Origin of the sequence: Pseudomonas sp. Ant30-3, assembly GCF_000690905.1 — a bacterium.
GTDB lineage: Bacteria > Pseudomonadota > Gammaproteobacteria > Pseudomonadales > Pseudomonadaceae > Aquipseudomonas.
This window is the reverse complement of record NZ_JMCL01000058.1, coordinates 1-44,999: the sequence shown is the minus strand read 5'-3', so window position 1 is coordinate 44,999 and position 44,999 is coordinate 1. Positions and strand designations below refer to the sequence as shown.

Below are 44,999 nucleotides of genomic sequence, written 5' to 3'. Positions count from 1 at the left end.
CCGGCGGTGGTTCGTCACCGGTGATGGCGCGGTATTCCGGGTGATAGATTTCCAGCCCCGACGCACCGGGCCGCGCTTCGCCGTAACAGCGAATCCGCGTGCCGCGCTTGAGGCCTTCCTTCTGCGCGTTGCTGAAATGGTAGAAGCGCAGGCTGAGCCCGCCGGTGCCGTCCTGCAATCGCACGACCAGGCTGCGGCGGCGGCCCATGACTACATCGGCGCCGCTGACGGTGCCTTCGATCACGGCATCCTGACCTGGGCGCAGATGACCGATCGGGACCACACGCGTGCGGTCCTGATAACGCAAGGGCAGATGGAACAGTACGTCCTGAAGATTCTCCAGGCCGACCTTGGCCAGTTTCTCGGCCATGGCTTCACCGACACCCTTGAGCGCCGTCACCGACACTTGCGACAACTCGGTCATGGCTGTTGCTTAACCGGCCACCGGCGCTGGCGGCTTGGCCACCGAGCACAGGCGTATCGAGTCAGCGAGGATTTCAATGGCTTTGGGGCGCGGGAAGCTCGCGCGCCAGGCGATGGCCACTGTGCGAAACGGCACCGGCGGCGTCAGCGGACGCACTTCGATCACGCCGGGGGCGTAATGGTGGCTGTCGACGGCCGAGAGCGGCAGGATCGAGATGCCCAGGCCGGAGGCGACCATGTGGCGAATGGTTTCCAGCGAGCTGGATTCCACCGTGGTGTGTTTGGCGCCGTCGTTGCCTTTGGTCAGCGTCGGGCAGGCTTCCAACACCTGATCGCGGAAGCAGTGGCCTTCGCCCAGCAGCAACAGGCTTTTGTCGTTGAGCAGGCTGGCGTCGATTGATTTTTTTTGCGTCCACGGGTGTTGAGCCGGCATCAGCACGTAGAACGGCTCGTCGTAGAGCTGCAGGGTCAACACGTCGGCTTCGTTGAACGGCAGGGCGATGATGATCGCGTCCAGCTCGCCGTTGCGCAGCTTGTCGCGCAGCACGTGGGTGAAGTTTTCTTCGATGTACAGCGGCATCTGCGGAGCCACGCGGTGCAGCTGCGGGATCAGATGCGGAAACAAATACGGGCCGACCGTGTAGATCGCGCCGACTTTCAGCGGGGCCGTCAGCTGGTTTTTGCCAGCCTGCGCCAGTTCGCGGATCCCTTGGGCTTGCTCCAGGACTTTTTGCGCCTGAGCCACGATGCCTTCGCCAACCGGCGTCAGGCGTACGGCGCTCTTGCTGCGCTCGAAAATCAGCACACCGAGTTCGTCTTCAAGCTTTTTCACGCCCACCGACAGGGTCGGCTGACTGACGTGGCAACGCTCGGCCGCATGGCCGAAATGCTGCTCTTGGGCGAGGGTAACGATGTAGCGTAATTCTGTAAGGGTCATGGCGAACGTCCGTGAAGATGCGAGCCAAGCATAACGGCTGCAATCGATAGACGCACGTTATCAGACTGAGAGAGGTGAGTGACACCGGGCAATGCGTGTTTGCCAGGGGTGGAAATGCAAAAGGCACCTTTCGGTGCCCTATGAATATCCTTCTCGTAGCAGCTGGCGCAGCCTGCGTCCGACTGCGCAGCAGTCGTATATCTGAACGCTGCGGTCCTGCAGAAAAACCGCATTGGCTGATTTATACGACTGCTGCGCAGCCGGACGCAGGCTGCGCCAGCTGCTACAGAGATCGCTTCAGCGTCGGCGTTTTTCCAGGGAATACACAAACGGTGCCACGATTTCGATCGAGCCATTGTTCAGCATGTCGGCCGGAGGCTTGGGCAGCGGTTGTGCACGCTTGATCATTTCCAGGGTCGCCCGGTCCAGATCGGCGTTGCCGGAGCGGCCCACCAGTTCGAACGACAACACGTTGCCCTCAGCGTCCACCACGAAGCGCAAACGGTTCAACCCTTCCTTGCCCCGCGACTGAGCACTCGCCGGGTACTTTTTGTACTTGGCCAGGTGAGCGAGCAGGGTGCCTTGCCAACTGGCCTTGGCTGCTTGCTGCGCTGGCGACGGGCCGGGTGCCGGTTGTGCGGATTTATCTGTCGGTGCCTGGGTCGGTTGCGCGTCGCTCGGTTTTTCCTCGGTGGGCTTTTCCTTCGGCGGCTCGGGTTTTTTCTCCACGGGCTTGGGCGGTTGCGGCTTTGGCTTCGGCTTGGGTTTAGGCTTGGGCACGGCAATCTCGGCCTTCGGCGCTTCAGCAAGCTTGGGCATCGGCAGCTCTTCCACCGGCGTCGGCGGCTGTGGCGGCGTGATCACCTTGGGCGGTGCAGGCGGTGGCGGGGCAGGAACCGGCGCCAGCTCAACCATCATCGCCTGCGGAGGCAGTTCGATGGGCGGCTGCGACGACCAGTTCAACGCCAACGCAATGGCCAGCGCATGGACGCCCAGCACCACGGCCAGGCTCCCGCTGTAACGCGTCAGCTTTTGGCGCGTCGTGATCATTTCTTGGCTGCCGTCTCGAGTCCGACCAGGCCGACTTTCAGGTAACCGGCGGCGCGCAAGGCATCCATCACGCTCATCAGGTCGCCGTAGTCCACGCCTTTATCGGCCTGGAAGAAGATCGTCGTGTCTTTCTTGCCTTTGGTGCGGGCGTCCAGCGTGGCGCCGAGTGTTTCGGCCTTCACTTCGTCTTCGCCGAGGAACAGGCGTTGATCGGCCTTGACGCTTAGGAACACCGGCTTCTCTGGCCGTGGCGCCGGTTTGGCGGTGGAGGCGGGCAGGTCGACCTTGATGTCCACAGTGGCCAATGGCGCGGCGACCATGAAGATGATCAACAGCACCAGCATCACGTCAATGAACGGCGTAACGTTGATTTCGTGATTCTCGGCCAGATCGTCGTCTGCGCCTTCTTTGAGATGCAAGCCCATGGCTGATTACCCTACTTTGGCCACATGCGGTTGCGAGGAACGCTCGGCAGTCGGCAGGTGATCGAGATCACGGCTGACCAGCAGCAGCACTTCCGCCGACGCATCCGACACCTGAGCCTTGTAACCGGCAATCGAGCGGGCAAACACGTTGTAGATCACCACCGCTGGAATCGCAGCAACCAGACCCAGCGCAGTGGCCAACAAGGCTTCAGCGATGCCCGGTGCTACGACGGCGAGGTTGGTGGTCTGGGTTTTGGCGATGCCGATGAAGCTGTTCATGATGCCCCACACGGTACCGAACAGGCCGACGAAGGGCGCAGTGGAACCGATGGTTGCCAGCACGCCGGTGCCGCTGCTCATGTTGCGGCCGCACGCAGCAACCAGTCGCTCCAGGCGGAAGCTGACGCGTTCCTTGATGCCTTCTTTTTCGCGGCTGTTGGCCGACAGGCGCATTTCTTCGAGCGCGTCGTGTACCAACAGGTTGGCCAGAGTCCCCGGCTTGGTTGCCGAAGCGCTGGCTTCCTTGAGCGTGGTGGCTTTTTTCAGGTGGACGATTTCATTGCGCAGACGACGCTTGGCGCCCATCAGCTCGAAGCCTTTGGCGATCCAGATCGTCCAGGTGATGATCGAGGCGATGGCCAGACCGATCATCACGATCTTCACGATGATGTCGGCGTTCTGGTACATGCCCCAAGGCGACAGGTCATGGGCCATGCCCAGGGTGTTGCCGGCTTCGAGCATTTCAGGTGTGTCTTCGGCGGGGGCGTCCACGGCTTGTGCCGGGTCGGCGGCGACCGGAGTCACGACAGGAGCGGTCTGATCAGCGGGTGCAGGCGATGGAGCGGCTTGGGTCGCGGGAGTGGCTGGCGCCTGGGCATCGGCGAATGCGGCGGTGGGCGCCAGCATCAAGCCGAGCAGCAGGGCGGCCATAGCGCGCCATGCGCGAGGTCGTTTGGTTGGCGAAGCGAGGAATTGATTGCGTGTCATGCTGGCCGGACCTGAGAGAAAAAGAGGGTAAATGTTCTTCCAGGCCTCGAAGGCCGAGAACAAAAGTGGCGGGCATTATTGCAAGTAATTCTTGTTAACAAAAGTAATACAGTAACTTTTTTTACTTCTTTGCTAGCCGCTCGTCCATTGCCGGCGCTAGTCTGTGGCTTTGCGATAGGAGTTTCTGGATGTCCGCGCCTTCTGTTTTGATCGCCGGCTGCGGTGATGTCGGCAGCCGTCTGGCCACACAATTGCTGGCTTTGGGATGGGAAGTTCATGGCTTGCGCCGGGACGTTTCACGTTTGCCGGCAGGCGTCATAGGTGTGGCCGGCGACTTGTTCAACGAAGACTGCCCCGCCACCTGGCCGGTGGGTGCAGTGGATTATCTGGTGTATTGCGCGGCCGCCACCGATCACGACGAAGCAGGCTATCGCGCTGCTTATGTGCAAGGTTTACAGCATGTGCTGAGCTGGCTGGACGACTACGGCCAAGTGCCCACTCGCCTGCTGTTCGTCTCCAGCAGCAGTGTGTACGGCCAGCAAGACGGCGAGTGGGTCGACGAAACCTCGCCGGCGCTGCCGGGCAGCGGTTATTCAGGCCGACTGATGCTTGAGGCGGAGCAAGTAGCGCTCGACAGCGGTATTCCCGCAAGTATCGTGCGTTTGACCGGTATCTATGGTCCGGGCCGCGAATGGCTACTGACGCAAGTTCGTCACGGTTATCGCGTGGCGACCGATCCGCCGCTGTATGGCAATCGCATTCACGCCGACGACGCGGCGGGTTTGATGGCGTATCTGCTTGAAGCGGATCGCCGTGGCGAGGTGCTCGACGACGTTTATATCGGTGTCGACGATGCGCCTGCACCGCTGGCGGAAGTGGTGGGCTGGTTGCGCGAATATCTGGGTGTGACTGACTGGGCTGACGATGCGAGCGTTCGTCGGGCCGGGAGCAAGCGCTGCAGTAACGCGCGGGCAAAGGCCTTGGGCTGGAAGCCGACGTATCCAAGTTATCGCGAAGGGTATGCCGCGATACTTGAAGGGCGCTGCTGACTCCCGAACACGCTATACAACTGTAGGAGCCGGCTTGCTGGCGATTACGGCGTGACATCCAACATGATTGTTGCCGGATGCGCCGCTATCGCCAGCAAGCCGGCTCCTACATTGGTCTTGCGTCAACCTTTAGCCCGGGTTACTGCTTCTCCAGCAACCACTTGCGCTCGCCCGGCGTGAACGATGGCATCTCGTCCGCCTGCGCAGTGTTCACCGCTTGCAGAATCTCCAGCTCTTTGCCCTTGCGATTGAAGATCCAGGCATTGCCCTGACCGTTCAATTGCAGCCACAGGTTGTCATTGCCGCTGCTCATCGATGCGCAATCGCCGGCCAGGCAAAGTGCGTAGCGATCTGCCCCTGGCAAACCGGCGACCTGGCCGTCGGGTTGAAACTGCACGGTATTGCCGATGCCCGGGCCGCTGATGACTTTCCAGCTGCCGCCCATGTACGCGGTATACAGCGCTCGTTCGAAGGTCGCCCCCAGAGGCGCACCGTCGGGTGCCGGAATTTGCGCGCGGTCGAAAACCTGCTCGGGTTCATTCTCGCTGGCGGCCTGGGTCAGTTGCTTGCCGTCACGCTTGAGCTCACTGCCAGAGCTGCCATAAAAATCGACTTTCCAGGCACCGGACTCTTCGCCCAGCAGCTTGCCGTCGACATTTTCAAAACCATTGGTGTAGCGGGCCTGGGCGGCCTTGGTGTTGACGTCCCATTCCAGGTTCGGGCCATAAGCCTGAAGCGCTTCGCGCAAGGGGGCGCCTTTGGATGCTGCATCGATCGCCACCTGATTGATCCAGGTGCCGCTGATATCACGATCGGCAGGATCGCTGGCACAACCGCCCAGGAACAGGGCGACCAGCGAGAGAACTAGCGCTTGGCGCATGGTGGAATCCTTTCAGAACGCTTCTTTGCCTACATCGACGGCGCAGCCCTGGGGCTGCGCCGGACGCATTACTCGATGACCAGAATGGCATCCATTTCAACCTGCGAACCCTTTGGCAGGGCAGCGACACCGATGGCGGCGCGGGCAGGGTATGGCTGCTCGAAATACTTGCCCATGATCTCGTTGACCTTGGCGAAGTGGCTCAGATCGATCAGGAAGATGTTCAGTTTGACGATGTCCTTGAACGAACCGCCAGCAGCTTCAGCCACGGACTTGAGGTTCTCGAACACCTGGACAACCTGGGCTTCGAAGCCCTCAACCAGTTCCATGGTTTTCGGGTCCAGCGGGATCTGGCCCGACATGTACACGGTGTTGCCAGCCTTGATCGCCTGGGAATAAGTGCCGATGGCGGCCGGGGCCTTGTCGCTGGTGATAACGGTCTTGGTCATGAATGACTCCTTAAAAATGGTGGCTTAGGCGCGCATGCGGGTGATGCGAATCACCCCGGTCAGTGCGCGCAGTTTCTTGATCACGCGGGCCAGGTGCACGCGATCATGCACGCTGACGACCAGTTGGACCACGCTGATGCGGCCATCGCGTTCGTCCATGCTGATCTTCTCGATGTTGCCGTCGGCGGCGTTGACACTGCTGGCCAGCAAGGCGATCAGGCCGCGCTGATGTTCCAGCTCGACACGCAGCTCGACATTGAATTCGCCAGTGACGTCCTTGGCCCACGAAAGCTGGATGCATTTCTCCGGGTTATGGCGGATTTCACTGATGTTGCGGCAATTGTCCAGGTGCACAACCATGCCTTTGCCCGCCGACAAGTGACCGACGATCGGATCGCCCGGGATCGGCGTACAACATTTGGCGTAGCTGAGCACCAGGCCCTCGGTGCCGCGAATGGCCAGCGGGCCTTCGGCGCCGGGCAACTGTTCGCCTTCACCGAGCAGGCGGCGGGCAACGACATAAGCCATGCGATTGCCCAGGCCGATGTCTTCGAGCAGGTCTTCAATGAGCTCCAGACGGTACTCGGCGAGCATCGCCTTGACGCGCTCGGCCGGGATTTTGTCCAGGGCGCTGTCGAAGCCGTTGAGCACCTTGTTCAGCAGGCGTTCGCCGAGGCTGATGGATTCAGAGCGGCGCTGCAGCTTCAAGGCATGGCGGATGTGCGTTCGCGCCTTGCCGGTGACCACAAAATTGAGCCACGCCGGATTAGGTCGCGCGCCGGGTGCGCTGACGATCTCGACCGTGGAGCCGCTTTGCAGCGGTTCGGACAGCGGCGCGAGACGTCGATTGATCCGGCAGGCAATGCAGCTATTGCCGACATCGGTGTGCACCGCGTAAGCGAAGTCGACTGCCGTGGAGCCTTTGGGCAGCTCCATGATCCGGCCTTTGGGCGTGAACACGTAGACCTCGTCCGGGAACAGGTCGATCTTCACGCTTTCGATGAATTCCAGCGAGTTGCCGGCGCGCTGCTGCATTTCCAGTACGCCTTTGACCCACTGACGGGCGCGGGCATGCGTGCCTTTTGGCTGCTCGTCCCCGCTGGATTTGTACAGCCAGTGGGCGGCGATGCCGTTATTGGCCATCTCTTCCATTTCACGGGTACGGATCTGAATTTCGATCGGAACACCGTGCATGCCGAACAACGTGGTGTGCAGCGACTGGTAGCCGTTGGCCTTGGGAATGGCGATGTAATCCTTGAAGCGCCCCGGCAACGGTTTGTACAAATTATGCACAGCACCCAGCACGCGGTAGCAGGTATCGACCTTGTCGACGATGATCCGGAACGCGTAGACGTCCATGATCTCGTTGAAGGCCCGACGCTTGCCGCGCATTTTCTTGTAGATGCCGTAGAGGTGTTTCTGACGACCGCTGACCTCGCCCTGGATGCCGTCGATGGCGAGGCAGTGGCTGAGGGATTCTTCGATCTTGTTGACGATTTCCTTGCGATTGCCCCGGGCGCGTTTGACCGCCTGGTTGATGCGCGCGGAACGCATCGGGTGCATGGCCTTGAAGCCGAGGTCTTCGAATTCTATGCGAATGGCGTGCATGCCCAGCCGATTGGCGATGGGCGCATAGATTTCCAGGGTTTCCTTGGCGATTCGCCGGCGCTTTTCGCCGGACAGGACTTCCAGCGTGCGCATGTTGTGCAGGCGGTCGGCGAGCTTGACCAGGATCACGCGAATGTCGCGCGCCATGGCCATGGCCATTTTCTGGAAGTTTTCCGCTTGGGCTTCGGCTTTGGTCTCGAAGTTCATCTGGGTCAGTTTGCTGACCCCGTCGACCAGTTCGGCCACGGTTTCGCCGAACTGCGCTTGCAGCGCTTCCTTGGCGATACCGGTGTCTTCGATCACGTCATGCAGCATCGCAGCCATCAGGCTCTGATGGTCCATGTGCATGTCGGCAAGAATATTCGCCACGGCAAGAGGATGCGTGACGTACGCCTCACCGCTACGGCGGCGTTGGCCGTCGTGGGCTTGTTCGGCGTAAAAGTACGCTCGGCGGACCAGGTTGACCTGGTCGTTGCCGAGGTAGGTCGATAAGCGATCGGCGAGGGCGTCTATGCTCGGCATGATGACTCCTGCCGTTCATTGTGACCCCGCGCCGTGCTACGTCGACCAGGCATAGGCTTAGACGGCCTCGTTGGACTCGTCCTCGAACGCTGCGAACAGCGGTTCGTCTTCGACGATTTCAGCATTGGCGATGAACTCGTAGCTCATCAGGCCTTCGGCGATTTCGCGCAGGGCGACAACGGTAGGCTTGTCGTTTTCTACTGGGACCAATGGCTCTTTGCCGCCGGTGGCCAGTTGACGGGCACGCTTGGTAGAGAGCATGACCAGCTCAAAGCGGTTTTCCACGTGTTCTAGGCAGTCTTCAACGGTTACGCGGGCCATGGTATTCCTCGGAGCGAATGCAATATGCGCGCTGCCCGGTTGGGCGAGCGGACTGAACAGTTTAAAAAATCACCAGCGATTAGGGAAGCGCTGATTTTTTGACCAGACCCTTCAACGCGCTGCAAGCGCCAATGTAAAGCCCTTGCAGCGGTTTTGGGAAGCCCCGGTCAGCCGAGCAATTCAGCCAAAAGTTTGCCGTTACGCTGTTGCTGGCGCTTCTGATGCAATTGATTGGCACGGAAAATCGCCTGCAAATCACGCAATGCGTGTGCGAAATCATCGTTGATGATCAGGTAGTCATAGTCGACGTAATGGCTCATTTCGCTGACGGCTTCACGCATCCGCCCGTCAATGATTTCGTCGCTGTCCTGACCGCGGTTGGTCAGGCGCTGGTGCAAGGCCTGCAGGGACGGCGGCAGAATGAAGATCGAACGGGCTTGCGGCATCAGCTTGCGCACTTGCTCGGCGCCTTGCCAGTCGATCTCCAGAATCAGGTCGTGACCTTCATCCAGCGTTTGCTGCAGGTGACTTTGCGAGGTGCCATAGAGATTGCCGAAGACTTCGGCGCGCTCGAGGAAATCCCCGTGTTCCATCATCTTCACGAACTCGCCGCGTTCGACGAAGTGATAGTTCACGCCGTTCACTTCACCCGGACGCATGGCGCGGGTGGTGTGGGAGACCGAGACGCGGATCTCCTGATCAGCGTCGGTCAGGGCCTTGACCAGGCTGCTCTTGCCCGCGCCTGAAGGGGCGGAAATGATGTACAGGGTGCCGGTGCTGTGGGTCATGTCGGGTTGCCTTACTCAATATTCTGTACTTGTTCGCGCATCTGCTCGATCAACACTTTGAGGTTGACCGCCGCTTGGGTGCTGCGCGGGTCGAAGGCTTTGGAGCCCAGTGTGTTGGCTTCGCGGTTGAGCTCCTGCATCAGGAAGTCGAGGCGCCGACCGGCCGCGCCGCCGGATTTGAGTACTCGGCGGACTTCGATGATGTGGGTGCTCAGGCGGTCCAGTTCTTCAGCGACGTCGCTCTTTTGAGCGAGCATGACCATTTCCTGTTCCAGACGCTGCGGGTCCATCTCGGCTTTCATATCGGCAAAGCGGTCGAGGACTTTCTGGCGTTGGGTGGCAAGCATCTGCGGGACGAGCGTACGCAACGTCACCACGTCTTCTTCGATAGAGGTCAGGCGATCATTGATCAATCGTGCCAGCTCCGCGCCTTCACGTTCGCGGCCGGCCTTGAGTTCTTTCAGGCCTTCGTTGAACAAGCCCAGCGCCTGGGCATTCAACGCTTGCGGATCGGTGGCGTCACCGACCAGTACGCCGGGCCAGGCCAGGACTTCCAGCGGGTTCAGCGCGGCCGGGTTCTTGATCAAACCGGCGATGGTTTCTGCCGCCGCCACCAATTGCGCGGCGCGCGCCTGGTCCACTTGCAATGGTTTGTCGGTGTTTTCTTCAGTGAAGCGCAGGGTGCATTCGAGCTTGCCCCGGGAAATGCCTTGGCGCAGCGCTTCGCGAACTGCGCCTTCGAGGTCGCGGAACGACTCCGGCAGGCGCAGGTGCGGCTCCAGGTAACGGCTATTGACCGAGCGCAGTTCCCAGCTCAGCGTGCCTTGAGTGCCCGCTTTTTCGACGCGGGCGAAGGCGGTCATGCTGTGCACCATGGAGGTACCTCGCAATGCAGGTCGACGCTGACCCAAGGGATCGCGGACCTGCTTTCTGTGAATGAAAGCCGACAGGCAGCAAAGGCGCAGGATTGTAGCGCAGTGGGGCGGATGCCCCCAAACACACGCTGTGACAAACACATGCAAGCCGTCGGCTATGCTCTATTCAGGGCTTTCAATCGTCGGGCGGATTTTTTAGAAGTGCCCAGTTGTGGCGCACGGCTCTATAATGCTCGGCAGTTTTCCGTCCTCCGTACAGGTGTTCCCTATGAAACGTCCAAGTGGTCGCGCTGCCGATCAGCTCCGCTCGATCCGCATTACCCGCAACTACACCAAACACGCCGAGGGGTCTGTACTGGTCGAGTTCGGTGATACAAAAGTCATCTGCACGGTCAGTGTCGAGAACGGCGTGCCGCGTTTCCTCAAAGGCCAGGGCCAGGGCTGGTTGACCGCTGAATACGGCATGTTGCCGCGCGCGACCGGTGAGCGTAACCAGCGTGAGGCCAGCCGTGGCAAGCAAGGCGGGCGCACCCTGGAAATCCAGCGTCTGATCGGTCGTTCCCTGCGTGCTGCGCTGGACATGTCCAAGCTCGGCGACGTGACCCTGTACGTTGATTGCGACGTGATTCAAGCCGATGGCGGCACGCGCACCGCTTCCATCACCGGTGCCATGGTTGCCCTGGTTGATGCCTTGAAGGTGATCAAGAAGCGTGGCGGCCTCAAAGGGGGCGACCCGCTCAAGCAGATGATCGCTGCCGTTTCTGTCGGCATGTATCAGGGTGAGCCGGTGCTCGACCTCGATTATCTGGAAGACTCGGCTGCCGAAACCGACCTGAACGTGGTGATGACCAGTGCAGGTGGCTTCATCGAGGTTCAGGGCACTGCCGAAGGCGCTCCGTTCCAGCCGGAAGATCTGAATGCCATGCTGGAACTGGCGAAGAAAGGCATGACTGAAATCTTCGAACTGCAGAAAGCCGCACTGGCTGACTGATCTGACCGTTTCTGGCAAGGAGAACGCCATGAGTGAAGAACAAGAGCTGCTTCCCGTCCCGACCAAAGAGGTTCGGCAATGGGCAATGTTTTGTCACCTGTCGGCGTTTCTCGGAGTCTGGCTGCCGTTTGGGCATCTCATAGGGCCGCTGATACTCTGGCAGTGGAAGCGTGACAGCGACCCGTTCATCGACGCCCAGGGTAAGGAAGCGTTGAACTTCCAGATCACCGTGGCACTGGTGTCGGGCATTTGTTACCTGCTCATGCTGGTGCTCATAGGGTTTGCGCTGCTCCCGCTTGTCCTGATCGGGGCAATGGTGTTGTCCATTATTGCCGGGCTCAAGGCAAATGAAGGGGTGCCGTATCGGTATCCATTCACTTGGAGGTTGATCAGATAACGGTCAACGCGATTCTTGATGAACAAATGCCCCGACGTGTCGGGGCATTTTTTTGCCAAATTTATTTTGCTTAAGTTATCAATTGTTCCACATTCTTTGTGTCATCTTTAGTATCAAACTGATCGCACTAATTTTTAAATACATCTCTGGTCACAACTATATCTAAATATACCGCTTGAATACTTGGCAATCAGATTTGGTGATTGATAGAGTTGCGCCGGGTCTTATTTTTAGTGAAATATCTCGATACGTTCAGACCATTGAAGGTCCTTGAATAAATGTCTAATCAGTGTTGAGAGATCTCGACCTGTTTCCGAGGCGTGCCCAGGTAAAAAGTTCGTCTCCGAACATATAACTCCAAGAGTATTCAATGTTGCAGCTCGATTTCTATGGAACGTTGGTGGCGGCTTCTTTGGTTCTGCTACTGGGACGTGGTCTGGTCGCTCGAATCGGTTTTCTGCGGGCCTACAATATTCCCGAACCCGTGGCGGGCGGCCTGGTGGTTGCGGTTATTCTTTTGGCTCTGCGGGCCTTTGAGATCGAAGTTCGATTCGAAACTTCATTGCAAACGCCTTTGATGCTGGCCTTCTTCGCCACGATTGGCTTGAGTGCAGACTTCGCAAGCTTGAAGAAAGGCGGTCGGACGGTTGGCATTTTCCTGCTCGCTGTCATCGGCCTTCTGGTCGTCCAGAACGCTATGGGCATTGGCCTGGCAACGGTCTTGGGCCTCGATCCGCTCATGGGTTTGCTGACCGGATCGATCACGTTGCCTGGCGGGCACGGTACCGGCGCTGCGTGGGGAGCAACGTTCAGCGAGAAATACGGCCTGGCCTCTGCATCCGAACTTGCTTTGGCCTCCGCAACGTTCGGTCTGGTACTGGGCGGCTTGATCGGCGGCCCGGTGGCGCGTCTGCTCATCAAGCGTGTCCAGACACCGGGCCTTGAGCACGAAAAGCCGCGGTTGCCCAAAGGCTTCGAGCAGCCCAACAAAGAGCGCTCGATTACCCCTTTTTCGTTTATCGAGACGCTCGCGCTGATCTCCGTCAGCTTACTGGCTGGCACCCTCTTGAATGACCTGCTTCGCGGAACCGCTTTTGAATTGCCGACGTTTGTTTGCGTCTTGTTTGTAGGCGTGCTTTTAAGGAACGGCCTCTCGGCGTTTGGTTTGTATCAAGTCTTCGAGCGTGAAGTCTCGGTGCTGGGGAATGTCAGTCTGTCGCTGTTCCTGGCAATCGCTCTCATGTCCCTAAAGTTGTGGGATCTGGCTGCGCTGGCTTTGCCAATTTTCACCATTCTGGCTGTTCAGGCGTTGGTCATGGCGTTGTTCGCGATTTTCGTTACATTCAGAGTCATGGGCAGTAATTACGATGCGGCAGTATTGGCTGCAGGGCACTGCGGTTTCGGACTGGGAGCAACGCCCACTGCGATTGCAAACATGCAAGCAGTGACTCAACGCTACGGACCTTCGCAGACTGCATTTTTAGTAGTGCCAATGGTGGGCGCTTTTTTCATTGATATCGTCAACGTGATCGTGATCAAGTTGTACTTGGCGCTGCCATTTTTTGCTGTTGTTTGAAATCGGTGGCGAGGCCGCAATAGCGCATAAGAAAAAATGCCCGTATCTCGCGATACGGGCATTTTTTTTGCAACTGGCAAAACGCTTAAATGGTCAGCGTCCAGTCGTAGTCAACGATCAGCGGTGCATGTTGCGAGAACCTTGGCTGACGTGGCAGGCGCGCGCTGCGTACAAAACGGCGCAGGCCCGGGGTCAGCAACTGGTAATCGAAACGCCAGCCGAGGTTGAGCATTTCCGCCTGCTCGTTGTCCGGCCACCAGCTGTACTGGTCGCCTTCGCGGCTGACTTCACGCAGGGCGTCGACATAACCCATATTGCCGACAATCTCGTCCAGCCAGGCACGTTCAGGTGCCAGGAAGCCCGGAGATTGCTGGCTGTCACGCCAGTTCTTGATATCCAGCTTCTGTTGCGCCACGTACAGCGAGCCACAATAAATGTACTCGCGCCGCTTGCGCCGCTGTTTATCCAGATAACGGCCGAAATCGTCCATTAGCTTGAACTTCTGGTTCAAGTCTTCATCGCCGTTCTGCCCGGAAGGAAGCAGCAAGGTCGCGATGCTGACCTTGTCGAAATCGGCTTGCAGGTAGCGCCCGTAACGGTCGGCCGTCTCGAAACCGAGACCGCTGATGACTGCCTTCGGTTGCAACCGCGAATACAAAGCCACGCCACCTTGGGCGGGAACTTCGGCTTCGCAGGCATAAAGGAAGTAGCCATCCAGCTGAAAAGCTGGATCGTCCAGTTCAAAGGCGGAGGCGCGAGTGTCCTGCAGGCAGATGACGTCGGCATTCTGTGCTTGCAGCCAACTGAGCAAACCTCGCTCCACTGCAGCCTGAATACCATTGACGTTCACACTGATGATCCGCATAAATGGCCCCAAAAATCGCGTGCGTGTATGATACACGGCGTCAAGCTAATTAGCTAAATCCGTGGTATTTGGGGTTTTTTTCATGCAAGCGTATCAGCGCGATTTCATTCGTTTTGCCATCGATCGCGGCGTTTTGCGCTTCGGTGAGTTCACCCTGAAGTCCGGGCGCACCAGTCCATACTTCTTCAACGCCGGCCTGTTCAACAGCGGTTCTGCACTGGCGCAGCTGGGTCGTTTCTATGCAGCGGCGATCGTCGAGAGCGGTATCTCGTTCGACGTGTTGTTCGGCCCGGCATACAAAGGCATCCCTTTGGCGGCGACCACTGCGGTGGCGCTGGCTGAACATCACGACCGTGACTTGCCATGGTGCTTCAACCGCAAGGAAGCCAAGGCCCATGGTGAAGGTGGCAGCCTCGTTGGCGCACCGTTGACCGGCGATGTACTGATCATCGACGACGTGATCACCGCCGGCACCGCGATTCGCGAAGTCATGCAGATCATCGCCTCTCAGGATGGCGCGAAAGCGGCGGGCGTGCTGATTGCCCTGAACCGTCAGGAGCGGGGCAACGGTGAGTTGTCGGCTATCCAGGAAGTGGAGCGCGACTTCGGCATTCCGGTGATCAGCATTGTTTCGCTGAACCAGGTGCTGGAATTCCTCGCGAACGATACGCAGCTCAAGCAGCATCTGCCGGCCGTGGAAGCCTACCGCGCCCAGTTCGGCGTCTGACCCCGTGGCAGCCGGCTTGCCGGCGATTGAGTCGCGCGGTGGCCGCGCCAAATAAAAAGACCCCGTTCAGTCAGGCTGATCGGGGTCTTTTGTTTAGGTTTTCAGTTCAATCGCCGCCATTTTCCGATCAGCCTGATGGTCAAAACCAGATTGAACACGGCGAACACCAGCAGTGCCACGACAACCAGGACATATAACGTGCGATCAACGTCGAAATCCCACAGGTCCAGTGTGCTGGTGCGCATCACGCGAACAGCTGCTGGAAGGTTGACGTAAAACAACGCCCCGAAAGCGCAGGTCATGGGTAATGCGCAGCTCAGCAAGACACTGATCAACTGGGCCCGGCTGCGTTTTCTGGCCTGTACGCCTGGCTGGCGTTCATCCAGCGCCAGCGCCGTATTCAGTTTTGGCCATGCAAGGTTGAACATGAACGTGGTGAGGGTCAGCAGCAAACCGCTGACCGCCACGATGTCACTGAATGACATTGATCCCCAGCGTTGCGCAGAGCAAGTCGTGAGAGTCCTCGCTGATCTCAAACTGCCCGGCGCTGCCTTTGCGCTTGGTGATGGGTTTGAAGGTGGGTTGGTTTTGCGTGATCAACATGTTCAGCTCGTCACGGATGACATCCGAACTGATCACCACCAGGTACACCGTTTGGGCATGGTCCGCAGATTCGATCACCGTGCGCATACTGTGTTGCAAGATCTCGTCCAGCTGATTGCGAAAACGTGAAACCGTGTTTTTCAGCAAGGTTTTGCTTTGGCTTTGGGTCAGCTGGAAAATCGTCGAGATCTGCGATTCAGTCGGCAAGGTCTGCCCGAAGTAGCTTTGAATCAGATACAACAAGCGATCCTGCTTCGCTTCATCGGCCCGGCTCGGCATGCCGCCTTCGACCAGCATCTTCAGATACTCGGTAAGGCTGGCCTTGGCAATGCGTTGCAAAGCATGAGCGATCTCGTCGTCAGAAATCTTCAGGGTCTTTTTAACCGGCTCTTTCTGCTCTTGCTCGAAAGCCTGGGCGTCGATCGTGAACGAGATCTGCATGGATCAGTCCCCCACGATCATTTGTCGGATTGTTGCGGGTAAGGATCTTCCTGTGCATCTCCCTGCCCCGAGAGAATCTTCCAACCGTTTAGCAGGTGCATGGATTCCAGGCGTTTAGGGCAGGGGGGCAAGGATTTTTTGGATTGGTTGGAGTATTCATGACCGCAGTCGGCGCACTGGTAAGTGCCTGCTGCAACGTCGCTGCCATTCGGAACGTAATCTTTTTTCATGAGGTAGATCTCCTGTGGATTCACGGAAGATCCTATGCGGACTGATGCTGCCTTGATGTCGGACGCTTCCCTGAATCAAGTCGGACGTTTCCGACGCGCATAAAAAAGATCGCAGACTTCATCAGGTCTTACGGAATATTCGTACGTCCGTAAGGTGCTGCCGAAGCTGCGATCTATTTTGAAGCGCTTGAATCAGTGACGCTTGCGGTTGCTGATCAAGGTACCCACACCGGTATCAGTGAAGATCTCCAGCAGAATCGCATTCGGCACCCGACCATCAATGATCAACGAGCTCCCCACGCCGCCCTGAACCGCTTCCAGCGCGCAACGGATCTTCGGCAGCATGCCACCGTAGATCGTGCCGTCGGCGATCAGCTCATCAACCTGCTGGGTGGTCAGTCCAGTCAGGACCGTGCCTTGCTTGTCCATCAGGCCGGCAATGTTGGTCAGCAGCATCAGCTTCTCAGCTTTCAGCGCTTCGGCCACTTTACCGGCCACCAGGTCGGCGTTGATGTTGTACGACTCGCCGTTGGCGCCGACGCCAATCGGTGCGATCACCGGGATGAAATCGCCTTTGACCAGCAGGTTCAGCAGATCGGTATTGATCCCGACCACTTCACCCACTTGCCCGATATCGATGATTTCCGGTTGGGTCATCTCCGGCGTCTGGCGAGTCACGGTGAGTTTTTTCGCACGAATCAGCTCGGCGTCCTTGCCGGTCAGGCCGATGGCGCTACCGCCATGACGGTTGATCAGGTTAACGATGTCTTTGTTGACCTGACCGCCGAGAACCATCTCCACCACGTCCATGGTCTGCGCGTCAGTCACGCGCATGCCATCGATGAAATGGCTTTCGATCGACAGACGCTTGAGCAGGTCGCCGATTTGCGGGCCGCCACCGTGAACGACTACCGGGTTGATGCCCACGGCCTTCATCAGCACGATGTCGCGGGCGAAACCGGTTTTCAGCTCCTCGCTTTCCATCGCGTTGCCGCCGTATTTGATCACCAGCGTCTTGCCGACGTAGCGTCGGATGTAAGGCAACGCTTCGGACAGGACCTTGGCGGTGTTGGCGGCGGCTTCGCGTTCGAGGGTCATTCAGGGCTCCGGCACTTCGATAAAAGGCGCTTCAATAAATCAAAACGGTAATTGGAGATCAGGTGCAACACGCTTCAGCTGGACCGTGAATACGTCCTTGATGCGCTGCAGTTCCGCTTCGTCATCGGCCTCGAAACGCAGCACCAGCACCGGCGTGGTGTTGGATGCGCGCACCAGGCCCCAGCCTTTGGCGTAGTCGACTCGCACGCCGTCGATGGTGGTCAGGTCGGCGCCTTCGCCCCACTTCGCGTCGTGCAATGCATCAATGATGCTGAATTTGCTCTCTTCGGTCACATTGATATTGATTTCAGGCGTCGAAATATCGTTCGGGAATGTGGCGAACAGCTCTTCGGCGGTGGATTTCTCTTTGCTGAGGATCTCCAGCAGACGCGCAGCGCTGTAAATGCCGTCGTCGAAACCGAACCAGCGTTCCTTGAAGAAGATGTGCCCGCTCATTTCACCGGCCAACAGAGCGCCCGTTTGCTTCATTTTCTTTTTGATCAACGAGTGACCGGTCTTCCACATTAACGGACGACCGCCATATTCCTTGATCAGCGGCGTCAGGCGACGGGTGCATTTGACGTCGAAGATAATTTCCGCGTCCGGGTTGCGTGCTACCACGTCACGGGCGAACAGCATCAACAAACGATCCGGGTAAACAATGCTGCCGGTGTTGGTCACCACGCCGACGCGGTCGCCATCGCCGTCGAAAGCCAGGCCGATGTCGGCGTTGGTTTCCTTGACCTTGGCGATCAGGTCGACAAGGTTTTCAGGTTTGCCCGGATCCGGGTGATGGTTCGGGAAATTACCGTCGACGTCGCAGAACAGCGGGATAACTTCGCAGTTCAGCGCTTCGATCAGCTGCGGGGCGATGACACCGGCCGCACCGTTACCGCAGTCGACAACGACTTTGAGGCGACGGGCCAGTTTAATGTCCTGAACGATTTCAGTGTTGTAGCGATCAAGGATGTCGACCTGGGTGATGCTACCTTCGCCGCTGCTCAGGTTGTTGGTCTTGAGGCGGTCGTGCAGGGCTTGAATCTGTTCGTTGGCCAAAGTGTCGCCGGCAATGACGATTTTGAAACCGTTGTAGTTCGACGGGTTGTGGCTGCCGGTGAGCATCACCCCGGATTTACCGGCCAGTACGTTGGCGGCGTAGTACAGCGCAGGTGTTGGCACCAGGCCGACATCGCTGACGTGGCAACCGGCTTCGGCCAGGCCTTTGATCAATTGCTCGACCAGCTCAGGACCGGACAGACGGCCATCGCGGCCTACGCAAACGTTCGGTTCACCTTGGGACAAGCTCTGTGCACCGATTGCGCGTCCGAGCCAGTAGGCGGTTTCGGCATTCAGGAATTCCGGCACCGTGCCGCGAATGTCGTAAGCGCGGAAAATGCTGTCCGGGAATGAGGGTACGGCTTGGGCGGGGGTGTTCATCTGTGGGAATGCTCCATCTCGGATGTGGCTGGGCGTGCGCGCGAAAAAGCTCGTGAGCGATCTTAAACTGAAGGGTATGACGGCATTTTCCACAGAGAGTTCGCGGTGCGGAAAGGCCATGACATCGGTTTCAGCAAGCATATGGCGGGCCAATGCCTTGAGATCAGTGTTAAACCTTCCAGATGACATCTGTGCAATGTGTGGCGAGGGAGCGTGCGCCCGCTTGATTGGGCAGCGCTCCAAGGCGTGGCACTCACGCAATTACGAGACCCCTGCCCGGCCCAGCGCGAGCAAGCTCGCTCGCCACCAGGGTGCATCCAGCCGGCTCAGTGACTGCCGGAATGCCCGAAACCGCCCGCGCCGCGTTCGGTTTCAACGAACTCTTCAACCATTTCGAAATGCGCCTGAACCACTGGCACCAGAACAAGTTGGGCCAGGCGTTCGCCGACGACCATATTGAAATCGGTCTGGCCGCGGTTCCAGCACGACACCATCAGCGGGCCCTGATAATCAGAGTCGATCAGGCCAACAAGGTTACCCAGCACAATGCCGTGTTTATGGCCAAGGCCGGAACGCGGCAGGATCAGCGCGGCCAGGCCCGGATCACCAATGTAGACGGACAGGCCGGTGGGAATCAGCAAGGTTTCACCTGGCTTGATGACGGTGTCTTTTTCCAGCATGGCGCGCAGATCGAGGCCTGCGGAGCCAGGAGTGGCGTACTGCGGCAGCGGAAATTCGCTGCCGATGCGTGGATCGAGGATCTTGGCTTGCAAAGCGTGCATGTAAATTAAACCTGGTTCAGACGGTCGGCGATAAAAGTGATCAGCTGGCGAGCAATTTTGCTCTTGCTGGTCTGGGCGAAAAGTGTGGCGTGCAGCTGGCGGTCGATCACGCTGAAAGCGTTCTCTTCGCTGTTGAAGCCAATACTCGGATTGGCGACGTCGTTGGCGACGATCAGATCGAGATTCTTGTCCTTCAACTTCCGGGCGGCGTAATCGAGCAAGTGTTCGGTTTCGGCAGCGAAGCCGACGCTGAACGGACGGTCGGCACGAGTGGCTATGGTGGCCAGGATGTCCGGGTTGCGGACCATTTGTAGCAACAAGCCGTCGCCGCTCGTAGGATCTTTCTTGAGTTTTTGCGGGGCGACGACTTCGGGGCGATAGTCCGCGACCGCAGCCGAGGCAATGAATACGTCGCAAGGGATCGCCGCCTCGCAAGCCGCGAGCATGTCGCGGGCGCTGACCACGTCGATACGGGTGACGCGATCCGGTGTTGGCAGGTGCACCGGGCCGGTGATCAGCGTGACGCGGGCGCCGGCTTCCACTGCGGCCTCGGCCAAGGCAAAGCCCATTTTGCCGGAGCTGTGGTTGGTGATGTAGCGCACCGGGTCGATGTTTTCCTGGGTCGGGCCGGCGGTGATCAGCACGTGTCTGCCGGTCAGTGCCTGGCGCTGGAAGCTGTCTGCCGCGCACTGGGCGAGTTCGACGGCTTCGAGCATGCGACCGAAGCCGACATCGCCACAGGCCTGGCTACCGGAGGCCGGGCCGAACACCTTGAGGGCGCGGCTTTCGAGGGTCTGCAGGTTGGCCTGGGTCGCCGGGTCGCGCCACATCGCCTGATTCATCGCCGGAGCTACGGCGACGATGGCGTCGGTGGCCAGCACCAGCGTGGTCAGCAGATCGTCGGCAATGCCTTGGGCCAGACGCGCGATCAGGTCCGCCGTTGCCGGGGCGATCAACACCATGTCCGCCCACTTGGCCAGTTCGATGTGTCCCATGGCGGCTTCGGCGGCCGGGTCCAGCAGGTCCAGATGCACCGGGTGGCCGGACAATGCCTGCATGGTCAGCGGGGTGATGAACTCGCTGCCGCCTCGGGTCATGACCACCCGCACTTCGGCGCCTTGATCGATCAAACGGCGAACCAGGTCGGCGCTCTTGTAGGCAGCAATGCCGCCGCCGACGCCCAGAACGATGCGTTTCCGATACAGCCGCTGCATAGGTCTGCCTTTCAATTCGTTGATGACTGCGTGGCGATACCCCCTCCCCAGGAGTGAAAATCGCTCGCAAAAAAGATGGGCTAAGATATCACAGCGACCGCTACGGAACAGCGGCGCCCACAGACAGGGAGGTGCTATGAGTATTCGTGACTGGCCGTTAGCCGAGCGGCCGCGGGAAAGGTTATTGGAGTTGGGCTCGGCGAGCCTTTCGGACGCTGAACTGCTGGCGATCTTTTTGAGAACGGGTGTGTCCGGCAAAAGCGCCGTCGATCTGGCACGCCATTTGTTGAGTCAGTTTGGCGGTCTGCGCTCGCTGATGGAGGCCGATCAACAGGCGTTCAGCGAGCAGCTAGGGCTCGGCCCTGCGAAATTTGCCCAGTTGCAGGCCGTTCTGGAAATGGGCCGGCGCCATCTGGCTGAGCGTGCGCGGCATAAATCTGCGCTGGAAAATCCACAGGCCGTGCGTGACTACCTCAAGGCAATGCTGCGCCACGAGCCGCATGAGGTTTTCGGCTGCCTTTTTCTGGACTCCAAGCACCAGGTACTGACCTTCGAGGCATTATTTCGTGGCTCGATTGACTGTACGAGCGTGCATCCCCGTCAGGTGGTCAAGCGCGCTCTGGCGCACAACGCCGCCGCCGTGATCCTCTGTCACAACCACCCTTCGGGCAACTCCAATCCCAGTGAAGCCGATCGCACGCTGACCAAGCGCCTGCAAGACGCGCTGGACCTGATCGATGTGCGGGTGCTCGACCATTTCATCATCGGTGATGGTGAGCCGTTGTCCATGGCCGAGCATGGATGGATGTGAGCGCGGGCTGCAAATCTACTGTAGGAGCGAGCCCGCTCGCGAAGCACGTTAACGATGACGCAGCGTGTCTGGTAGCTCGCGTTGTCTGTGCTTTTTTCGCGAGCAGGCTCGCTCCTACAGGGGGTTGTAGTGGATATTATTTGAGGCTGACCTTCGAATAATCCTGCCGCCCAAACGGACTTACGGAATAACCCTCGACACCCTTGCGCATCAGCGCGAAGGCGGTCGGGTGGGCCAGCGGCAACCACAGTGCTTGCTGCTGGATCTGCGCCTGAGCCTGTTCGTATAGCTTGGTGCGCACACCTTGCTCGGAAGTGGTCTTGCCGGCACTGATCAGCTTGTCCAGGTCCTGGTTGCAGTACCGGGCGAAGTTGGTGCCGGACTTGACCGCAGCGCAGGAAAACTGCGGTGTGAGGAAGTTGTCCGGATCGCCGTTGTCGCCCGCCCAGCCCATGAACAGCAAGTCGTGCTCACCGGCCTTGGCGCGCCGGATCACCTCGCCCCATTCGATCACGCGAATCTCGGCCTGAATGCCGATTTTCTCCAGGTCAGATTGCAGCATCTGAGCGCCGAGGCTTGGGTTGGGATTCAACAGGCTGCCCGACGGTCGGGTCCAGATGGTGGTCTGGAAACCATCCTTCAACCCGGCTTTCGCCATCAGCGCCTTGGCTTTTTCCACGTCATGGGCGTAACCCGGCAAGCCTTTCGCGTAGCTCCAGGTATTGGGCGGGTAAGGGCCGCTGGCGGGCTCTGCGGTATCTTCGAACACGGCTTTGACGTAGTTGGCTTTGTCGAACGCCAGGTTGATGGCCTGGCGCACTTCCAGCTTATCCAGCGGCGGATGCTGGCTGTTGATGGCGACGAACGCGGTCATGAAGGCGTCAGTCTTTTCCACTTTCAGGCTCGGTTCCTTCTGCGCGGCCTGGACATCCAGAGGCTTGGGCGACAGCGCGATCTGGCACTCGTTGCGGCGCAGTTTCTGCAAGCGCACATTGGCGTCCGGCGTGATCGCGAAGATCAGCGGGTCCACTGTAGGTTTGCCGCGGAAGTAGTCCGGGTTGGCTTTGTAACGAATGGAGGCATCTTTCTGAAAGCGCGTGAAGATGAAAGGACCACTGCCGATTGGGTGGCTGTTGAGTTTTTGCGGTGTGCCGGCCTTCAACAGTTTGTCAGCGTACTCGGCGGAGTAGATCGAGGCGAAGCCCATGCTGAGTGTTGGCAGGAACGTTGAATCCGGGTGATCGAGTGTGAAGCGCACGGTCAACGGGTCCAGCGCGTCGATTTTCTTGATAAGCGCGGGTAATTGCATCGATTGCGCGTGGGGGAAACCGCTCTGGGCTATTTTGTGCCACGGGTTCGCCGGGTCGAGCATGCGGTCGAAACTGAACTTCACGTCCTCTGCCGTCAGCTCGCGGGACGGGCTGAAATAGTCCGTGCGGTGGAATTTCACCTGCGGATGCAATTTGAATACATAGGTCAGGCCATCAGCGGACACTTCCCAGCTGTCCGCAAGCCCGGCGACGACTTTGCCACTGGCGGTGTCGAAGTCCACCAGGCGATTCATCAGCACGTCGGCCGAGGCATTGGTGGTGGTCAGCGAGTTGTACTGCACCACGTCGAACCCTTCAGGGCTGGCCTCGGTACAAACACTCAGCGCGGCGGCCTGCGCCAACGGGCTCAGCAGAAGAGGGGCGAGCAACAGCGGTAGGGCAGCGAGGCGCATGGTCGGGTTCCTTTACAGATCGAAAGCCCATCTGCAAGTGCAGTCTGGAAAAGGCTTACCCTAGTGGGCTCTTTTGCAAATGACTATCCCCTTTTTCATTTAAAGGGGAGTATGAGCGATTGTTTTCGGTGTGTGCATGCCGATGGACACCCCAATTCGGGCCGCTGGCCGATACTCTGCGACGAGCGGTCGGCATCCACGACAGCCTTTGTTCAAGGCGCCTGGAGCCTGTAAATCAGGGTTTTCATCGATTCTGTTCACATCGATTGTTGTTGCACTCAAGTCTTTCTGGTATAAAGCAGCGCTCTTTTCTAGGGGCCCGGTTCCTTCACTGTAGGTGTAGCCGGTAAGACCTCTAAAGAAACGCGGCGCCTGGCGCCAAATGACTGAGAGATTAAGCGGCCAACCCATGCCGGGTTGGGCATGTGGTTTTAGAGGGCTGAGGCATGTCGAGAGTATGTCAAGTTACCGGTAAGGGTCCGGTGACTGGGAATAACATTTCCCACGCAAACAACAAAACCCGTCGTCGTTTCCTGCCGAACCTGCAGCATCACCGCTTCTGGGTTGAAGAAGAGAAACGTTTCGTGCGTCTGCGCGTATCTGCCAAAGGCATGCGTATCATCGACAAGCGTGGCATCACTGTCGTGCTGGCCGAAATCCGCAAAGCTGGCAAGATCTAAGGGAGCTAATCATGCGTGAATTGATTCGTTTGATTTCGAGCGCCGGTACTGGTCACTTCTACACTACCGACAAGAACAAGCGTACTACCCCGGACAAAATCGAGATCAAGAAATTTGATCCGGTTGTTCGCAAGCACGTGATCTACAAGGAAGGCAAAATCAAGTAATTGATTTTTCTCTTCTTACGAAAAAGGCCCGTATCGCGAGATACGGGCCTTTTTTGTGCCCAGGTTTTTGAGGCGTTTTCCTGGACCTCATCGCGAGCAGGTTCGCTCCCACAGGTATGGGTCGCTCACAAACCCTGTGGGAGCGAGCCTGCTCGCGATGGCGTCAGACGCAACAACACAAATCCTCAAGCCTTCTGTTCAAACGCCACGTAAATCTTGCGGCACGGCTCCAGCACTTCCCACGTCCCCCGGAATCCCGCCGGGATCACAAAGCGATCGCCTGCGCGCACGGTTTTGCTGTTGCCGTCATTATCGCGCAGCACTGAAACGCCCTGAACGATCTCGCAGTATTCATGCTCGGTGAAATTCACGTGCCACTGGCCGACGGCGCCTTCCCATACGCCGGCATTCAACTGGCCGCATGGGCTGTTGTAGTGGTTGTAAACCACCTGCTCTGGGTCGCCCTTCAGGATTTTCGCCTGATCCGGTCTGTAGCGCTCGGGCTCGGTAGTGGCTTGGCTGAAGTCGACGATGTTGTGGATGCTCATTGTTGTAATCCCCCGTGATTGCGGCGCGAGTGGCTGAAATGGTCTTGGATTGTCCGAAGTCTATGTTTATTAAAATGAACACCGCAAGGTCGTTTACCGACCTTATGTCAAATATATTGATACAACCCCAGCCTGTGGTTTAGGGTGGCGGTTGCCTTGCGCCGATATCAGGCTGGCCGGGCAGAATTGCCGGGGACGTTCGCGAATGACGCGCAGCGCTCGTATTCAACAAGAGGAGGACACTCGTATGACCACCCTGACTCGTGCCGATTGGGAGCAACGGGCTCGCGATCTGAAGATCGAAGGCCGCGCCTATATCAATGGCGAATACACCGATGCCGTCTCCAGCGAGACCTTCGAGTGCATCAGCCCGGTCGATGGCCGTCTGCTCGGCAAGATTGCCAGCTGTGACGCCGCCGACGCTCAGCGTGCTGTTGAAAACGCTCGTGCTACGTTCAATTCCGGTGCCTGGTCGCGCCTGGCGCCGAGCAAACGCAAAGCTACCATGATTCGTTTTGCCGGCCTGCTGAAGCAGCACGCCGAAGAGCTCGCGCTGCTTGAAACACTCGACATGGGCAAGCCGATCAGCGATTCCTTGCACATCGACATTCCCGGTGCGGCGCAAGCCCTGAGCTGGAGCGGTGAAGCGATCGACAAGATTTATGACGAAGTGGCCGCCACTCCGCACGATCAATTGGGTCTGGTCACTCGTGAGCCGGTAGGCGTCGTGGGCGCGATTGTGCCGTGGAACTTCCCGCTGATGATGGCCTGCTGGAAACTTGGGCCGGCGCTGTCCACCGGTAACTCGGTGATCCTCAAGCCGTCGGAAAAATCCCCGTTGACCGCCATCCGCATCGCTGCGCTGGCCGTCGAAGCCGGGATCCCGAAAGGCGTATTGAACGTGTTGCCGGGCTACGGTCACACGGTCGGCAAGGCGCTGGCGCTGCACAACGATGTCGATACGCTGGTGTTTACCGGCTCGACCAAGATCGCCAAGCAACTGCTGATCTACTCTGGCGAATCGAACATGAAACGCGTCTGGCTTGAAGCCGGCGGCAAGAGCCCGAACATCGTTTTCGCCGACGCTCCGGACCTGCAAGCGGCTGCCGAAGCGGCTGCCGGCGCCATCGCTTTCAACCAGGGCGAAGTCTGCACCGCCGGTTCGCGTCTGCTGGTCGAGCGTTCGATCAAAGACACGTTCCTGCCGCTGGTGATCGAAGCGTTGAAAACCTGGAAGCCGGGCAATCCGCTGGATCCGCAAACCAATGTTGGCGCGCTGGTGGACACTCAGCAGATGAACACCGTGCTGTCCTACATCGAGTCCGGTCACGCCGACGGCGCCAAACTGGTCGCCGGTGGCAAGCGCACACTGCAGGACACCGGCGGCACCTACGTGGAGCCAACCATTTTCGACGGCGTGAACAACGCAATGAAGATCGCTCAGGAAGAAATCTTTGGCCCTGTACTGTCAGTGATTGCCTTCGATACTGCCGAGGAAGCCATCCAGATCGCCAACGACACGCCTTACGGCCTGGCGGCAGCGGTGTGGACCAAGGACATTTCCAAGGCTCACCTGACCGCTCGGGCTCTGCGCGCCGGTAGCGTGTGGGTTAATCAATACGACGGCGGCGACATGACGGCGCCCTTTGGTGGTTTCAAACAGTCCGGCAACGGTCGCGACAAATCGCTGCACGCGTTCGACAAGTACACCGAGCTGAAGGCGACCTGGATCAAGCTGTAAGTCGTTGAGGGGAGCCTTCCAGAAACAGGCTCTATAGGTGTAGCAATCTTTGTGGGAGCAAGACTTTGTGGCGAGGGGATTTATCCCCGTTCGGCTGCGAAGCAGTCGCAAAACCGGCGAGCGCGGTGTAGTTGATACTCCGTGGGTCCAGGTTTTGGGGCCGCTACGCGAGCCAACGGGGATAAATCCCCTCACCACAGGGCTCGCTCCCACATTTGTTTTGTGGCGTGACTGAAAAATAACAATCCACAGGAGCGTGGAACATGCGTTGGGCGACCTATTTCGCCGTGTTGGCAGCTGTCTTGAGCGTGGGCCTGGCATTGGGCGTCAGCATGCCGCTGGTGTCGTTTCGTCTGGAAGGCTGGGGCTACGGCTCATTCGCTATCGGCGTGATGGCAGCCATGCCGGCGATTGGTGTGCTGGTCGGCGCGAAGATCTCCAGTCATCTGGCTGCGAAATTCGGCACTGCCAACCTGATGCGTCTGTGTTTGTGGGCCGGCGCGTTGTCTATCGGGTTGCTCGCGTTGCTGCCCAGTTATCCGGTATGGCTGCTGCTGCGCCTGATGATCGGGGTGATCCTGACGCTCGTGTTCATTCTCGGCGAAAGCTGGATCAACCAACTGGTGGTCGAGCAATGGCGCGGCCGACTGGTGGCGTTGTATGGCAGCAGTTATGCGCTGAGTCAGTTGGCCGGGCCTCTGCTGTTGGGCGTGGTGGGTACCGACCACGATTACGGATTCTGGGTGGGCGTCGTGTTGTTGCTGACAGCGCCACTGCTGTTGCTGGGTCGCAGCGGTGCGCCGAGCAGTGAAGCCTGCAGCGTGACGTTCAGCGATCTGTCGGGATTCTGCCGGGGCCTGCCGGCGATTGCATGGGCGGTGTCGTTGTTTGCCGCGTTCGAGGCGATGATCCTGACTCTGCTGCCGGTGTACTGCCTGCGCCAGGGCTTTAGCACCGACATCGCCTTGGCGATGGTCAGCACGGTGGTGGTCGGCGATGCCTTGCTGCAATTACCGATAGGGGCGCTGGCGGATCGACTTTCGCGGCGCACGCTGTTCACCGGTTGCGCGGTGATCCTGCTGGTGTCGAGCCTGGCCATCCCGTTGCTGATCGACACGCTGATGATCTGGCCGCTGTGGGTGTTGTTCGGCGCGAGTGCCGGTGGACTGTTCACCCTGTCGCTGATTCTGATCGGCGAACGCTATCGCGATGACGCCCTGGTGCGCGCCAATGCGCACATTGCGCAGTTGTGGGGGATCGGTTGTCTGATCGGTCCGCTGGCCGCCGGTGCCGGCAGCCAGTGGATCAGCGGGCATGCGCTGCCGTTGTTGATGGCGGCCGGCGCGTTGGGGCTGGTCATTCTGCTCACGCGTCAGGGCGCGTTTGGTGCCGTACAACCGGCATAACCTTGTAGCAACTGGCGAAGCCTGCGTTTTGTAGCGCAGCCAGACGCAGGCTTCGCCAGCTGCTACAAAGGGGCGCGTTCGGGCGTTACAGCATCCGCTCCAGCCCGACCGCCGTGCTGAACCAGGCATTGAACCGGCGCCACATGCTTCCCGGCTCCCTGGTCAATGTGTGCATTTTGCCGTCGTCTTCAGTTACCCACACAACCTTGTCGTTCTCCAGTTTGACGTGATAACTCAGCGCCGGCGCCATACCTTCCATCGCGGCTCTGTGCACATGTGCGGCCAGTTCCGGGCTGTCCACCAGGACGCCGACTTCGGTGTTCCACAGCACTGAGCGCGGATCGAAGTTGAACGAGCCGATGAAGGATTTCTGCTGGTCGAAAATGATCGCTTTGCTGTGCAGGCTGGAATCGGAGCCCTTGAAGGATTTACCGTAGAAGATCGGTCCGCTGCCGCCGCCTTCACCTGGCTGACGACGCAGCTCGTACAGTTTCACACCATGTTCCAGCAATGCCTTGCGATAGGGGGCGTAACCTCCGTGCACGGCCGGAACGTCGGTGGCCTCCAGCGAATTGGTCAACAGGCTTACCGCAACCCCGGCATCAGCGCGGCCGGTGAGGTACACCAGCCCTGGCTCGCCGGGCACGAAGTAGGCCGAGATCAGAACCAGATCCTTGCTGACGCCTTTCAGCTCCGGCGCCAGTTGAGTGGTGAGCAGCAGGTGCGGGTCGGGTTCACCCTTCGACAAGACCTTGCTCGGTGCATCCCACAATGCCTGGTTCCAGGCCCAGATCAGCTCGCGGCGCCAGATGTCCATGCGCGGATTGGTGGTGAAGGTCATCAACTGCTGATACAACGCGTGATTCTGTTTGCGCGTTTCTTCCAGCGATTCTTCCAGGCGCGCCCGGCTGTTCTGCAGATCCTTTTGGGTCGGCTTGCTCGACAGGAATTCATCAATCGGTTTACTCAGCGCGCTGTTCCAGTACTGATCAAAACTGTGTCCGAGTTGCTCGGCGACCGGGCCGATGCCGAGCATGTCGATGTCGGTGAAATTCAGATTGGGCTCGGCATCAAAATATTCGTCGCCCAGGTTACGCCCGCCAACGATGGCCGCGCTGTTGTCCGCCAGCCAGAGTTTGTTGTGCATGCGCCGGTGTTGCAGCGACAGGTCGAACAGCCGGCCCATTGCTCGTGTGACACCGGTGGCGCGACCGAGATGCAGCGGGTTGAACAGGCGAATCTGGATCTGCGGATGCGCCGCCAGCGTGCCGATGATCCAGTCCAGGCCATCGCTGGTGGTGTCGTCGAGGAGGATGCGCACGCGCACGCCACGGTCCGCGGCCTTGAGCAGCTCCTCCACCAGCATTCGCGTGCTGATGCCGTCGTGCACGATGTAGTACTGCAAGTCGAGGCTGCTTTGCGCGTTGCGAATCAGCTCGGCGCGGGCAGTGAAGGCTTCACTGCTGTTGGACAGCAGGCGGAATCCCGATTTGCCCTCGTGCGGCGCGGCCTGAGCCTGAATCGAGCGCCCGAATGCAGAATCGCTGGCAGGCAGGGCCTGACTGGGTTCACGTTGAACGTCGAAACTGGCGCAACCGCCAAGGACCGATGCGAGAAGGAGGAGAGCAAGCAGGGGCTGTCTGAATCTCACGTAGGATCGTTCCGATTGGCGGCAGGTGTCGACATAGGACGCTGATTTCCCGATAAAGGTCAGTGCGTGAAGCTGTCAGTTTCCGCGAGCAATCTGATAGCTGCTGCGCCAACCTTGCGTACTGCTTCTTCGATCTGTGGCGTTGGTTTGGCAGCGTAGTTCATCCGCAGGCAATTGCGGTATTTGCCCGAGGCAGAAAAGATGCTGCCGACGGCGATCTGCACCCCTTGGTCATGCAGGGCGCGGTTAAGTTTCAGGGTGTCGAAACCCTCCGGCATTTCCACCCACAGCATGAAACTTCCTTGTGGGCGACTGGCTCGGGTGCCGATCGGGAAATAACGAGTCACCCAGTCGATCATCACGTCGCGACTGCGCTGGTACTGCGTGCGCATCCGCCGCAGATGCGGCTCGAAATGCCCGCCCTTGAGGAATTCGGCGATCGCGATCTGTGGTTGTGGCGCTGTGGAGCCGGTGCTGATGTATTTCATATGCAGCACCCGCTCCAAGTATCGGCCCGGCGCGACCCAGCCGATTCGCAGACCCGGCGCCAACGTTTTGGAAAACGAGCTGCACAGCAGGACGCGGCCGTCTTCGTCGAAGGATTTGATCGTGCGCGGGCGTGGATAGGTGTAGGACAGTTCGCCATACACATCGTCCTCGATGATCGCCACGTCGAACCGCTGCGCAAGTGTCAACAACGCGCGTTTGCGCGACTCCGGCATGATGTAGCCTAACGGGTTGTTGCAGTTGGGCGTCAACTGTATGACTTTGATCGGCCACTGTTCGAGGGCCAGTTCCAGCGCATCCAGGCTGATGCCGGTGAGCGGGTCGGTGGGGATTTCCAGGGCCTTCATGTTCAGGCCTTTGAGCGTTTGCATTGCGCCATGAAAGCTCGGTGAATCGACGGCGACGATGTCGCCCGGCTCGCAAATCGCGCGCACGCTGGTTGATAACGCTTCGTGGCAGCCGGTGGTGATCACCAGGTCGTTTGACGTCAATTGGCAACCGGAATCGAGCATCAGCCGGGCAATCTGTTCGCGCAGTTCGAGGGTGCCGTGAATATTGTCGTAATACAGACCAGGCATGTCCTGTCGGCGACTGATGCGCGCCAGGCTTCGCAACAGTGGCTTCATGGTTGGCGTCGTGATGTCCGGCATGCCGCGTCCCAGCTGCACCACGTCTTTACGCGGCACCGCGCGGATCAGCTCCAGCACCTGGTCCCACTGGGAAATGTCCACGGGCCGTTGCGCCGGGCGGCCGATCGCGGGCAGCTCGGGCAAGTCCCGGCTGACCGGGACGAAGTAACCGGACTTCGGTTTCGGCATCGCCAGTCCGCTGTCTTCCAGCACGCGATAGGCTTGCTGCACCGTGCTCAGGCTGACGCCGTGTTCCACGCTCAACGCCCGCACCGAGGGCAACCGGTCGCCCGGGCGGTAGAAGCCTTGTTCGATCCGGGTGCCGAGCAATTCGGCAAGGTTGACGTAGAGGGTCATGGTGCAGCCTCGGTTGGTTGAGTGGCAAAACCAATACAGATGAGCTGAATAATCTCGATTCAGAGGCTTAATCGGCGAATCTGTATGGAATTAATACATTCTGTTTGAATCTGTAATGCTTTTCGCCGTGAACGCATCATGAAAGCTCTGGCTACCCATGTAAACAGGAGCAATCAAAATGAACGGCTTGAGCGATGTGCGGCTGACATTACACAGTCAGGAACTGGCGACAGGGCAGAAAAACGCCGCGTGCGAGGCAATCATGCGCAACGCGCCGGCGGGTCTGGGTCGCTGGGGCCTGTTCTGGCATCGTCTGCACACACGCAAGGCGTTGCTGGACCTGACGGCGGAGCAGTTGAATGATGTCGGATTGAGCCCGCAACAAGCGCGGGAGGAGGGGTTGAAGCCTTTCTGGCGGATCTGATGAGCGCTGTGTCGTTTAGCGAATCGCGAGCAGGCTCGCTCCCACAGGCATTGGGTCGAACACAATGTTTGTGAATTACAGCAACCCTTGTGGGAGCGAGCCTGCTCCGCGAATACGTATGACCAGGCGCTGAGATCTGTCAGACCAATTCCTTCATCCGATGCCACAACATTCCCAACGCCAATAGCGGAGAGCGCAAATGCTTGCCGCCCGGGAAGGTCATGTGCGGCACCTTTGCAAACAGATCAAAGCCGCCACTGTGCTGCCCGCTTATGGCTTCGGCCAACAGTTTGCCGGCCAGATGCGTGGCATTCACGCCGTGGCCGGAATAAGCCTGCGCGTAATACACATTCGGCTGGTCCTTGAGCCGGCCGATCTGCGGGAGGCGGTTGGCACCGATCCCGATCATCCCGCCCCACTGATAATCAATCTTCACGTCGGCGAGTTGCGGGAAGACTTCCAGCATCTTCGGTCGCATGTACGCGGCGATGCCTTTCGGATCACGCCCTGAGTAATGACAGGCACCGCCGAACAGCAAGCGCCGGTCCGCCGAAAGCCGGTAATAGTCCAGCGCTACTCGTTGATCGCAGACCGCCATGTTCTGCGGCAGCAATGAGTGAGCCTGTTCTTCACTCAAAGGCTCGGTGGCGATGATGTAGCTGCCGGCGGGTAATACTTTGCCGCTGAGTTCCGGGTTGAGCTGGTTGAGGTAGGCATTACAGCCCAGCACCAGCGTTTTGGCGCGAACCGAGCCGCGAGCGGTGTGCACCCTGACCTGCGGGCCGTAGTCGATGCGGGTCACGGCGGATCCCTCGAACAGCTTTGCACCGAGTTGCTGCGCGGCAGCGGCTTCGCCCAAGGCCAGGTTCAGCGGATGCAAATGCCCCGAGCCCATATCGATCAGGCCGCCAACGTAGCGGTCGGAGCCCACCACTGTGCGCACCTCATGCGCTTGCAGCAATCGGGTTTCGTACCGGTAACCGAGGTCGCGCAATTCATCGGCGTCTTCGGCAAAACCCTCCAGATCGCGAGGCTTGTTGGCGAGATCGCAGTAACCCCACGTCAGGTCGCAGGCGATCTGGAAACGCTCGACCCGTTGCCGGACGATTTCCACCGCTTCCAGCCCCATGAATTTCATCTGACGCACGCCGTCCGCACCGATCACGTTGGCGAACTGATCAAGACCATGGCCGACCCCGCGAATCAACTGCCCGCCGTTACGCCCGCTGGCGCCCCAGCCGATCTTGTGCGCCTCAAGCAGCACCACGCTGAGCCCGCGCTCACTCAGTTCCAGTGCAGTGTTCAGCCCCGAGAAACCGCCGCCGATCACGCAGACATCGGCCACCACTTCGCCTTCGAGCATTGGCAGATCGGGTTGCGGCATGCTGCTGGCAGCGTAGTAAGAAGCGATGTGCTGGGCACGGGCGTTCATGCACGTCATCCTGATTGGGCAGTCTGAAAAATTGACGGAGGATAAGCCGGACCATCCGGCACGGGCAACATCGGTCGGTTGTGGCTGTCTGGATCGGACTTTTTGCTGCAGAATTGCGCTCTATTTCGCTTTTGGTCACCGCTTCGATGAGCTGCAACCGTCAGAAAATCCACACGCTGCGGCAGCAGATTCCCTCGTTCGAGTGCGTGCCCGGCTGCCATGACTGTTGTGGGCCGGTGACCACCTCGCCCGAAGAGATGTCGCGCCTGCCGCGCAAGACCCGCGCCGAGCAGGATGCGGCAATGGATGAGCTCAACTGTGTGCATCTGGGGCCGAATGGCTGCACGGTGTATGACGAGCGCCCGCTGATCTGTCGACTGTTCGGCACCACTAAAACCTTGCCATGCCCCAATGGCCGCGGGCCGGTGGAGCTTATTCATCCGCGGGTGGAGAAGCAGATTCATGAGTACATGGCGGCGACTCGCCAGGTCCTCGTTTGATTCTTCAGTTAGACCGGGTCGGCTGCCTTCGCGAGCAAGCCCGTTCCCACATTGAAACGCATTCCAACTGTGGGAGCGGGCTTGCTCGCGAATAGGCCCTCAAAATCGACAACTGTCTCAATCCGGAATCGGCAAACTCAAGCTCTCTTTCACCTCTTCCATCACGATATAGCTCTTGGACTCGCGCACATGGGGCAGCTTGAGCAAAATGTCGCCCAGCAATTTGCGGTACGAAGCCATCTCGGAAATACGCGCTTTCACCAGATAATCGAAATCCCCTGACACCAGGTGGCATTCCAGTACATGCGGCAGTTTCAGCACCGCGCGTCGGAACTCTTCGAAAGTATCGCCGGATTTGTAGTCGAGGCTGATCTCGACGAACACCAGCAGACTACCCTTGAGGTGCTGCGGGTTCAGCCGGGCGTTATAGCCCATGATGATCCCTTCACGCTCGAGGCGGCGTACCCGCTCGGTGCAAGGCGTGGTCGAGAGACCGACCTTTTCTCCCAGCTCGGTGAAGGAAATGCGTCCGTCCGCTTGCAGGATGCGCAGGATATTGCGGTCGATCTTGTCCAGCTCACGTTTGGTCTGAGTGTTGGTCCGCATAGGGGATGCGCCTCCGTGAAAAGCGTTTTTGCCGAGAATTGTCGCCAAATATAGGTGCTTATATAGTGAAAAGCACTGGCTAATCTTTTTTACACTGCCCACATCTACGGTCTGAACAACAAACGTCAGCGGCGAGCCGCGATGAGGGATACAAAATGCGCGTTATGGTCTTGGGTAGCGGCGTTATCGGCACCACCAGTGCTTATTATCTGGCGCGTGCCGGGTTTGAAGTCGTGGTAGTGGACCGGCAGCCCGCCGCCGGCATGGAGACCAGTTTCGCCAACGCCGGGCAGGTGTCGCCGGGGTATGCCTCACCGTGGGCCGCGCCGGGCGTGCCGTTCAAGGCCATCAAGTGGCTGCTGCAGCGTCATGCACCGCTGGCGATCAAGGCCACGGCCGACATTGACCAGTACCTGTGGATGGCGCAGATGCTGCGCAACTGTACTGCCAGCCGTTATGCGGTAAACAAGGAGCGCATGGTCCGCCTGTCCGAGTACAGCCGCGACTGCCTCGACGAACTGCGTGCTGAAACCGGCATTGCCTACGAAGGCCGCAGTCTCGGCACTACGCAACTGTTCCGCACCCAGGCGCAGCTCGATGGCGCCGCGAAAGACATCGCCGTATTGAAAGAGTCCGGTGTGCCCTTCGAACTGCTCGACCGCGCCGGTATTGCCCGCGTTGAACCGGCGCTGGCCAGCGTTACCGATATCCTCGCAGGAGCTTTGCGTCTGCCGAACGATCAGACCGGCGACTGCCAGATGTTCACCACGCGCCTGGCCGAAATGGCCGTCAAACTCGGCGTGCAGTTCCGATATGGCCAGGACATTCAGCGCCTCGACTTCGCTGGTGATCGCATCAACGGCGTCTGGATCGACGGCAAACTGGAAACCGCCGACCGCTACGTGCTGGCGCTCGGCAGCTACTCGCCGCAGTTGCTCAGGCCGCTGGGCATCAAGGCGCCGGTGTATCCGCTCAAGGGTTACTCGCTAACCGTGCCGATCACCAACCCGGCGATGGCGCCGACCTCGACCATTCTCGACGAAACCTACAAGGTCGCGATCACCCGTTTCGACAACCGTATCCGCGTCGGCGGCATGGCCGAGATAGCCGGGTTTGACCTGTCGCTGAACCCGCGTCGACGTGAAACCCTGGAGATGATCGTCAACGATCTCTATCCTCAGGGCGGCGATCTGGCTCAGGCGAGTTTCTGGACCGGTCTGCGGCCGACTACGCCAGACGGCACGCCCATCGTTGGCGCGACGCCATTCAGCAACCTGTTCCTGAACACCGGTCATGGCACGCTCGGCTGGACCATGGCTTGCGGTTCCGGCCGTTTGCTGGCCGATCTGATGGCGAAAAAATCGCCGCAGATCAGCGCAGAAGGTCTCGATATTTCCCGTTACGGCAGCAAAATTCAGGAGTCCGCAAAACATGTCAATCCAGCGCCAGCTCACCAATGAGCGCATGAGCCAGATCGTTATCCACAGCGGCACCGTGTACCTGGCCGGGCAAGTCGGCGATGACATGAGCGCCGGGATTGAACAGCAGACCCGTGAAACCCTTGCCAATATCGAGCGTTTGCTCGACCTGGCCGGTACCGACAAGAGCCGTTTGTTGTCGGTGACGATCTACCTGAAAGACATCGACGCGCACTTCGCCGGCATGAACGTGGTCTGGGACAAATGGCTGCCTAAAGGCGTAGCCCCGGCTCGTGCAACGGTCGAGTCGAAGCTATGCGAACCGGAAATCCTGGTCGAGCTGTCGGTTGTAGCCGCTCTGCCATAAAACCTGTCGCAAAGATCCCTCTCCCGGCGCTGTTGGTGGTTGATGCCGTCAGCCAGCGCCGGTTTTTTATTTCATCGACCGTCTAGAAGCCTGCCGCCATGCGTCCAGCCCGTGCCCTGATCGACCTCCAAGCCCTGCGTCACAACTACCGAATCGCCCGTGAAATCACCGGGGCCAAAGCGCTCGCGGTGATCAAGGCAGACGCTTACGGCCATGGTGCGTTGCGTTGCGCCCAAGCGCTGGAGCCCGATGCAGATGGTTTCGCTGTCGCCTGTATCGAAGAGGCCCTTGAACTGCGCGCTGCCGGTATTCGCGCACCGGTGCTGTTGCTTGAAGGGTTCTTCGAAGCCGATGAGCTGGCGCTGATCGTCGAGCATGATTTGTGGTGCGTTGTGCATTCGCTGTGGCAACTCGAAGCCATCGAGAAGTCGGCGCTGAGGGCGCCGATCACCGTCTGGCTCAAGCTCGATTCGGGCATGCATCGCGTGGGTCTGCACCCCAAGGACTATCAGGCCGCCTATCAACGGCTGCTGACCAGCGGCAAGGCTGCGAAGGTTGTGCTGATGAGCCACTTTGCCCGCGCCGATGAGCTGCACTGCCAGTCGAGTGCCGAGCAAGTCGCCGTGTTTGAAGCAGCACGTCAGGGTTTGACGGCCGAGGTCAGTTTGCGCAACTCGCCCGCCGTGCTCGGTTGGCCGCAGATTCACAGCGATTGGGTGCGCCCCGGCATCATGCTTTACGGTGCCACGCCGTTTGAAGAGACCAACGATGTGGCCTCCCGGCTGCAGCCGGTGATGACGCTGGAATCGAAAGTGATTTGCGTCCGTGAACTGCCGGCCGGAGAGCCGATTGGTTACGGCGCCAAGTTCATCACGCCCAAGCCAATGCGCGTAGGTGTAGTGGCGATGGGGTATGCCGATGGCTACCCGCGTCAGGCGCCGACCGGTACGCCGGTGCTGGTCGCCGGCCAGCGCAGCCAACTGATCGGTCGCGTGTCGATGGACATGCTCTGTATCGATTTAACCGATGTGCCGCAAGCGGGTCTGGGTTCGACCGTCGAGTTGTGGGGCAAAAACATCCTCGCCAGTGACGTAGCCGCTGCGGCCGACACTATTCCTTATCAGATTTTCTGTAACCTGCGCCGGGTGCCAATGCTCTATTCCGAGGGCTGACGGCAGGCCGCGCCGACTGACAGTCGCCTCACTGAACAGGATTCAGGCCCAAGTGTTGTAAATACTGAACGCTGTCGCCATGATAACGCTCAATATTCCAACAACCTGAATCCCTGGAGGCGCAAGCATTGGACGTCGGTGAACGACTGCAATCCATCCGTAAGCTCAAAGGCCTTTCGCAGCGTGAACTCGCCAAACGTGCGGGCGTCACCAACAGCACTATTTCGATGATCGAGAAAAACAGCGTCAGCCCCTCGATCAGCTCGCTGCGCAAAGTGTTAGGCGGGATTCCCATGTCCATGGTCGAGTTCTTTTCCGAAGAAATCCTGCAGGAAACGCCAACTCAGATCGTCTATAAAGCCAACGAGCTGATCGACATTTCCGACGGTGCCGTGACCATGAAACTGGTCGGCCGGGCGCACCCGAGCCGGGCCATCGCGTTCCTCAATGAAATCTACCCGCCAGGCGCCGACACCGGTGACGAGATGCTCACCCATGAGGGCGAGGAAACCGGAATTCTGGTGGAGGGTCGTCTTGAACTGGTGGTCGGGCTGGAAACTTTTGTGCTCGAAGCGGGCGACAGCTACTACTTTGAAAGCAGCAAGCCGCACCGTTTCCGCAATCCGTTCGATGTGCCAGCGCGGCTAATCAGCGCAGCCACACCGGCGAATTTCTGACAGAAGAGGCGTCCTGCAGCATCATCAAGGCGCCCGAACCGATTTACCGCCGGGCAACAAGACCCCTTCGACTTTGGGGTTGTTTCAGTGCGGCGGGCTTACCGCTATACTTGCGCCCGCCTGCGAACCGTGGCCGTAGGCGTGACTAGCCACCATTGAGGGTGAACGCGTGAACCTAATTATGAAAATGCTGGCTGCACCAGCAACCGTACTGGCCCTTTGGGCTGTCAGCGCTCAAGCTGCGACTAATGACGATATTGCCAAACGCCTTGCGCCCGTCGGCCAGGTTTGCGTGACGGGTCAAGAGTGCAAAGGCATGGAAGTCGTTGCGTCGGTAGGCGGCGGTGATGCCAAAACTCCTGATTCCGTGATTGCAAAACACTGCAACGCTTGCCACGGCACCGGCCTGTTGGGCGCGCCGAAAGTGGGTGATGCCGCCGCCTGGGGCGAGCGCTCCAAAAAGGAAGGTGGTATTGACGGTCTGCTCGCCAAAGCGATCTCCGGTATCAATGCCATGCCGCCAAAAGGTACCTGTGCCGATTGCACCGACGCCGATCTGAAAGCGGCCATCGAGAAAATGTCCGGCTTGAAATAAGCCTTCATGCTCAACAAAGGCCGCTCTCGAGCGGCTTTTTTGCGCCAGCTGTATCGACACGCCGCTCCTGCAATGTTTTTGTGCAATTGAGTGCCCGAGACTGTTCAATGCAGCAAAGACGCGGCAAGCTCGGTCCAACCCCAATTCACGGAATGCAAGGGAGGATCAGATGGTGCAGCTGTGTTCTATCGAACAGGCGGTCGATGATGTGCTGGAGCGGCTGCCGGCGCATATCCACATGGGCCTGCCTCTCGGGTTGGGCAAACCCAATCACTTCGTCAACGCGCTTTATCGTCGCATTGCGCAACTGCCCGAGCGGCAGCTGACGATCTACACAGCGCTGTGCCTCGGACGTCCTTCTTTAGGCGACGGTCTGCAGAAGCGCTTCATCGAGCCGTTTATCGAACGTGTCTATGGCGACTACCCGGAGCTGGAGTTTCTTTCCGGACTGCACAAAGACAACTTGCCGCCGAACATTCAGGTTCAGCAGTTTTTCATGTTGCCTGGCAGCCTGCTCAACAGCGCATCCGCTCAACAGGATTACGTAAGCAGCAATTACAGCCACGCCGCCCGAGACATCAACGCGGCAGGGTTGAACCTTGTAGCGCAATTGGTCGCCAGCCACAGCGAACACCCTGATCGCTTCAGCCTGAGTTGCAACCCGGACATCACCCTTGATCTGTTGCCGATGATCGAAAAACGTCGGGCGGCAGGGGAGACGATTCTGGTGGTCGGCCAAGTCCATAACGACTTGCCCTACATGCCGGGCGACGCCGAAATCGGCATCGACGGCTTCGACCTGCTGATCGATGAAAAGGACAGCAGCACGCTGTTTTCCACGCCGAACATGCCGGTGGGATTTCAGGATCATTTCATCGGGCTGCACGCCAGCACGCTGGTGCGCGACGGTGGCACGCTGCAGATCGGCATTGGCTCCATGGGCGACGCGCTGACCGCAGCATTGCTCGCGCGGCAGGCCGATAACGCCGGCTATAAAGCGTTGCTGGCGGACATCAATCTCAGCCAGTGGGCGCAATTGATCGATCGCGAAGGTGGCGTCGAACCGTTCGCCAAAGGCCTTTATGGCTGCAGTGAAATGTTCGTCAACGGCTTGCTGGTGCTGGCCGATGCCGGGATCATCCGGCGCAAGGTCTACCCGGACGTGCCGACCCAGCAACAGGCGAACGCCGGTACCCTCGACGAGGCCGCGCAAACCGATGGCATCTCGGTGCACGGTGGGTTCTTCCTCGGGCCGCGGACTTTCTATGAACGCCTGCGCGAATTGCCACAAAGCAAACGGCTCGAATTCAACATGACCCGCATCAGCTACATCAATGAGCTTTACGGGCAGGAAGAACTCAAGCGTCTGCAGCGTCTGGATGCGCGGTTCATCAACACAGTGTTCACCATGACACTGCTGGGCGCCGGGGTCGCCGATCAGTTGGAAGACGGGCGGGTGCTCAGCGGTGTCGGCGGGCAATACAACTTCGTCGCCCAAGGCCACGCGCTGGAAGGTGCACGCTCGATCCTGCTGTTGCGCAGCTGGCGCGAGGCGGGCGGCGAGGTCAGCTCCAATATCGTTTGGGAGTACGGCCATTGCACGATCCCGCGGCACTTGCGCGACATCGTGGTCACCGAATACGGCATCGCCGATCTGCGCGGCAAAACCGATGCAGCCGTGATCGAAGCGTTGCTGAACATCAGCGATTCACGGTTCCAGTCGGGTTTGATCGAGCAGGCGCAAGCTGTCGGCAAATTGCCGAAAAACTTCCGCCTCGATCCGCGCTTCGCGGATAACCATCCGGAGCGGTTGCAGAGCATTCAGGCGCAACATCCGAACCTGTTTCCTGAGTACCCGCTGGGTTGTGATTTCACAGTGGAAGAGCGGGATCTGCTGCGCGCGCTGAACTGGCTGAAGAGCAAATTCAAGCTCACGGAGATTCTGGAATTGGGCAAAGCGGCACTGGATGCACCGGAGCCCTCGGAGTTTCCTGCGCACCTTGAGCGGATGCAGCTCACCCATCCTGATGGACTGAAGGAGGACCTGTTTCAGCGATTGTTGCTGACCGGCCTCAAAGCCACCGCGCAATAATTGGCCACCCAAAAGCAAATGTAGGAGTGAGCCTGCTCGCGATTGCGGTGTATCAGTCGACATCTTCGGTGACTAATACACCGCAATCGCGAGCAGGCTCACTCCTACAAGGGTTATGCGGTGTGGCTTTATTCGATGAAGGTCACGACACCGCCCGCCAGCGACTGAACGCGAGCCAGCGACTCAACACGATAACCCTGCGAATCCAGCTCGGCACGACCACCCTGGAACGATTTTTCGATCACGATCCCCAGCCCGGCGACAGTCGCGCCAGCCTGCTTAATGATCGAGATCAGCGCCTGTGATGCCTTACCGTTGGCCAGAAAGTCATCGATGATCAGCACGCGGTCGCTGCTGGTCAGGTGGCGCGGGGAGATCGCCACGGTGCTCTCGGTCTGCTTGGTGAACGAATAAACGGTCGCCGACAGCAGGTTTTCGGTCAGTGTCAGGGACTGATGCTTGCGCGCGAAAATCACCGGTACGCCGAGGTTCAGGCCGGTCATGATCGCCGGCGCGATGCCCGAGGCTTCGATGGTGACGATCTTGGTAATGCCCGAATCCTTGAACAGCGTGGCGAATTCGTCGCCAATCAGCTTCATCAGGGCCGGGTCGATCTGGTGGTTCAGAAAGGCGTCGACCTTCAGGACCTGATCGGAAAGCACGATGCCTTCTTCGCGAATTTTCTTGTGCAGTGCTTCCATGAAGCGTTCCTCTAATGACGCCGTGTGCGCCTGAGATCGTAAAAATGCGTGGTTAAAAAAGCGCAATTCTAGCGCTTTAACATCGCCCGTATATCGGCCAATGCGGTATTGCCGCGAACGGCTTTGACTTCAACCGGGATGTCGTCGGTGCCTTCCCACGCCAGGTCGTCCGGTGGCAACTCATCCAGGAAGCGGCTTGGCGCGCAGTCGATGATTTCGCCGTATTGCTTGCGCTTGGCAGCGAAGGTGAACGCCAGGGTTTGACGCGCGCGGGTAATTCCGACGTAGGCCAGGCGCCGTTCTTCTTCGATGGTGTCGGCTTCGATGCTGGAACGGTGTGGGAGAATTTCCTCTTCCATGCCCATGATGAACACGTAGGGAAATTCCAGACCCTTGGAGGCATGCAGCGTCATCATCTGCACGCCTTCGGCGCCGTCTTCCTCTTCCTGCTGACGTTCCAGCATGTCACGCAGGACCAGTTTGCCGATGGCGTCTTCAACCGTCATCTCGCCGTCTTCGTCTTTCTCCAGGGTGTTTTTCAACGCCTCGATCAGAAACCAGACATTGCCCATGCGGTAGTCGGCGGCCTTGTCGCTGGAGCTGTTGGTGCGCAGCCAGTTCTCGTAGTCGATGTCCATCACCATGCTGCGCAGTGCCGAGATCGGGTCTTCGCCGGCGCATTGCTCGCGGACCTTGTCCATGAAGCGCTTGAAGCGCGACAGGCGATCGGTGAAACGCGTGTCCAGATGCTCGCCCAGACCGATTTCGTCGGTGGCGGCGTACATCGAGATCTTGCGTTCGGTGGCGTAGTTGCCGAGTTTCTCCAGCGTGGTCGAACCGATCTCGCGGCGCGGAACGTTGATCACTCGCAGGAAAGCGTTGTCGTCGTCCGGGTTCACGATCAGGCGGAAGTAGGCCATCAGGTCTTTCACTTCCTGACGTCCGAAGAAGCTGTTGCCACCCGACAGGCGATACGGAATCTGGTGGTGCTGCAGCTTCAGCTCGATCAGCTTGGCCTGGTAGTTACCGCGATAAAGAATCGCGAAATCACTGTAGGGACGGTCCGTGCGCAGGTGCAGGGTCAACAGCTCAACGGCCACGCGCTCGGCTTCGGCGTCTTCGTTACGGCAGCGGATGACGCGAATTTCATCGCCGTGGCCCATTTCACTCCACAACTGCTTTTCGAATTCGTGCGGGTTGTTTGAGATCAGCACGTTGGCGCAGCGCAGAATGCGGCTGGTGGAGCGGTAGTTCTGCTCGAGCATGACAACTTTCAGTGACGGGTAATCGTCCTTGAGCAGCATCAGGTTTTCCGGGCGCGCCCCACGCCAGGCATAGATCGACTGGTCGTCGTCGCCGACCACGGTGAACTGGTTGCGTTTGCCGATCAGCAGCTTCACCAGCAGATACTGACTGGCGTTGGTGTCCTGGTATTCGTCCACCAGCAGGTAGCGGACTTTGTTCTGCCATTTTTCGAGGATGTCGGCGTGTTCCTGGAACAGCTTTACCGGCAGCAGGATCAGGTCATCGAAATCCACTGCGTTGAACGCCTTGAGCGTGCGCTGGTAGTGGGTGTAAACGATGGCAGCAGTCTGCTCCTTGGGGTTGCGCGCGTTTTCCAGAGCTTCGGGCGGCAGGATCAGATCGTTTTTCCAGGAGCCGATCATGTTCTTGATCTCGTCGACGCCGTCGTCGCCCGAGTATTCCTTCTGCATGATGTCGGTCATCAGGGCTTTGACGTCGGCTTCGTCGAAGATCGAGAAACCGGGTTTGTAGCCCAGCCGCACGTGTTCCTTGCGGATGATGTTCAGGCCCAGATTGTGGAACGTGCACACCGTCAGGCCGCGGCCTTCACCGCCCTTGAGCAGCGTGCCGACCCGTTCCTTCATCTCGCGCGCGGCCTTGTTGGTGAAGGTCATGGCGACGATGTACTGGGCGCGGATGCCGCAGTTCTGGATCAGGTGCGCGATTTTACGCGTGATCACGCTGGTCTTGCCGGAGCCCGCACCGGCGAGCACCAAAAGAGGGCCGCCGACGTAGCTCACGGCTTCTTGCTGCCGGGGATTGAGTCGGGACATACGGAATCAGGGAGTCGTTTGCGAAATGGGCCGGCATTTTAACAGGCTCAGCGAATTGTGCTGCTCTCTCCGACTTGTGACGCAACTTGCGATCTATATTTGCCGGTTTTGCTACTTTCACGCAGGATACGCACGAATTTGCGGCTAATGTTCGCGATTCGAGATACAAAGGCCTTGTTTGATCACTGATGTCGTTTGGTCGTAGGTAGGTGTAGCGGCATATTCCGCTACCCACCTCACTGCAGAGTCTAGGGAGCTAGCTTGTCTACGCCTGTCGAACCCTTGCGTTTGCTGCTACTGGCCGAAGAGCCAGCGTGGGCAGCGTTGTTGCGCGAGTGTCTGGCTCCGATGGGGAGCTCGGCCGTGCTTATCAGCGCGCCGAGCTGGGAGTCGGTCAGCACTCTGTTCGATGACAACCGCAACGCGGTGTTGTTGACGTTACCCGAACTTCAGCCGGCTCCCGGCCGCTGCAGTCTGCCGACGGTATTGCTGCTGGAACACGAGCCGCCAGCGCCGCCCGTTGGCGTCAGTGACTGGCTGGTGCGCGATCACCTGGATCCGGGCATGTTGCGCCGTTGTCTGCGCCATGTGCGTGAACGCGGATTGCTGGAACACACCCTGCAACGTCTGGCCGAGCAGGATCCCTTGACCGGCATTGCCAATCGTCAGGGTTTTCAGACCTTGCTTGCCGCGCGGCTGGCGGAAAACGACGGCCGCGGTCTGGCGCTTGGTCACCTCGACCTCGACAACTTCCGCCACGCCAACGACGCCCTCGGTCACCAGGCCGGCGACCGGTTGATTCTGCAAGTGGTTGCGCGCCTGAAAAGCCAGCTTGAGGTGGGTGATCAACTGGCGCGGCTGGGCAGTGATGAATTTGCTTTGCTGATCGACACCCGCCGTGCGCCGCAACGCGCCGAGTGGATGGCCGAAAGAATCACCGAAGCCTTGGCCGAACCCTATTGGGTCGATGGCGAAAGTCTGTTGATCGGTTCCAGTCTGGGCATCGCCCATGCGCGCGCGCAGGCTGGCGCCGACCCGCTGATGTGGCATGCGCACATCGCCATGCAGCAGGCCAAAAGCACTCAGGGCTGCACTTTTCATATCTTCAATGAACGGATCAATCGCAACGCTCGCAGCATGGCCGATCTCGAGAGCGAACTGCGCCGGGCTTTGCGTCGCGACGAACTGGAGCTGCATTACCAGCCCCGCCTGAATCTGAAGACCGGGCAGATCGTCGGCCTCGAAGCGCTGGTGCGTTGGCGGCATGCCGAGCGTGGTTTGTTGCCGCCCAGCGAATTCGTGCCGCTGGCCGAGCAGAGCGGCCTGATTGTGCCCCTCGGTTACTGGGTGATATCCCGTGCCCTGCGCGACATGCAGGCCTTGCGCGAACACGGGCTGCCGGCGTTGCACATGGCGATCAATCTATCGTTCCGGCAATTTCAGGACAGTCAGTTGCTGTCGACGTTGAGCCGGTTGATTGCCGAACGTGGTGTCGAAGCGCAGTGGCTGGAGTTTGAACTGACCGAAACAGCGGTCATGCGCCGCAGTGATCTGGTGAAACAGACGATGGACGCCCTCGGACGTCTGGGCGTGCGTTTTTCCCTGGACGATTTTGGTACCGGATTTTCATCGTTCGTGCACCTCAACAGCCTGCCGATCGCTTTGTTGAAGGTCGACAAGAGTTTTGTCGGCGGCATGGAAGGGCGTGAAGAAAATCGAAAACTGGTTCACGCGATGATCAATCTGGCGCACAACCTCAACCTGGAAGTGGTCGCAGAGGGCGTGGAAACGCCGGAGCAACTGGATCTGCTGCGTGGGTTTGGTTGCGATCAGGTGCAGGGGTTTCTGATCAGCAAGCCTTTGCCGTTGGCGGAATTGGTCGAGTATTTGAGCTTTGGCAGCAGTCAGCAGGCCACCCTGGACGGGGTGGTTTAACTACCGCTCCGATGTAGCAGTTTTTTGTGGCGAGGGAGCTTGCTCCCGCTGGGTTGCGACGCAACCCCCAGCATTCTAGGGCCGCTCCGCAGCCCAGCGGGAGCAAG

Annotated in this window: 45 protein-coding genes and 1 pseudogene; 19 read left to right on the top strand and 27 right to left on the bottom strand. The window is 59.1% G+C overall.

Features of this window, described 5'->3' with window-relative positions; genetic code table 11:
* The 5 genes from DU29_RS01000000130010 to exbB all read right to left on the bottom strand — a co-directional run.
* The coding region (locus DU29_RS01000000130010) for an OB-fold nucleic acid binding domain-containing protein (RefSeq protein WP_033050561.1) at positions 1-424 on the bottom strand (424 nt) is incomplete at its 3' end.
* A 9-nt stretch (positions 425-433) separates the two neighbouring features.
* Positions 434-1,360, bottom strand: coding sequence for a hydrogen peroxide-inducible genes activator (locus DU29_RS0115135; RefSeq protein ID WP_028622414.1), 927 nt, complete (start codon positions 1,358-1,360; stop codon positions 434-436).
* A gap of 297 nt (positions 1,361-1,657) precedes the next feature.
* Positions 1,658-2,410, bottom strand: coding sequence for an energy transducer TonB family protein (locus tag DU29_RS0115130; RefSeq protein ID WP_028622413.1), 753 nt, complete (start codon positions 2,408-2,410; stop codon positions 1,658-1,660).
* Positions 2,407-2,835 carry a TonB system transport protein ExbD gene (gene exbD / locus DU29_RS0115125; protein WP_028622412.1) on the bottom strand — a complete coding sequence of 143 codons (429 nt, stop codon included), beginning with the start codon at positions 2,833-2,835 and terminating at the stop codon, positions 2,407-2,409. Before exbD ends, DU29_RS0115130 begins: the two co-directional genes overlap by 4 nt.
* A 6-nt stretch (positions 2,836-2,841) precedes the next feature.
* Complete coding sequence (gene exbB, locus DU29_RS0115120) at positions 2,842-3,822, bottom strand: tonB-system energizer ExbB (RefSeq protein ID WP_028622411.1); 981 nt, start codon at positions 3,820-3,822, stop codon at positions 2,842-2,844.
* Between the two features lie 188 nt (positions 3,823-4,010).
* On the opposite strand from exbB, the gene DU29_RS0115115 reads away from it, so the two are divergent.
* On the top strand, positions 4,011-4,871 hold the full coding sequence (locus tag DU29_RS0115115) for an SDR family oxidoreductase (protein WP_028622410.1): 861 nt from the start codon (positions 4,011-4,013) through the stop codon (positions 4,869-4,871).
* Between the two features lie 139 nt (positions 4,872-5,010).
* Here DU29_RS0115115 and DU29_RS0115110 read toward each other — a convergent pair whose 3' ends face one another.
* The 6 genes from DU29_RS0115110 to DU29_RS0115085 all read right to left on the bottom strand — a co-directional run bounded on the left by DU29_RS0115110 (position 5,011) and on the right by DU29_RS0115085 (position 10,314).
* Complete coding sequence (locus DU29_RS0115110) at positions 5,011-5,751, bottom strand: hypothetical protein (RefSeq protein ID WP_028622409.1); 741 nt, start codon at positions 5,749-5,751, stop codon at positions 5,011-5,013.
* Positions 5,752-5,819: 68 nt separating this feature from the next.
* Entirely contained in the window at positions 5,820-6,200 is a 381-nt protein-coding gene (locus DU29_RS0115105; protein WP_028622408.1) for a RidA family protein, read from the bottom strand.
* A gap of 24 nt (positions 6,201-6,224) precedes the next feature.
* The gene (gene spoT / locus DU29_RS0115100) at positions 6,225-8,330 is read right to left on the bottom strand and encodes a bifunctional GTP diphosphokinase/guanosine-3',5'-bis pyrophosphate 3'-pyrophosphohydrolase (RefSeq protein ID WP_028622407.1); all 2,106 of its coding nucleotides are present in this window, start codon (positions 8,328-8,330) and stop codon (positions 6,225-6,227) included.
* Between the two features lie 57 nt (positions 8,331-8,387).
* The gene (gene rpoZ / locus DU29_RS0115095; RefSeq protein WP_028622406.1) at positions 8,388-8,651 is read right to left on the bottom strand and encodes a DNA-directed RNA polymerase subunit omega; all 264 of its coding nucleotides are present in this window, start codon (positions 8,649-8,651) and stop codon (positions 8,388-8,390) included.
* A gap of 167 nt (positions 8,652-8,818) precedes the next feature.
* A complete protein-coding gene (gmk, locus tag DU29_RS0115090; protein WP_028622405.1) occupies positions 8,819-9,439 on the bottom strand; it encodes a guanylate kinase in 621 nt (206 codons plus the stop codon).
* Positions 9,440-9,450: 11 nt separating this feature from the next.
* A complete protein-coding gene (locus DU29_RS0115085) occupies positions 9,451-10,314 on the bottom strand; it encodes a YicC/YloC family endoribonuclease (protein ID WP_028622404.1) in 864 nt (287 codons plus the stop codon).
* A 268-nt stretch (positions 10,315-10,582) separates the two neighbouring features.
* On the opposite strand from DU29_RS0115085, the gene rph reads away from it, so the two are divergent.
* The 3 genes from rph (at position 10,583) to gltS (ending at position 13,278) form a co-directional block, all read left to right on the top strand.
* Positions 10,583-11,305, top strand: a complete 723-nt coding sequence (gene rph, locus DU29_RS0115080; protein WP_028622403.1) for a ribonuclease PH — start codon at positions 10,583-10,585, stop codon at positions 11,303-11,305.
* A gap of 28 nt (positions 11,306-11,333) precedes the next feature.
* Positions 11,334-11,702 (top strand): DUF4870 domain-containing protein, encoded by a 369-nt coding sequence (locus DU29_RS0115075; protein ID WP_028622402.1) that lies wholly within the window; start codon positions 11,334-11,336, stop codon positions 11,700-11,702.
* Positions 11,703-12,072: 370 nt separating this feature from the next.
* The gene (gene gltS, locus DU29_RS0115070; RefSeq protein ID WP_028622401.1) at positions 12,073-13,278 is read left to right on the top strand and encodes a sodium/glutamate symporter; all 1,206 of its coding nucleotides are present in this window, start codon (positions 12,073-12,075) and stop codon (positions 13,276-13,278) included.
* Positions 13,279-13,363: 85 nt separating this feature from the next.
* Here gltS and DU29_RS0115065 read toward each other — a convergent pair whose 3' ends face one another.
* Entirely contained in the window at positions 13,364-14,143 is a 780-nt protein-coding gene (locus DU29_RS0115065; RefSeq protein WP_028622400.1) for an exodeoxyribonuclease III, read from the bottom strand.
* An 82-nt stretch (positions 14,144-14,225) separates the two neighbouring features.
* On the opposite strand from DU29_RS0115065, the gene pyrE reads away from it, so the two are divergent.
* On the top strand, positions 14,226-14,870 hold the full coding sequence (gene pyrE, locus DU29_RS0115060; RefSeq protein ID WP_028622399.1) for an orotate phosphoribosyltransferase: 645 nt from the start codon (positions 14,226-14,228) through the stop codon (positions 14,868-14,870).
* A gap of 101 nt (positions 14,871-14,971) precedes the next feature.
* Here pyrE and DU29_RS0115055 read toward each other — a convergent pair whose 3' ends face one another.
* From DU29_RS0115055 to coaBC, 7 genes and pseudogenes are all read right to left on the bottom strand, one after another.
* Entirely contained in the window at positions 14,972-15,355 is a 384-nt protein-coding gene (locus tag DU29_RS0115055) for a hypothetical protein (protein ID WP_028622398.1), read from the bottom strand.
* A complete protein-coding gene (locus DU29_RS0115050; RefSeq protein ID WP_028622397.1) occupies positions 15,342-15,914 on the bottom strand; it encodes a hypothetical protein in 573 nt (190 codons plus the stop codon). Before DU29_RS0115050 ends, DU29_RS0115055 begins: the two co-directional genes overlap by 14 nt.
* 17 nt (positions 15,915-15,931) lie before the next feature.
* Positions 15,932-16,144, bottom strand: a complete 213-nt coding sequence (locus DU29_RS0115045; protein WP_028622396.1) for a hypothetical protein — start codon at positions 16,142-16,144, stop codon at positions 15,932-15,934.
* Between the two features lie 192 nt (positions 16,145-16,336).
* Positions 16,337-17,242, bottom strand: coding sequence for an acetylglutamate kinase (gene argB / locus DU29_RS0115040; RefSeq protein WP_028622395.1), 906 nt, complete (start codon positions 17,240-17,242; stop codon positions 16,337-16,339).
* A 39-nt stretch (positions 17,243-17,281) separates the two neighbouring features.
* Positions 17,282-18,655 (bottom strand): annotated as a pseudogene (locus DU29_RS0115035) (phosphomannomutase/phosphoglucomutase); the annotation flags it as partial.
* 350 nt (positions 18,656-19,005) lie between these two features.
* Entirely contained in the window at positions 19,006-19,461 is a 456-nt protein-coding gene (gene dut, locus DU29_RS0115030; protein WP_028622393.1) for a dUTP diphosphatase, read from the bottom strand.
* A gap of 5 nt (positions 19,462-19,466) precedes the next feature.
* Positions 19,467-20,675 (bottom strand): bifunctional phosphopantothenoylcysteine decarboxylase/phosphopantothenate--cysteine ligase CoaBC, encoded by a 1,209-nt coding sequence (coaBC, locus tag DU29_RS0115025; RefSeq protein WP_028622392.1) that lies wholly within the window; start codon positions 20,673-20,675, stop codon positions 19,467-19,469.
* Positions 20,676-20,811: 136 nt separating this feature from the next.
* Between coaBC and radC the strand changes: the two genes are divergently transcribed.
* A complete protein-coding gene (gene radC / locus DU29_RS0115020; RefSeq protein WP_028622391.1) occupies positions 20,812-21,486 on the top strand; it encodes a RadC family protein in 675 nt (224 codons plus the stop codon).
* A gap of 136 nt (positions 21,487-21,622) precedes the next feature.
* Here the strand turns inward: radC and DU29_RS0115015 are convergent, their stop codons facing one another.
* A complete protein-coding gene (locus tag DU29_RS0115015) occupies positions 21,623-23,209 on the bottom strand; it encodes an ABC transporter substrate-binding protein (RefSeq protein WP_028622390.1) in 1,587 nt (528 codons plus the stop codon).
* A gap of 446 nt (positions 23,210-23,655) precedes the next feature.
* On the opposite strand from DU29_RS0115015, the gene rpmB reads away from it, so the two are divergent.
* Positions 23,656-23,889: a 50S ribosomal protein L28 gene (gene rpmB, locus DU29_RS0115010; RefSeq protein WP_007894701.1), complete on the top strand. Its 234-nt coding sequence runs from the start codon at positions 23,656-23,658 to the stop codon at positions 23,887-23,889.
* A gap of 11 nt (positions 23,890-23,900) precedes the next feature.
* Entirely contained in the window at positions 23,901-24,056 is a 156-nt protein-coding gene (gene rpmG, locus DU29_RS0115005) for a 50S ribosomal protein L33 (RefSeq protein WP_007894709.1), read from the top strand.
* A 185-nt stretch (positions 24,057-24,241) separates the two neighbouring features.
* Here the strand turns inward: rpmG and DU29_RS0115000 are convergent, their stop codons facing one another.
* Positions 24,242-24,604, bottom strand: a complete 363-nt coding sequence (locus DU29_RS0115000) for a cupin domain-containing protein (RefSeq protein WP_028622389.1) — start codon at positions 24,602-24,604, stop codon at positions 24,242-24,244.
* 247 nt (positions 24,605-24,851) lie between these two features.
* Here DU29_RS0115000 and DU29_RS0114995 point away from each other — a divergent pair, with 247 nt between their 5' ends.
* Positions 24,852-26,345, top strand: a complete 1,494-nt coding sequence (locus DU29_RS0114995) for an aldehyde dehydrogenase (protein WP_028622388.1) — start codon at positions 24,852-24,854, stop codon at positions 26,343-26,345.
* A 263-nt stretch (positions 26,346-26,608) separates the two neighbouring features.
* Positions 26,609-27,751: an MFS transporter gene (locus tag DU29_RS0114990; RefSeq protein ID WP_028622387.1), complete on the top strand. Its 1,143-nt coding sequence runs from the start codon at positions 26,609-26,611 to the stop codon at positions 27,749-27,751.
* 85 nt (positions 27,752-27,836) lie between these two features.
* Here DU29_RS0114990 and DU29_RS0114985 read toward each other — a convergent pair whose 3' ends face one another.
* Positions 27,837-29,402: a phospholipase D family protein gene (locus DU29_RS0114985; RefSeq protein ID WP_028622386.1), complete on the bottom strand. Its 1,566-nt coding sequence runs from the start codon at positions 29,400-29,402 to the stop codon at positions 27,837-27,839.
* 59 nt (positions 29,403-29,461) lie between these two features.
* Positions 29,462-30,895 (bottom strand): aminotransferase-like domain-containing protein, encoded by a 1,434-nt coding sequence (locus DU29_RS0114980; RefSeq protein WP_028622385.1) that lies wholly within the window; start codon positions 30,893-30,895, stop codon positions 29,462-29,464.
* Between the two features lie 178 nt (positions 30,896-31,073).
* Here DU29_RS0114980 and DU29_RS0114975 point away from each other — a divergent pair, with 178 nt between their 5' ends.
* On the top strand, positions 31,074-31,319 hold the full coding sequence (locus tag DU29_RS0114975; protein ID WP_028622384.1) for a DUF1127 domain-containing protein: 246 nt from the start codon (positions 31,074-31,076) through the stop codon (positions 31,317-31,319).
* 139 nt (positions 31,320-31,458) lie between these two features.
* On the opposite strand, the gene DU29_RS0114970 is transcribed toward DU29_RS0114975, so the two are convergent.
* Positions 31,459-32,751 (bottom strand): NAD(P)/FAD-dependent oxidoreductase, encoded by a 1,293-nt coding sequence (locus DU29_RS0114970; protein WP_028622383.1) that lies wholly within the window; start codon positions 32,749-32,751, stop codon positions 31,459-31,461.
* A 146-nt stretch (positions 32,752-32,897) separates the two neighbouring features.
* Here DU29_RS0114970 and DU29_RS0114965 point away from each other — a divergent pair, with 146 nt between their 5' ends.
* Positions 32,898-33,251: a YkgJ family cysteine cluster protein gene (locus tag DU29_RS0114965; protein WP_028622382.1), complete on the top strand. Its 354-nt coding sequence runs from the start codon at positions 32,898-32,900 to the stop codon at positions 33,249-33,251.
* A 117-nt stretch (positions 33,252-33,368) separates the two neighbouring features.
* On the opposite strand, the gene DU29_RS0114960 is transcribed toward DU29_RS0114965, so the two are convergent.
* Complete coding sequence (locus DU29_RS0114960) at positions 33,369-33,857, bottom strand: Lrp/AsnC ligand binding domain-containing protein (RefSeq protein ID WP_003177284.1); 489 nt, start codon at positions 33,855-33,857, stop codon at positions 33,369-33,371.
* A gap of 155 nt (positions 33,858-34,012) precedes the next feature.
* Between DU29_RS0114960 and dadA the strand changes: the two genes are divergently transcribed.
* The 6 genes from dadA (at position 34,013) to DU29_RS0114930 (ending at position 40,178) form a co-directional block, all read left to right on the top strand.
* Positions 34,013-35,317, top strand: coding sequence for a D-amino acid dehydrogenase (dadA, locus tag DU29_RS0114955; protein WP_028622381.1), 1,305 nt, complete (start codon positions 34,013-34,015; stop codon positions 35,315-35,317).
* Complete coding sequence (locus DU29_RS0114950; RefSeq protein ID WP_028622380.1) at positions 35,289-35,642, top strand: RidA family protein; 354 nt, start codon at positions 35,289-35,291, stop codon at positions 35,640-35,642. Before dadA ends, DU29_RS0114950 begins: the two co-directional genes overlap by 29 nt.
* Positions 35,643-35,740: 98 nt before the next feature.
* Entirely contained in the window at positions 35,741-36,814 is a 1,074-nt protein-coding gene (gene alr, locus DU29_RS0114945) for an alanine racemase (RefSeq protein WP_028622379.1), read from the top strand.
* A 128-nt stretch (positions 36,815-36,942) separates the two neighbouring features.
* Entirely contained in the window at positions 36,943-37,491 is a 549-nt protein-coding gene (locus DU29_RS0114940; protein WP_028622378.1) for a cupin domain-containing protein, read from the top strand.
* A 181-nt stretch (positions 37,492-37,672) separates the two neighbouring features.
* Entirely contained in the window at positions 37,673-38,086 is a 414-nt protein-coding gene (locus DU29_RS0114935; protein WP_028622377.1) for a c-type cytochrome, read from the top strand.
* A 169-nt stretch (positions 38,087-38,255) separates the two neighbouring features.
* On the top strand, positions 38,256-40,178 hold the full coding sequence (locus DU29_RS0114930) for an acetyl-CoA hydrolase/transferase C-terminal domain-containing protein (protein WP_028622376.1): 1,923 nt from the start codon (positions 38,256-38,258) through the stop codon (positions 40,176-40,178).
* Positions 40,179-40,306: 128 nt separating this feature from the next.
* Here DU29_RS0114930 and DU29_RS0114925 read toward each other — a convergent pair whose 3' ends face one another.
* Together DU29_RS0114925 and rep are read right to left on the bottom strand one after the other, a co-directional pair.
* Complete coding sequence (locus DU29_RS0114925) at positions 40,307-40,879, bottom strand: xanthine phosphoribosyltransferase (RefSeq protein ID WP_028622375.1); 573 nt, start codon at positions 40,877-40,879, stop codon at positions 40,307-40,309.
* A 68-nt stretch (positions 40,880-40,947) separates the two neighbouring features.
* Entirely contained in the window at positions 40,948-42,957 is a 2,010-nt protein-coding gene (rep, locus tag DU29_RS0114920; protein WP_028622374.1) for a DNA helicase Rep, read from the bottom strand.
* A 261-nt stretch (positions 42,958-43,218) separates the two neighbouring features.
* Here rep and DU29_RS0114915 point away from each other — a divergent pair, with 261 nt between their 5' ends.
* A complete protein-coding gene (locus DU29_RS0114915) occupies positions 43,219-44,892 on the top strand; it encodes a putative bifunctional diguanylate cyclase/phosphodiesterase (RefSeq protein ID WP_028622373.1) in 1,674 nt (557 codons plus the stop codon).
* The last annotated feature ends 107 nt before the right edge of the window (positions 44,893-44,999 follow it).

Bases quoted from the DNA above. Each gene is read 5' to 3' on its own strand.
- DU29_RS0115115 (WP_028622410.1), top strand. From the start codon at position 4,011: ATGTCCGCGCCTTCTGTTTTGATCGCCGGCTGCGGTGATGTCGGCAGC.
- DU29_RS0114925 (WP_028622375.1), bottom strand. From the start codon at position 40,879: ATGGAAGCACTGCACAAGAAAATTCGCGAAGAAGGCATCGTGCTTTCC.
- rpmG (WP_007894709.1), top strand. From the start codon at position 23,901: ATGCGTGAATTGATTCGTTTGATTTCGAGCGCCGGTACTGGTCACTTC.
- spoT (WP_028622407.1), bottom strand. From the start codon at position 8,330: ATGCCGAGCATAGACGCCCTCGCCGATCGCTTATCGACCTACCTCGGC.
- rpmB (WP_007894701.1), top strand. From the start codon at position 23,656: ATGTCGAGAGTATGTCAAGTTACCGGTAAGGGTCCGGTGACTGGGAAT.
- DU29_RS0115050 (WP_028622397.1), bottom strand. From the start codon at position 15,914: ATGCAGATCTCGTTCACGATCGACGCCCAGGCTTTCGAGCAAGAGCAG.
- gltS (WP_028622401.1), top strand. From the start codon at position 12,073: ATGTTGCAGCTCGATTTCTATGGAACGTTGGTGGCGGCTTCTTTGGTT.
- rph (WP_028622403.1), top strand. From the start codon at position 10,583: ATGAAACGTCCAAGTGGTCGCGCTGCCGATCAGCTCCGCTCGATCCGC.
- coaBC (WP_028622392.1), bottom strand. From the start codon at position 20,675: ATGCAGCGGCTGTATCGGAAACGCATCGTTCTGGGCGTCGGCGGCGGC.
- DU29_RS0114965 (WP_028622382.1), top strand. From the start codon at position 32,898: ATGAGCTGCAACCGTCAGAAAATCCACACGCTGCGGCAGCAGATTCCC.
- DU29_RS0115045 (WP_028622396.1), bottom strand. From the start codon at position 16,144: ATGAAAAAAGATTACGTTCCGAATGGCAGCGACGTTGCAGCAGGCACT.
- exbB (WP_028622411.1), bottom strand. From the start codon at position 3,822: ATGACACGCAATCAATTCCTCGCTTCGCCAACCAAACGACCTCGCGCA.
- rpoZ (WP_028622406.1), bottom strand. From the start codon at position 8,651: ATGGCCCGCGTAACCGTTGAAGACTGCCTAGAACACGTGGAAAACCGC.
- DU29_RS0115075 (WP_028622402.1), top strand. From the start codon at position 11,334: ATGAGTGAAGAACAAGAGCTGCTTCCCGTCCCGACCAAAGAGGTTCGG.
- DU29_RS0114970 (WP_028622383.1), bottom strand. From the start codon at position 32,751: ATGAACGCCCGTGCCCAGCACATCGCTTCTTACTACGCTGCCAGCAGC.
- argB (WP_028622395.1), bottom strand. From the start codon at position 17,242: ATGACCCTCGAACGCGAAGCCGCCGCCAACACCGCCAAGGTCCTGTCC.
- DU29_RS0114995 (WP_028622388.1), top strand. From the start codon at position 24,852: ATGACCACCCTGACTCGTGCCGATTGGGAGCAACGGGCTCGCGATCTG.
- dut (WP_028622393.1), bottom strand. From the start codon at position 19,461: ATGCACGCTTTGCAAGCCAAGATCCTCGATCCACGCATCGGCAGCGAA.
- DU29_RS0115110 (WP_028622409.1), bottom strand. From the start codon at position 5,751: ATGCGCCAAGCGCTAGTTCTCTCGCTGGTCGCCCTGTTCCTGGGCGGT.
- DU29_RS0114950 (WP_028622380.1), top strand. From the start codon at position 35,289: ATGTCAATCCAGCGCCAGCTCACCAATGAGCGCATGAGCCAGATCGTT.
- DU29_RS0115015 (WP_028622390.1), bottom strand. From the start codon at position 23,209: ATGCGCCTCGCTGCCCTACCGCTGTTGCTCGCCCCTCTTCTGCTGAGC.
- DU29_RS0115135 (WP_028622414.1), bottom strand. From the start codon at position 1,360: ATGACCCTTACAGAATTACGCTACATCGTTACCCTCGCCCAAGAGCAG.
- radC (WP_028622391.1), top strand. From the start codon at position 20,812: ATGAGTATTCGTGACTGGCCGTTAGCCGAGCGGCCGCGGGAAAGGTTA.
- DU29_RS0114960 (WP_003177284.1), bottom strand. From the start codon at position 33,857: ATGCGGACCAACACTCAGACCAAACGTGAGCTGGACAAGATCGACCGC.
- rep (WP_028622374.1), bottom strand. From the start codon at position 42,957: ATGTCCCGACTCAATCCCCGGCAGCAAGAAGCCGTGAGCTACGTCGGC.
- DU29_RS0115085 (WP_028622404.1), bottom strand. From the start codon at position 10,314: ATGGTGCACAGCATGACCGCCTTCGCCCGCGTCGAAAAAGCGGGCACT.
- DU29_RS0115130 (WP_028622413.1), bottom strand. From the start codon at position 2,410: ATGATCACGACGCGCCAAAAGCTGACGCGTTACAGCGGGAGCCTGGCC.
- gmk (WP_028622405.1), bottom strand. From the start codon at position 9,439: ATGACCCACAGCACCGGCACCCTGTACATCATTTCCGCCCCTTCAGGC.
- DU29_RS0114935 (WP_028622377.1), top strand. From the start codon at position 37,673: ATGAAAATGCTGGCTGCACCAGCAACCGTACTGGCCCTTTGGGCTGTC.
- DU29_RS0115000 (WP_028622389.1), bottom strand. From the start codon at position 24,604: ATGAGCATCCACAACATCGTCGACTTCAGCCAAGCCACTACCGAGCCC.
- DU29_RS0115105 (WP_028622408.1), bottom strand. From the start codon at position 6,200: ATGACCAAGACCGTTATCACCAGCGACAAGGCCCCGGCCGCCATCGGC.
- DU29_RS0114975 (WP_028622384.1), top strand. From the start codon at position 31,074: ATGAACGGCTTGAGCGATGTGCGGCTGACATTACACAGTCAGGAACTG.
- DU29_RS0115065 (WP_028622400.1), bottom strand. From the start codon at position 14,143: ATGCGGATCATCAGTGTGAACGTCAATGGTATTCAGGCTGCAGTGGAG.
- DU29_RS0114930 (WP_028622376.1), top strand. From the start codon at position 38,256: ATGGTGCAGCTGTGTTCTATCGAACAGGCGGTCGATGATGTGCTGGAG.
- DU29_RS0115055 (WP_028622398.1), bottom strand. From the start codon at position 15,355: ATGTCATTCAGTGACATCGTGGCGGTCAGCGGTTTGCTGCTGACCCTC.
- alr (WP_028622379.1), top strand. From the start codon at position 35,741: ATGCGTCCAGCCCGTGCCCTGATCGACCTCCAAGCCCTGCGTCACAAC.
- DU29_RS0114990 (WP_028622387.1), top strand. From the start codon at position 26,609: ATGCGTTGGGCGACCTATTTCGCCGTGTTGGCAGCTGTCTTGAGCGTG.
- exbD (WP_028622412.1), bottom strand. From the start codon at position 2,835: ATGGGCTTGCATCTCAAAGAAGGCGCAGACGACGATCTGGCCGAGAAT.
- DU29_RS0114980 (WP_028622385.1), bottom strand. From the start codon at position 30,895: ATGACCCTCTACGTCAACCTTGCCGAATTGCTCGGCACCCGGATCGAA.
- pyrE (WP_028622399.1), top strand. From the start codon at position 14,226: ATGCAAGCGTATCAGCGCGATTTCATTCGTTTTGCCATCGATCGCGGC.
- dadA (WP_028622381.1), top strand. From the start codon at position 34,013: ATGCGCGTTATGGTCTTGGGTAGCGGCGTTATCGGCACCACCAGTGCT.